The sequence below is a fragment of the Pseudomonas sp. Root569 genome (assembly GCF_001427465.1).
Classification (GTDB): Bacteria; Pseudomonadota; Gammaproteobacteria; order Pseudomonadales; family Pseudomonadaceae; genus Aquipseudomonas; species Aquipseudomonas synxantha.
In genome coordinates this window covers 1-56,595 of sequence record NZ_LMGQ01000005.1, presented here as the reverse complement: position 1 = coordinate 56,595, position 56,595 = coordinate 1, and the positions used below count along the sequence as shown (strand labels likewise).

General features: G+C 60.6%; 52 protein-coding genes and 2 pseudogenes (1 of these 54 only partly in view). 21 read left to right on the top strand and 33 right to left on the bottom strand.

Translation table 11 applies throughout. The features are described 5' to 3' along the window. Both ASD70_RS06375 and ASD70_RS06370 read left to right on the top strand, forming a co-directional pair. A protein-coding gene (locus tag ASD70_RS06375) for a DUF1244 domain-containing protein (RefSeq protein WP_014719882.1) crosses the window boundary here: on the top strand, nucleotides 1-110 show its end. Its footprint begins 187 nt before the window's first position; only the last 110 of its 297 coding nucleotides appear in the window; its start codon lies off the left edge, out of view; it ends in the stop codon at nucleotides 108-110. After that, nucleotides 103-444 carry a HopJ type III effector protein gene (locus tag ASD70_RS06370; RefSeq protein WP_046069489.1) on the top strand — a complete coding sequence of 114 codons (342 nt, stop codon included), beginning with the start codon at nucleotides 103-105 and terminating at the stop codon, nucleotides 442-444. The genes ASD70_RS06375 and ASD70_RS06370 overlap by 8 nt, the downstream gene beginning before the upstream one ends. A gap of 124 nt (nucleotides 445-568) precedes the next feature. Here the strand turns inward: ASD70_RS06370 and trxB are convergent, their stop codons facing one another. Then, nucleotides 569-1,531: a thioredoxin-disulfide reductase gene (gene trxB / locus ASD70_RS06365; RefSeq protein WP_003194076.1), complete on the bottom strand. Its 963-nt coding sequence runs from the start codon at nucleotides 1,529-1,531 to the stop codon at nucleotides 569-571. Nucleotides 1,532-1,825: 294 nt separating this feature from the next. On the opposite strand from trxB, the gene cysZ reads away from it, so the two are divergent. The 3 genes from cysZ to ASD70_RS28195 all read left to right on the top strand — a co-directional run bounded on the left by cysZ (nucleotide 1,826) and on the right by ASD70_RS28195 (nucleotide 4,157). Then, a complete protein-coding gene (gene cysZ / locus ASD70_RS06360; RefSeq protein WP_046069490.1) occupies nucleotides 1,826-2,590 on the top strand; it encodes a sulfate transporter CysZ in 765 nt (254 codons plus the stop codon). Nucleotides 2,591-2,644: 54 nt separating this feature from the next. Next, a complete protein-coding gene (locus tag ASD70_RS06355) occupies nucleotides 2,645-3,823 on the top strand; it encodes a glycosyltransferase family 4 protein (protein WP_046069491.1) in 1,179 nt (392 codons plus the stop codon). Nucleotides 3,824-3,977: 154 nt separating this feature from the next. Next, entirely contained in the window at nucleotides 3,978-4,157 is a 180-nt protein-coding gene (locus ASD70_RS28195) for a hypothetical protein (protein WP_080944663.1), read from the top strand. A 48-nt stretch (nucleotides 4,158-4,205) separates the two neighbouring features. Here the strand turns inward: ASD70_RS28195 and ASD70_RS06350 are convergent, their stop codons facing one another. From ASD70_RS06350 to rplU, 7 genes are all read right to left on the bottom strand, one after another. Next, entirely contained in the window at nucleotides 4,206-5,309 is a 1,104-nt protein-coding gene (locus ASD70_RS06350; protein WP_046069492.1) for an NADH:flavin oxidoreductase, read from the bottom strand. A 220-nt stretch (nucleotides 5,310-5,529) separates the two neighbouring features. After that, nucleotides 5,530-6,012 (bottom strand): glutathione peroxidase, encoded by a 483-nt coding sequence (locus ASD70_RS06345; protein WP_046069493.1) that lies wholly within the window; start codon nucleotides 6,010-6,012, stop codon nucleotides 5,530-5,532. 101 nt (nucleotides 6,013-6,113) lie between these two features. Then, on the bottom strand, nucleotides 6,114-6,578 hold the full coding sequence (locus tag ASD70_RS06340) for a CreA family protein (protein ID WP_043046770.1): 465 nt from the start codon (nucleotides 6,576-6,578) through the stop codon (nucleotides 6,114-6,116). A gap of 15 nt (nucleotides 6,579-6,593) precedes the next feature. After that, entirely contained in the window at nucleotides 6,594-7,712 is a 1,119-nt protein-coding gene (proB, locus tag ASD70_RS06335) for a glutamate 5-kinase (protein WP_043046769.1), read from the bottom strand. A gap of 109 nt (nucleotides 7,713-7,821) precedes the next feature. Further along, nucleotides 7,822-9,045: an Obg family GTPase CgtA gene (gene cgtA / locus ASD70_RS06330; RefSeq protein ID WP_005791308.1), complete on the bottom strand. Its 1,224-nt coding sequence runs from the start codon at nucleotides 9,043-9,045 to the stop codon at nucleotides 7,822-7,824. Nucleotides 9,046-9,239: 194 nt separating this feature from the next. After that, entirely contained in the window at nucleotides 9,240-9,497 is a 258-nt protein-coding gene (gene rpmA / locus ASD70_RS06325; protein ID WP_003176049.1) for a 50S ribosomal protein L27, read from the bottom strand. 34 nt (nucleotides 9,498-9,531) lie between these two features. Then, a complete protein-coding gene (gene rplU, locus ASD70_RS06320; RefSeq protein WP_003176051.1) occupies nucleotides 9,532-9,846 on the bottom strand; it encodes a 50S ribosomal protein L21 in 315 nt (104 codons plus the stop codon). Between the two features lie 239 nt (nucleotides 9,847-10,085). Between rplU and ASD70_RS06315 the strand changes: the two genes are divergently transcribed. From ASD70_RS06315 to ASD70_RS06305, 3 genes are all read left to right on the top strand, one after another. Continuing rightward, nucleotides 10,086-11,054, top strand: coding sequence for a polyprenyl synthetase family protein (locus tag ASD70_RS06315; protein WP_043046768.1), 969 nt, complete (start codon nucleotides 10,086-10,088; stop codon nucleotides 11,052-11,054). A 207-nt stretch (nucleotides 11,055-11,261) separates the two neighbouring features. Continuing rightward, complete coding sequence (locus ASD70_RS06310; protein WP_046069494.1) at nucleotides 11,262-11,603, top strand: zinc ribbon domain-containing protein YjdM; 342 nt, start codon at nucleotides 11,262-11,264, stop codon at nucleotides 11,601-11,603. 159 nt (nucleotides 11,604-11,762) lie between these two features. After that, nucleotides 11,763-12,020 (top strand): PA4570 family protein, encoded by a 258-nt coding sequence (locus ASD70_RS06305; RefSeq protein ID WP_046069495.1) that lies wholly within the window; start codon nucleotides 11,763-11,765, stop codon nucleotides 12,018-12,020. 63 nt (nucleotides 12,021-12,083) lie between these two features. Here the strand turns inward: ASD70_RS06305 and ASD70_RS06300 are convergent, their stop codons facing one another. Then, nucleotides 12,084-12,701, bottom strand: a complete 618-nt coding sequence (locus ASD70_RS06300) for an FKBP-type peptidyl-prolyl cis-trans isomerase (RefSeq protein ID WP_003194089.1) — start codon at nucleotides 12,699-12,701, stop codon at nucleotides 12,084-12,086. A gap of 84 nt (nucleotides 12,702-12,785) precedes the next feature. Here ASD70_RS06300 and ASD70_RS29920 point away from each other — a divergent pair. Further along, a pseudogene (locus tag ASD70_RS29920) lies at nucleotides 12,786-13,997 on the top strand (methyl-accepting chemotaxis protein); the annotation flags it as partial. 39 nt (nucleotides 13,998-14,036) lie between these two features. Next, nucleotides 14,037-14,900 (top strand): methyl-accepting chemotaxis protein, encoded by an 864-nt coding sequence (locus ASD70_RS29915; protein ID WP_371851119.1) that lies wholly within the window; start codon nucleotides 14,037-14,039, stop codon nucleotides 14,898-14,900. A gap of 638 nt (nucleotides 14,901-15,538) precedes the next feature. On the opposite strand, the gene ASD70_RS06290 is transcribed toward ASD70_RS29915, so the two are convergent. Genes ASD70_RS06290 through ASD70_RS06275 form a run of 4 tightly spaced genes read right to left on the bottom strand, consistent with a single transcriptional unit; the run spans nucleotide 15,539 to nucleotide 19,638 of the window. Beyond that, on the bottom strand, nucleotides 15,539-15,907 hold the full coding sequence (locus ASD70_RS06290) for a glyoxalase superfamily protein (RefSeq protein WP_032879523.1): 369 nt from the start codon (nucleotides 15,905-15,907) through the stop codon (nucleotides 15,539-15,541). 29 nt (nucleotides 15,908-15,936) lie between these two features. Then, nucleotides 15,937-17,400: an N-acyl-D-amino-acid deacylase family protein gene (locus ASD70_RS06285; protein ID WP_056845959.1), complete on the bottom strand. Its 1,464-nt coding sequence runs from the start codon at nucleotides 17,398-17,400 to the stop codon at nucleotides 15,937-15,939. A 1-nt stretch (nucleotide 17,401) separates the two neighbouring features. After that, the gene (locus ASD70_RS06280) at nucleotides 17,402-18,262 is read right to left on the bottom strand and encodes a MurR/RpiR family transcriptional regulator (protein WP_046069498.1); all 861 of its coding nucleotides are present in this window, start codon (nucleotides 18,260-18,262) and stop codon (nucleotides 17,402-17,404) included. A gap of 26 nt (nucleotides 18,263-18,288) precedes the next feature. After that, nucleotides 18,289-19,638, bottom strand: coding sequence for a GntT/GntP/DsdX family permease (locus ASD70_RS06275; RefSeq protein WP_068967798.1), 1,350 nt, complete (start codon nucleotides 19,636-19,638; stop codon nucleotides 18,289-18,291). A gap of 246 nt (nucleotides 19,639-19,884) precedes the next feature. On the opposite strand from ASD70_RS06275, the gene ASD70_RS06270 reads away from it, so the two are divergent. Then, complete coding sequence (locus ASD70_RS06270; protein WP_046069500.1) at nucleotides 19,885-20,265, top strand: lysozyme inhibitor LprI family protein; 381 nt, start codon at nucleotides 19,885-19,887, stop codon at nucleotides 20,263-20,265. A 2-nt stretch (nucleotides 20,266-20,267) separates the two neighbouring features. On the opposite strand, the gene ASD70_RS06265 is transcribed toward ASD70_RS06270, so the two are convergent. From ASD70_RS06265 to ASD70_RS06250, 4 genes are all read right to left on the bottom strand, one after another. Continuing rightward, complete coding sequence (locus ASD70_RS06265) at nucleotides 20,268-21,713, bottom strand: SulP family inorganic anion transporter (RefSeq protein ID WP_046069501.1); 1,446 nt, start codon at nucleotides 21,711-21,713, stop codon at nucleotides 20,268-20,270. 194 nt (nucleotides 21,714-21,907) lie between these two features. Then, nucleotides 21,908-22,801: an NAD-dependent epimerase/dehydratase family protein gene (locus tag ASD70_RS06260; protein WP_056845957.1), complete on the bottom strand. Its 894-nt coding sequence runs from the start codon at nucleotides 22,799-22,801 to the stop codon at nucleotides 21,908-21,910. Between the two features lie 103 nt (nucleotides 22,802-22,904). Next, nucleotides 22,905-23,801, bottom strand: coding sequence for a LysR family transcriptional regulator (locus ASD70_RS06255; RefSeq protein WP_046069503.1), 897 nt, complete (start codon nucleotides 23,799-23,801; stop codon nucleotides 22,905-22,907). A 51-nt stretch (nucleotides 23,802-23,852) separates the two neighbouring features. Continuing rightward, nucleotides 23,853-24,617, bottom strand: coding sequence for a sulfite exporter TauE/SafE family protein (locus ASD70_RS06250; RefSeq protein ID WP_056845994.1), 765 nt, complete (start codon nucleotides 24,615-24,617; stop codon nucleotides 23,853-23,855). A gap of 83 nt (nucleotides 24,618-24,700) precedes the next feature. Between ASD70_RS06250 and ASD70_RS06245 the strand changes: the two genes are divergently transcribed. After that, nucleotides 24,701-25,591: a LysR substrate-binding domain-containing protein gene (locus ASD70_RS06245; RefSeq protein ID WP_056845993.1), complete on the top strand. Its 891-nt coding sequence runs from the start codon at nucleotides 24,701-24,703 to the stop codon at nucleotides 25,589-25,591. Here ASD70_RS06245 and ASD70_RS06240 read toward each other — a convergent pair. Together ASD70_RS06240 and kynU are read right to left on the bottom strand one after the other, a co-directional pair. Beyond that, complete coding sequence (locus ASD70_RS06240) at nucleotides 25,537-26,943, bottom strand: amino acid permease (protein ID WP_046069504.1); 1,407 nt, start codon at nucleotides 26,941-26,943, stop codon at nucleotides 25,537-25,539. The two genes, ASD70_RS06245 and ASD70_RS06240, sit on opposite strands and share 55 nt — an antisense overlap. A gap of 163 nt (nucleotides 26,944-27,106) precedes the next feature. Further along, nucleotides 27,107-28,357, bottom strand: coding sequence for a kynureninase (gene kynU / locus ASD70_RS06235; protein WP_046069505.1), 1,251 nt, complete (start codon nucleotides 28,355-28,357; stop codon nucleotides 27,107-27,109). Nucleotides 28,358-28,501: 144 nt separating this feature from the next. Here kynU and ASD70_RS06230 point away from each other — a divergent pair, with 144 nt between their 5' ends. Then, nucleotides 28,502-28,975: an Lrp/AsnC family transcriptional regulator gene (locus tag ASD70_RS06230; RefSeq protein ID WP_003176072.1), complete on the top strand. Its 474-nt coding sequence runs from the start codon at nucleotides 28,502-28,504 to the stop codon at nucleotides 28,973-28,975. A 140-nt stretch (nucleotides 28,976-29,115) separates the two neighbouring features. Here ASD70_RS06230 and catA read toward each other — a convergent pair whose 3' ends face one another. From catA to ASD70_RS06215, 3 genes are read right to left on the bottom strand one after another with little or no spacing between them, the layout of a single operon-like run. Then, the gene (catA, locus tag ASD70_RS06225; RefSeq protein ID WP_046069506.1) at nucleotides 29,116-30,045 is read right to left on the bottom strand and encodes a catechol 1,2-dioxygenase; all 930 of its coding nucleotides are present in this window, start codon (nucleotides 30,043-30,045) and stop codon (nucleotides 29,116-29,118) included. A gap of 43 nt (nucleotides 30,046-30,088) precedes the next feature. Then, nucleotides 30,089-30,379 carry a muconolactone Delta-isomerase gene (gene catC / locus ASD70_RS06220; RefSeq protein ID WP_056845956.1) on the bottom strand — a complete coding sequence of 97 codons (291 nt, stop codon included), beginning with the start codon at nucleotides 30,377-30,379 and terminating at the stop codon, nucleotides 30,089-30,091. Between the two features lie 11 nt (nucleotides 30,380-30,390). Continuing rightward, nucleotides 30,391-31,518, bottom strand: a complete 1,128-nt coding sequence (locus tag ASD70_RS06215) for a muconate cycloisomerase family protein (RefSeq protein WP_056845992.1) — start codon at nucleotides 31,516-31,518, stop codon at nucleotides 30,391-30,393. Between the two features lie 114 nt (nucleotides 31,519-31,632). On the opposite strand from ASD70_RS06215, the gene ASD70_RS06210 reads away from it, so the two are divergent. Continuing rightward, on the top strand, nucleotides 31,633-32,508 hold the full coding sequence (locus ASD70_RS06210; protein ID WP_046069507.1) for a LysR family transcriptional regulator: 876 nt from the start codon (nucleotides 31,633-31,635) through the stop codon (nucleotides 32,506-32,508). A 68-nt stretch (nucleotides 32,509-32,576) separates the two neighbouring features. Here ASD70_RS06210 and ASD70_RS06205 read toward each other — a convergent pair whose 3' ends face one another. Beyond that, nucleotides 32,577-33,569, bottom strand: a complete 993-nt coding sequence (locus tag ASD70_RS06205; RefSeq protein WP_056845955.1) for an AraC family transcriptional regulator — start codon at nucleotides 33,567-33,569, stop codon at nucleotides 32,577-32,579. A gap of 311 nt (nucleotides 33,570-33,880) precedes the next feature. Between ASD70_RS06205 and antA the strand changes: the two genes are divergently transcribed. The 4 genes from antA to ASD70_RS06185 all read left to right on the top strand — a co-directional run bounded on the left by antA (nucleotide 33,881) and on the right by ASD70_RS06185 (nucleotide 38,391). Continuing rightward, nucleotides 33,881-35,272, top strand: a complete 1,392-nt coding sequence (antA, locus tag ASD70_RS06200; RefSeq protein WP_056845954.1) for an anthranilate 1,2-dioxygenase large subunit — start codon at nucleotides 33,881-33,883, stop codon at nucleotides 35,270-35,272. Further along, nucleotides 35,272-35,763, top strand: a complete 492-nt coding sequence (antB, locus tag ASD70_RS06195; RefSeq protein WP_056845953.1) for an anthranilate 1,2-dioxygenase small subunit — start codon at nucleotides 35,272-35,274, stop codon at nucleotides 35,761-35,763. The genes antA and antB overlap by 1 nt, the downstream gene beginning before the upstream one ends. A 148-nt stretch (nucleotides 35,764-35,911) precedes the next feature. Then, on the top strand, nucleotides 35,912-36,919 hold the full coding sequence (gene antC, locus ASD70_RS06190; RefSeq protein ID WP_056845952.1) for an anthranilate 1,2-dioxygenase electron transfer component AntC: 1,008 nt from the start codon (nucleotides 35,912-35,914) through the stop codon (nucleotides 36,917-36,919). A 71-nt stretch (nucleotides 36,920-36,990) separates the two neighbouring features. Further along, nucleotides 36,991-38,391, top strand: a complete 1,401-nt coding sequence (locus tag ASD70_RS06185; RefSeq protein ID WP_056845951.1) for an amino acid permease — start codon at nucleotides 36,991-36,993, stop codon at nucleotides 38,389-38,391. A 144-nt stretch (nucleotides 38,392-38,535) separates the two neighbouring features. Here the strand turns inward: ASD70_RS06185 and kynA are convergent, their stop codons facing one another. Then, a complete protein-coding gene (gene kynA, locus ASD70_RS06180) occupies nucleotides 38,536-39,393 on the bottom strand; it encodes a tryptophan 2,3-dioxygenase (RefSeq protein WP_046069513.1) in 858 nt (285 codons plus the stop codon). After that, nucleotides 39,390-40,040, bottom strand: coding sequence for an arylformamidase (gene kynB / locus ASD70_RS06175; protein WP_046069514.1), 651 nt, complete (start codon nucleotides 40,038-40,040; stop codon nucleotides 39,390-39,392). The genes kynA and kynB overlap by 4 nt, the downstream gene beginning before the upstream one ends. Nucleotides 40,041-40,369: 329 nt before the next feature. Between kynB and ASD70_RS06170 the strand changes: the two genes are divergently transcribed. Then, complete coding sequence (locus ASD70_RS06170; protein WP_003230905.1) at nucleotides 40,370-40,714, top strand: cupin domain-containing protein; 345 nt, start codon at nucleotides 40,370-40,372, stop codon at nucleotides 40,712-40,714. Between the two features lie 47 nt (nucleotides 40,715-40,761). Here ASD70_RS06170 and mmsB read toward each other — a convergent pair whose 3' ends face one another. Beyond that, complete coding sequence (gene mmsB / locus ASD70_RS06165) at nucleotides 40,762-41,649, bottom strand: 3-hydroxyisobutyrate dehydrogenase (protein WP_056845950.1); 888 nt, start codon at nucleotides 41,647-41,649, stop codon at nucleotides 40,762-40,764. A 15-nt stretch (nucleotides 41,650-41,664) separates the two neighbouring features. Next, entirely contained in the window at nucleotides 41,665-43,182 is a 1,518-nt protein-coding gene (locus tag ASD70_RS06160; protein WP_056845949.1) for a CoA-acylating methylmalonate-semialdehyde dehydrogenase, read from the bottom strand. 133 nt (nucleotides 43,183-43,315) lie between these two features. Between ASD70_RS06160 and ASD70_RS06155 the strand changes: the two genes are divergently transcribed. Both ASD70_RS06155 and ASD70_RS28190 read left to right on the top strand, forming a co-directional pair. Then, a complete protein-coding gene (locus ASD70_RS06155; RefSeq protein ID WP_046069517.1) occupies nucleotides 43,316-44,263 on the top strand; it encodes a LysR family transcriptional regulator in 948 nt (315 codons plus the stop codon). A 176-nt stretch (nucleotides 44,264-44,439) separates the two neighbouring features. Further along, nucleotides 44,440-44,592 (top strand): annotated as a pseudogene (locus ASD70_RS28190) (DUF3077 domain-containing protein); the annotation flags it as partial. 160 nt (nucleotides 44,593-44,752) lie between these two features. Here ASD70_RS28190 and ASD70_RS06145 read toward each other — a convergent pair. The 6 genes from ASD70_RS06145 to recC all read right to left on the bottom strand — a co-directional run bounded on the left by ASD70_RS06145 (nucleotide 44,753) and on the right by recC (nucleotide 56,404). Further along, nucleotides 44,753-45,244, bottom strand: coding sequence for an OmpA family protein (locus ASD70_RS06145; protein ID WP_043046736.1), 492 nt, complete (start codon nucleotides 45,242-45,244; stop codon nucleotides 44,753-44,755). Nucleotides 45,245-45,249: 5 nt separating this feature from the next. Then, nucleotides 45,250-46,512 (bottom strand): diguanylate cyclase domain-containing protein, encoded by a 1,263-nt coding sequence (locus ASD70_RS06140; RefSeq protein ID WP_046069521.1) that lies wholly within the window; start codon nucleotides 46,510-46,512, stop codon nucleotides 45,250-45,252. After that, nucleotides 46,509-47,075, bottom strand: a complete 567-nt coding sequence (locus ASD70_RS06135; protein WP_046069522.1) for a YfiR family protein — start codon at nucleotides 47,073-47,075, stop codon at nucleotides 46,509-46,511. Before ASD70_RS06135 ends, ASD70_RS06140 begins: the two co-directional genes overlap by 4 nt. 142 nt (nucleotides 47,076-47,217) lie before the next feature. Continuing rightward, nucleotides 47,218-49,287: an exodeoxyribonuclease V subunit alpha gene (recD, locus tag ASD70_RS06130; protein WP_056845947.1), complete on the bottom strand. Its 2,070-nt coding sequence runs from the start codon at nucleotides 49,285-49,287 to the stop codon at nucleotides 47,218-47,220. Beyond that, on the bottom strand, nucleotides 49,284-52,955 hold the full coding sequence (gene recB / locus ASD70_RS06125; RefSeq protein WP_056845946.1) for an exodeoxyribonuclease V subunit beta: 3,672 nt from the start codon (nucleotides 52,953-52,955) through the stop codon (nucleotides 49,284-49,286). The genes recD and recB overlap by 4 nt, the downstream gene beginning before the upstream one ends. Next, nucleotides 52,952-56,404 carry an exodeoxyribonuclease V subunit gamma gene (gene recC / locus ASD70_RS06120; protein ID WP_056845945.1) on the bottom strand — a complete coding sequence of 1,151 codons (3,453 nt, stop codon included), beginning with the start codon at nucleotides 56,402-56,404 and terminating at the stop codon, nucleotides 52,952-52,954. Before recC ends, recB begins: the two co-directional genes overlap by 4 nt. Between the last annotated feature and the right edge of the window lie 191 nt (nucleotides 56,405-56,595).

Here is a 56,595-nt window from a genome sequence, read left to right as displayed (position 1 = left end):
CCCGTGAAGTGGTGTACGGCATGCCGTATGCCGAGTGGAAAGCCCAATACCAGCAAGAAGCCAACGCCGACCAGCAAGCAGCGTTTGCCAAAGGAAAACCCCATGACTGATTTGAATACCCTGCGTGCCAGCCTCGACAGCGGCGAACACGTCTTTGCCGATACCCTGGCCTTTGTCGCGCAAGGCTACGACTACCAGCCACAGGCGTTCACCAATGGCGATGTGGAAAACGCTGCTGGGCAGAACGAAGGCTCGTGCAAGACCTTGGGCCTGGCACTGCTGGAAGGCTTGAGCGACCAGGAAGCCTTGCTGGCGTTTGGCGAGCATTACCGCTCGGTGATGGCCACGCCGGACGGCAGTGACCATGGCAATATTCGGGCTTTGATTGCCCATGGTTTGGCTGGGGTAAAATTTGCCGCGCAGCCACTGGCCCGCAAATCCTGAGTCAAATACATATTCAAATGTGGGAGGGGGCTTGCTCCCGATAGCGGTGTATCAGCTAACTAATACTTGGCTGAAAACCCGCTATCGGGAGCAAGCCCCCTCCCACATTTTTTTGCAGCGTTGTTTAGAACGAAGCGTCCTTCAAACCGTCGAGGTAACGCTCGGCATCCAGGGCCGCCATGCAACCGGCGCCAGCCGAGGTAATGGCCTGGCGATAGACGTGGTCAGCCACGTCGCCGGCAGCGAAGATCCCTTCGATGTTGGTCGCGGTAGCATTGCCTTCACGACCGCCCTGCACCACCAGATAGCCGTCTTTGGCTTCCAGCACGCCTTCGAACAGCGAGGTGTTCGGGGTGTGGCCGATAGCGATGAACACGCCGTCGACTTTCAGCTCGTCGAAGCTGCCATCGTTGTTTTTCAGGCGAGCACCGGTCACGCCCATGTTGTCGCCCAGGACTTCATCCAGGGTGGCGTTGAGCTTGAGGATGATCTTGCCTTCAGCGACACGGGCGTGCAGCTTGTCGATCAGGATTTTTTCGGCGCGGAAGGTCTCGCGGCGGTGGACCAGGGTCACGGTGCTGGCGATGTTAGCCAAGTACAGTGCCTCTTCCACGGCGGTATTACCACCGCCAACCACGGCAACCGGCTTGTTGCGGTAGAAGAAACCGTCGCAGGTGGCGCAGGCAGAAACGCCCTTGCCCATGAAGGCTTCTTCCGAGGGCAGGCCCAGGTAACGTGCGCTGGCACCGGTGGCGATGATCAGTGCGTCACAGGTGTACACGCCGCTGTCGCCGGTCAGGCTGTAAGGCTTTTTCGAGAAATCGACTTTGTTGATATGGTCGAAGACGATCTCGGTCTCAAAACGCTCGGCGTGCTCTTTCATACGCTCCATGAGCACCGGCCCCGTCAGGCCGTGGACGTCGCCCGGCCAGTTGTCGACTTCCGTGGTGGTGGTCAACTGGCCGCCCGCCTGCATGCCGGTGATCAGCAGCGGCTTGAGATTGGCCCGGGCAGCGTAGACGGCAGCGCTGTAACCGGCAGGGCCGGATCCGAGAATAATCACTCGGGAATGACGGGTATCAGACATGACTCACTCCTATCGACCGCTCGAACCACAGAGCGGCTGGAATAAAAAAGGACCGCGAAGCACTTGGGGAAGGCTTTGACTCGCCAGGTCCTGAAAAATAATGGGTGCAGGGTATCGAGGGGGGCAAGATTAAGGAAATACGCATTAACAATCCAGCTCATAGCGACTCTCTATGTGCTTGATTGAGTTAATCGACACCTTTGTTACCGTGGATGTCGCCTCCGTGCCTGCGCTTTCACATCCTGTGCAAAGCCGGTAAGGTCGGCGCGTTCGTCATCCTGCTCGGAGTTGTCCATGCCTGCCCCTGTTCTTTCTGGCCCGCAATACCTGCGTGAAGGCCTCAAACTGGTGTTGAGCCCCGGCCTGCGCCTGTTTGTATTATTGCCGCTGGGGATCAACCTGGTGCTGTTCGTCGGGTTGATCTATTTTGCCGGCCATCAGTTCAGCCTGTGGGTCGATAGCTTGATACCGACGCTGCCCGGTTGGCTAGGTTTTTTAAATTACCTGTTGTGGCCGTTGTTTGTGGTGCTGGTGGTGCTGATGGTGTTTTTTACCTTCACCATGCTTGCCAATATCATCGCGGCGCCATTCAACGGCTTCCTCGCCGAGAAAGTCGAGGTGGTGGTACGAGGCACCGATGACTTCCCGCCTTTCAGCTGGGGTGAGCTGATCGCCATGGTTCCACGTACCCTGGCCCGGGAAATGCGCAAGCTGGGGTACTTCCTGCCACGGGCTATCGGCCTCTTTATCCTGTCGTTCATTCCGGTGGTCAACCTGATCGCGGCGCCGCTATGGTTGCTGTTTGGCGTGTGGATGATGGCGATCCAATACATCGACTACCCGGCCGACAACCACAAGCTGGGCTGGAACGAAATGCTCGCCTGGCTGCGCCAGAAGCGCTGGCAGAGCATGAGCTTCGGCGGCATCGTCTACCTGGTGCTGCTGGTGCCGGTGGTCAATCTGCTGATGATGCCGGCTGCGGTCGCCGGGGCGACGTTGTTCTGGGTGCGCGAGCAAGGCGCCGAGGCGATGACGCAGCAAACAGTGGCCAAGTCATAAATCCATCATCGCGCTGACACAATGACGACATGGCCCACGGCGACACTGTGGGTCATGACGACAGCCTCGCTTCACATAACCCTGATCACCGAAACCTTCCCGCCGGAAATCAACGGGGTGGCTAATACCCTTGGCCGTCTGTGCGAGGGTTTGCGCTTGCGTGGCCATCAGGTCGAACTGGTACGCCCTCGCCAGGGTGCCGACCAGAGCCGGTCGAGTGACGACCAATTGCTGCTGTGTCGCGGCTGGCCATTGCCGGGCTACCCAGGACTGCAATGGGGCCAATCGTCGATGCACAAATTGCTCAGGCGCTGGAGCCGCCAACGTCCGGACGTGCTGTATATCGCCACGGAAGGGCCGCTGGGCTTATCGGCCCTGCGAGCAGCGCGTCGGCTGGGTATCAGCGTCGTCAGCGGTTTTCACACCAACTTCCAGCAGTACTCGAACCAGTATGGCTTGAGCCTGCTCAGTCGCATGGTCACCCATTACCTGCGCTGGTTTCATAACCGTTCGAGCCTGACTCTGGTACCGAGCGCCAGCCAACGGCTGGAACTGGAACGTCGACATTTCGAGCGCCTGGAGATGTTGTCACGGGGCGTCGACAGCCAATTGTTCCATCCGGCCAAACGCGACAATGCGCTGCGCGAAACCTGGGCGTTGAACAATGAGCAAATCGCGGTGCTGCATGTAGGAAGGCTTGCGCAGGAAAAGAACCTGGGCCTGCTGAAACGCTGCTTCGAGACGCTGCAGGACCGTTACCCAATGCGCCAGATGAAACTGATCATCGTCGGTGATGGGCCGCAACGGGCGATGCTGGAAAAGGAACTGCCCGAAGCGATTTTCTGCGGCGCCTTGCGCGGCGAAGAACTGGCGCGGCATTACGCGTCCGGCGATGTGTTCTTGTTCCCCAGCCTGACCGAAACCTTCGGCAACGTGGTACTGGAAGCCATGGCCTCGGGACTGGGCGTGGTGGCCTACGACCAGGCAGCCGCTACCCAGCACATTCGTCACGGCTACAACGGCGTGCTGGCGATGCCAGGGGATGAAGATGCGTTCTGCGATGCCGCCAACTGGCTGCTGGAGGATACGGAGAGTTTACGACGCATGCGCCTGAATGCTCGCCAACATGCCAGCCGCCAAGGCTGGGCAGCGATTATCGAGCAATTCGAGCATCACTTGCGTGGTGTGTGCGGGGAGCGTTTCGCCCTTCCAACACAACCTTACGTACGCTGAGCAACCTGCCATTTACGTGCAAACCGCGATGAGCCTGCTGCAGGCAACTCAAGTTTTGCCTGGTATTTAAAAGGGGAACCCTTGCGCCGCGAAACGCCAACCATTGATACCTGCCGGTCAAGCAGGCCCTTTTAAATAATGGAGATATTTAACAATGCCAATTTATGGAATGGGTGTACGCAATGGCGTCAATATGCCAACCGCGGAATGGACACGCCAGCAACAATGGCTGGATCAATCTCGTGCAGAGCCGCCAACCTATGGTCAGCCCGGGCATAAAGATGCGCTCAAGGCTGATCACCACAAAGAGCTGAATAAGCGTCCAGAGTATTAATCACTAGAGCCGCAAAACTCCCTGTGGTCGACACAGGGAGTCCAGCCCTTATACCAACGTCGTCAACGCCTCACGACTGAAGGGCAAGATGTCGCCCTCGCGCCCTTCGCGCACCTTCACGGCCCAATCCGGGTCGACCAGCAGCGCACGGCCCACCGCCACCAAGTCAAACTCATCATTGTTCAGGCGCTGCAGCAGGTTTTCCAGGCTGGCCGGCTGCGCGACCTTGTCGGTGTTGACCATAAACTGCAGGAACTCGCCATCCAGGCCAACGCTGCCTACGGTGATCGTCGGCTTACCGGTGAGCTGGCGCGTCCAACCGGCCAGGTTGAGTTCGGAGCCTTCGAATTCGGGCTCCCAGAAACGGCGGGTGGAGCAGTGGAAAATATCCACGCCGGCGTCAGACAACGGCTTGAGAAACTCACCCAATGCTTGCGGGGTCTGTACCAGGCGCGCCGTGTAGTCTTGCTGCTTCCATTGGGAGAAACGCAGGATGATCGGAAAATCCGGGCCCACTGCGGCGCGGGTCGCCTGGATCAGCTCGATGGCAAAGCGCGAACGGTTGATCAGGCTGCCACCGTATTCGTCGGTGCGCTGGTTGCTGCCCTCCCAGAAGAACTGGTCCACCAGGTAACCGTGGGCGCCGTGGATTTCCACACCGTCCATGCCGATGGCCTGGGCGTCCTTGGCGGCTTGGGCGAAGGCATTGACCACGTCCTTGATGTCCTGGGCCGTCATGCCATGCACGACCACCTTGCCGTCCTTGAGTTTTTCCATCGGGCCGTAGGCCGGCACACTGGCGTCAGGTTCGGTGCCGATGCGACGCACGCTGCCTACATGCCACAGCTGTGGGACGATCTTGCCGCCTTCGGCATGCACGGCATCCACCACTTTCTTCCAGCCAGCCAGCGCCGCCTCACCATAGAAGTGCGGGACGTTGGGATAGCCGTTGGATGCCGGGTGGCCGACCACCGTGCCTTCGGTGATGATCAGCCCCACACCGGCAGCGGCGCGACGGCGGTAGTACTCGATGACTTTGGAATTGGGTACGCCCCCCGGGGAGAACGAACGGGTCATCGGGGCCATGACCACGCGGGTAGACAGCTGCAATGCACCGAGCTGGAACGGTTTGAACAAGGCTTGGACAGGCATGGCAGCACTCCACCGCAAAAAAATTTATGATGCGGATAATATGGGCAGTGCAGCGTGCCGAATAGCACTATTGATCTGGGTGATTAAGGGGATAAAAGTAGCCGAATACTTGTAGAAGCGAGCTTGCTCGCGAAGAACCCAAGCACACGCGTTAAGTCAGGATAAACGCGTTGCCGTTGGCGATCTTCGCGAGCAAGCTCGCTCCTACAGTGGGTGTGTTTCAGCTCAGGGCTTTTTCGATGGCCTGCACGATTGTCGGGTCGTCCGCAGCGGTACGCGGCGAGAAGCGCGCCAATACCCGGCCGTCTTTACCCAACAGGAACTTCTCGAAGTTCCAAGTGATATCCCCCGGAAACTCTGCACCCTCGCCCGCCAATAGACGGTACAACTGGTGACGGTCAGGACCGTTCACCTCGAGCTTGCTGCCCAGAGGAAAGGTCACGCCGTAGTTCAGGCTGCAGAACTCGCGGATCTCTTCCTCAGAGCCCGGCTCCTGGCCTGCAAACTGGTTGCACGGCAAGCCAAGCACCGAAAACCCCTGGTCTTTGTATTGCTGGTAGAGGTTTTCCAACGCCGCGTATTGCGGGGTCAAACCACATTTAGACGCCACATTGACCACCAGCACAACCTGGCCCTTAAAGGGCGCCAGCGGTAGCTCTTGTCCGTCCAAGGCTTTGAGTTTCAGATCGTGGAAAGCACTCATGACGAACTCCAGATATCCCATGTTCTTTGCATTGCAGCCCTTGGAGCTTACAACCCGCAAGACTGCAATCATAGACGTCGGTGACGAAACACGCTTGCCGGTTACTGAGCGGTCGGCCACGGCAAGATTGGAATCGCCGTCACCGCATTCTGCGGGCTGCCTTCGATCAGACGGTCGCTGTAGACCAGATACACCAGGGTATTGCGCTTCTTGTCGAGAAAACGCACCACCTGCATGGTCTTGAATACAAGGGAGGTGCGCTCCTTGAACACTTCGTCACCGTCCTTGAGCTCGCCCTTGAAGCGGATCGGGCCGACCTGGCGGCAAGCAATCGAGGCTTCGGCGCGGTCTTCGGCCAGGCCCAGGCCGCCTTTGACGCCGCCGGTCTTGGCGCGGGAGAGGTAGCAGGTCACGCCATCGACCTTGGGGTCGTCAAACGCCTCGACCACGATCCGGTCGTTGGGGCCGACAAACTTGAACACTGTCGAGACCTGGGCAATCTCTTCGGCCGAGGCCAGCAGTGGCATGGCGAGCAACAGGCCAAGCAATCCCTTCATTACGCGCATCAGGTATTCCTTCGTTTAAACCAGGATGAGGTTATCGCGGTGCACCAGTTCCGGTTCCGCCATATAGCCCAAGAGTCCGACAATGGCGTCAGACGATTGTCCAATAATCTTCTGCGCTTCAAGGGCGCTGTAGTTGGCCAGGCCACGGGCGATCTCGCGCCCGTCCGGCGCCACGCACACCACCATCTCGCCACGGCGGAAGCTGCCCTGCACCAGTTTGACGCCCACCGGCAGCAGGCTCTTGTTGCCCTGAGACAACGCCGACACCGCACCCGCGTCCAGCACCAGGGTGCCACGGGTTTGCAGGTGCCCGGCCAGCCACTGCTTGCGCGCCGCGAGCATGCCGCGCTCCGGCGACAGCAGCGTACCGATGCGCTCACCGGCCTTGAGACGGTCCAGCACGCGCTCCAGGCGCCCGCCAACGATGATGGTGTGGGCACCGGAACGCGCGGCCAGGCGCGCGGCGCGCAGCTTGGTCTGCATGCCGCCGCGGCCCAGGGCACCACCGACACTGCCGGCGACTGCATCCAGTGCCGGGTCATCGGCGCGGGCTTCGTAGATCAATTGGGCATCGGGGTTGTTGCGCGGGTCGGCGTCGAACATGCCATCGCGATCGGTGAGGATCACCAGCAGGTCGGCTTCCACCAGGTTGGCCACCAGGGCGGCCAGGGTGTCATTGTCGCCGAAGCGGATTTCGTCGGTGACCACCGTATCGTTCTCGTTGATCACCGGGATGACCTTGAGCTCCACCAGAGCGCGCAAAGTGCTGCGGGCGTTGAGGTAGCGCTTGCGGTCGGACAGGTCGTCGTGGGTCAGCAGGATTTGCGCGGTATGGCGGCCGTGCTCGGCAAAGCTGGATTCCCAGGCTTGCACCAGGCCCATCTGGCCGATAGCGGCGGCAGCTTGCAGTTCGTGCATCGCGCTGGGTCGCGCGGTCCAGCCGAGGCGGCTCATTCCGGCAGCAACGGCCCCGGACGAAACCAGCACCAACTCGACGCCTGCTTCATGCAAGGCCACCATCTGCTCGACCCAGACGCCCATGGCTGCGCGATCCAGACCTTTGCCATCCGCCGTCAGCAGCGCACTTCCGATCTTCACGACCCAGCGCTGCGCACCTGTCACTTTGCTCCGCATCATCTTCAACCTTAGAGTGAGGGCCGCGCGACCCAGCGCCGCCCATAACGTTATACCCGGATACCAAAACGCCGCTCCTGGGAGCGGCGTTCAAGTTTATCGCAACGGATCAGTCGCGCACGTAAATGATTTCCGGGCCATCTTCATCATCCACGTCTTCTTCGTCCCAGTCATCGTCGCCGATGTCGTGGACCGACTTCACGCCGCTGCGGCGCAGGGCACGCTGGTCGTCCAGGGCCTGCAACTGGGCACGGGCTTCGTCTTCGATCTGCTGGTCGAGCTCGGCAAGCTCGGCCTTGAATACCGGGTCGGCCGCGAGGCGGTCGGCGCGGTCTTCCAGGTAACGCATGATGTCGCGGGTCAGGCGCTCGGTGCCTTCTTTGGCAATCGCCGAGATCACATAGACCGGACCTTCCCACTCCAGGCGATCAACAATTTCCTTGACGCGTTCTTCGTGCTCTTCCTCGAGGATCTGGTCGCACTTGTTCAGTACCAGCCAGCGATCACGCTCGGCCAGAGCCGGGCTGAACTTGGTCAGCTCGCTGACGATCACTTCGGCGGCGTCCGCAGCACTGGTGTCATCCAACGGCGCCATGTCGACCAGATGCAGCAGCAAACGGGTGCGGGACAAGTGCTTGAGGAAGCGAATCCCCAGGCCTGCGCCATCGGAAGCGCCTTCGATCAGGCCGGGAATATCGGCAACTACGAAGCTCTTCCAACGGTCGACGCTGACCACGCCCAGGTTTGGCACCAGGGTAGTGAACGGGTAGTCGGCGACCTTCGGCTTGGCGGCCGATACCGAGCGGATAAAGGTACTTTTGCCGGCGTTCGGCAGGCCCAGCAGGCCCACGTCGGCGAGTACTTTCATTTCCAGCTTCAGGTCACGCTGCTCGCCCGGCTTGCCCGGCGTGGTCTGGCGCGGCGCACGGTTGGTACTGGACTTGAATCGGGTGTTGCCCAGGCCGTGCCAGCCGCCCTGCACAACCATCAGCTTCTGGCCGGCCTTGGTCAGGTCGCCAATCACTTCCTGGGTCGCGGAGTCGATGATCGTGGTGCCCACCGGTACGCGCAGTACCAGGTCTTCACCTTTTTTACCGGTGCAGTCGGTGCTGCCGCCGTTGGAGCCACGCTCGGCATCGAAATGCCGGGTGTAACGATAGTCGACCAGGGTATTGAGGTTTTCGTCGGCCATCATATAGATGGAACCGCCGTCACCACCGTCGCCGCCGTTAGGGCCACCATTTTCGATGAATTTTTCGCGACGGAAACTCATGCAACCGTTACCGCCGTCGCCTGCTTTTACTCGGATGGAAACTTCATCAACGAACTTCATAACAAAACGCCTCTCGCCGCATGGGCGAGCTTAAGAAACCAAGACATAAGACTCTTGCAAAAATGAGCGCAGCGACCTCAAGCAACGACCGCAAATCCTGCTGCCCTCGCCCATTACAAACAGCTTTGCAAGAGACTCACTCCACAAACGAAAAAGCCCCGTCGCAAGACAGGGCTTTTCCAGCGATCTCGCAATTAAGCTGCGACAACGCTCACGTAACGGCGGTTGAACGCGCCCTTTACTTCGAACTTGATCACGCCTTCGATTTTCGCGAAGAGGGTGTGATCTTTACCCATGCCTACACCGTAACCGGCGTGGAATTGGGTGCCGCGCTGACGCACGATGATGTTGCCCGGAATGATTTTCTGGCCGCCATACATCTTCACGCCAAGGCGTTTGGCTTCTGAGTCGCGACCGTTACGGGTACTACCACCAGCTTTTTTGTGTGCCATGAGTCAATTCTCCTAGTGAGGAATTAGGCTGAAATTAAGCCTGAATACCGGTGATTTTGATCTCGGTGTACCACTGGCGGTGGCCCATACGCTTCATGTGGTGCTTACGACGACGGAACTTGATGATGCGGACTTTATCGTGACGACCTTGGGAGATCACTTCAGCCACAACGGTAGCGCCAGCAACGACTGGAGCGCCGATGTTCACGTCATCGCCATTGGCGACCAACAGAACGCGATCAAAAGTAACGGATTCGCCGGTAGCGATTTCCAGTTTTTCGATCTTCAGGTATTCACCTGGGGCGACCTTGTATTGCTTGCCACCAGTAACAATTACTGCGTACGACATGGTATTTCTCCGATAATCCTGCTCACCCAGCGCTTTATAAGAAGAGGTATTGGCTGGCATGGCTGCATGGGATGGACGTCCCGAATGCAATTGCGTAAGGCAGGTGCTGCCCAGGAAGTTCAGGGTGCGCGATTGTACGCAAGGTAAATGGGTGTTGCAAGGGGCCGTCTATCGCGCCTTGACACCCGGGGGTCAGGGTCCTAGCATGCCGCGCAACCCTTCTGGAGCGACTGTCGCTGATGCAACCCCAAGCTTTCTACCGCGCGGTCGCGGACGATTTTAGCGCCGTCGACGGCATCATCAAGCAGCAGCTGACGTCTAACGTGCCGCTGGTCTCCAAAATTGGCGACTACATTACGTCGGCGGGCGGCAAACGCCTGCGTCCTTTATTAGTGTTGCTGTGTGGCAAGGCCCTGGGCCGCGAAGGCGATGACCTGCGCCTGTTGGCCGCCACCATTGAGTTCCTGCACACCGCCACCCTGCTGCATGATGACGTGGTCGACATGTCCGGCATGCGCCGTGGTCGCGAGACCGCCAATGCCATGTGGGGCAACGCGCCGAGCGTGCTGGTGGGCGACTTCCTGTATTCGCGCTCGTTCGAAATGATGGTCGAGCTGGGCTCGATGCCGGTGATGAAGATCCTTTCACAGGCCACGCGCATCATCGCCGAAGGCGAAGTGTTGCAACTGTCCAAAGTCCGCGACGCCAGCACCACCGAAGAAACCTATATGGAAGTGATTCGCGGCAAAACCGCGATGCTCTTCGAAGCGTCCACCCACAGTGCCGCCGCGCTGTGTGGCGCCACCGCAGAACAGGCAGAAGCCCTGCGCACTTTTGGTGATCACCTGGGCGTGGCGTTCCAACTGGTAGACGACCTGCTCGACTACAAGGGCGACGCCGAGACCCTGGGCAAGAACGTCGGTGACGACCTGGCCGAGGGCAAGCCAACCTTGCCGCTGATCTACACCATGCGCGAAGGCACGCCGGAACAGGCCGCCCTGGTGCGCAAGGCGATCCAGAAAGGTGGGATCGAAGACCTCGAGGCCATCCGCGCTGCCGTGGAAGCGTCCGGTTCCCTGGAGTACACCGCGCAACTGGCGCGTGACTACGTGGCCCGTGCGATCCAGTGCCTGGAAGCCTTGCCGGCCAGTGAATACCGGGATGCATTGGTTGAGCTGAGTGAGTTTGCGGTCGCCCGCACTCACTAAAATCACCAGCAGACGCAGGACAATGTGGGAGGGGACTTGCTCCCGATGGCAATATGTCGGCCAATATATAAGGTGGCTGATACACCGTCATCGGGAGCAAGCCCCCTCCCACGTTTGGAATCCATTGCCAATTCAAGATCCCGCCCGAGCTACAAAACCCTATATAATGTGCGACTTTTAGTCATCCCTGAACCTCAAGGAGCTTTAGTGAGCACGTTGCCACCCTGCCCGAAATGCAATTCCGAATACACCTACGAAGACGGCACCCAACTGGTCTGCCCGGAATGCGCCCATGAGTGGTCCGCCACTGGCGAGGCCGAAGTGGCCGGCGATGAAACCGTGAAGAAAGACTCTGTGGGCAACGTCCTGCAGGACGGCGACACCATCACCGTGATCAAGGACCTCAAGGTCAAGGGCACCTCTCTGGTGGTCAAGGTCGGCACCAAGGTCAAGAACATCCGCCTGTGCGACGGTGACCACGATATCGACTGCAAGATCGACGGTATCGGCCCGATGAAACTCAAGTCCGAATTCGTGCGCAAGGTCTGATCCTGCTGCATCCATCCCGCGCCCGCCGCGGGATGGCGTTTCGCCCTCTCGATTGATCGACAACAATATCCACACAAAAAAAACCGGAAACCGCCAATAGATACTTGCTATTCTACGAATAAGAATTATTCTCATTGAAACCCATCAAGGAGAACGACCATGACTTATTTGATAGACGCCTGGCTGGATCGCCCACACCCTTACCTGCGGATCCTGCATCGGGAAACCGGCGAAGTCTGTGCGGTGCTTGAGGAAGAAGCGCTGAACGAACTGCAGGATCAGGGCGACCTGGACGTCAATGGCCTGAGTTCCAGTGAGCCTGGAGTACTGAAGGAAGTGGTAAGGAATCTGTTTCTGTTCTGCTATGCCCGAGCGTTGCGCCCGGCGGCGGATCTGAATGGCAAGTTCCATCCATGAACAAACTGGCAAATCCCTGTTGGGGCGAACGCGTTCGCCCCAACAGGTAATCAGCAACAGGTCTTACAGAACGTCGAGCAGTTCGACGTCGAATACCAGAACGCTGTGCGGCGGGATGCTGCCAACGCCTTGAGCGCCGTAAGCCAGTTCGCTCGGCACGTACAGACGCCATTTGCTGCCGGCATTCATCAGTTGCAGGGCCTCGGTCCAGCCGGCAATCACGCCGCCAACCGGGAATTCTGCAGGCTGGCCACGCTCGTAGGAGCTGTCGAACACAGTGCCGTCGATCAGGGTGCCGTGGTAGTGGGTACGCACTTGATCTTCACGGGTCGGCTTGGCGCCGGTGCCGGCTGTCAGCACTTCAAATTGCAGACCGGAAGCCAGGGTGGTGATGCCATCGCGCTTGGCGTTTTCAGCCAGGAATGCCAGGCCGGCGCCAGCGGCTGCTTCAGCCTTGGCAGCCGCTTCGGCTTGCATGATTTCGCGGATCACTTTGAAACTGGCAGCCATTTGCTCCTGATCAACACGGCTTGGCTTGCCCGCGAACGCGTCGGTCAGGCCGGCCAGGATCGCGTCCAGGCTCACGCCCGGTGGCGGGTTGTCGCGCAGTTGGTCGCCCAACTGACGGCCGATACCGTAGCTGACGCGGGTTTCGTCGGTGGACAGATTAACTTCGGACATGAAGAGGCTCCGCTATAGGACAACACGGTTTCCCGCGCCGCCCAGAACTAAAAGGGCCCGCAGACTAGCACACAAGGGCGGCCCATGATCAGCCCCCTCCCCCGGCCATCAGAGCGCCAGGTGGTAGGTCAGGTACAGCCGAATGACACCTCTTCGTCGCCCGGCAAGAAAAGTATTTCAGAATTGTCCATTGCCGCCGATACAGCCCTACACATCTTGGCTGGCTCAAACAACAACACACCGTCCAGCAGACAGACATCACTCTTCAAGGAGCTTTCGATGAACAGCTGGTTCGGTAACATCAGCGTCAATCTCAAACTCGGCCTGGGCTTTGGCCTGGTGCTGGTCCTCACCTCGATCCTGGCACTCACCGGCTGGACCAGCCTGGGCGGCCTGATCGACCGTAGTAACTGGATGAGCGACATCACCCAGCTCAACGCCTCGTTGACCAAGCTGCGGATCGTGCGCTTGCAATACATGCTGGCCAACGGCGACGAAGCCGTGGCGCAGAACGTGCAGACCAGCCTCGAGGCCTTCGCCGCCCAGCAACAGAAGCTGCTGGACAGCTTCAAGAGCCCGGAAAACCTCAAGCTGCTCAATGAGCAGAAAGCCGTCATTACCGCTTACCGCCAGTCCCTGAACAAAATGCGCGAGGCCTACCGTAATGGCAACGCTGCGCGCGACGTCATGGGCGCCAAGGCTGACATCGCCAATGCGCAAATCAATGCGCTGGAAACCAGCGTGCAGCAAGCGCCCGATAGCCCGGAGCGCTTCACTCAGTTTTCGGCCGTGACCCAAGCCAAGAATGAGTTCCAGCAAGCTCGCTATGAAGTGCGTGGCTATACCAATAGCCCCAGCGCAGAAACCGAAGCCCGCGCCGCTGCACAAATCGAAAAAGCCGTCGCTGGTTTGAAAACCCTCAGCGCCGCATTCGGTACTGGCCAGCAAACCGCATTGACCGCACTGGAAACCGCGCTCGGCGACTATCGCAGTGCCGTGCAGAGCTACAAGGCCGCCAACGCCAATATCGTCACCGCCCGCGCCGAAATGACCACCCAAGGCGCCGATATCGTGACGATCAGCGATAAGCTGTACGACATCCAACTGGAACGTCGCGACGCTGAAAGCACCCAGGCCCGTAGCCTGCAATTGATCAGCACCTTGCTGGCCCTGCTGGTCGGCGTCATCGCTGCGTGGGTCATCACCCGCCAGATCACGCGCCCGATCCAGGACACCCTGGCCGTGGTGGAGCGCATCGCTTCCGGCGACCTGAGCCACAACATCCAGGTGACCCGTCGTGATGAACTGGGCGTGTTGCAACAAGGCATCCAGCGCATGGGCACGACCCTGCGTGAACTGATCAGCGGCATTCGCGATGGCGTGACTCAGATCGCCAGCGCCGCCGAAGAACTGTCGGCCGTGACCGAACAGACCAGCGCCGGTGTGAACAGCCAGAAGATCGAGACCGATCAGGTCGCCACCGCCATGCATGAAATGACCGCCACCGTGCAGGAGGTCGCGCGCAACGCCGAGCAGGCTTCCCAGGCGGCTTCCGACGCCGACGGCCAGGCCCGTGAAGGCGACAAGGTGGTGGCCGAAGCCATCGCCCAGATCGAACGCCTGGCCGCCGAAGTGGCACGCTCCACCGACGCCATGACGCACCTGCAGCAAGAGAGCAACAAGATCGGCAGCGTGATGGACGTGATCAAGGCAGTGGCCGAACAAACCAACCTGCTGGCCCTCAACGCCGCCATTGAAGCGGCGCGTGCCGGTGAAGCCGGCCGTGGCTTTGCCGTTGTCGCCGACGAAGTGCGTGGCCTGGCCCAGCGCACGCAGAAATCCACCGAAGAAATCGAAGGCCTGGTGGCCGGCTTGCAGAACGGCACCCAGCAAGTAGCCAACGTGATGAACAACAGCCGCAGCCTCACCGACAGCAGTGTCGAACTGACGCGCAAGGCCGGCGTGTCACTGGAAAACATCACCCGTACGGTGTCGAATATCCAGTCGATGAACCAGCAGATTGCCGCGGCCGCCGAGCAGCAGAGCGCCGTAGCGGAAGAGATCAGCCGCAGTATCGTGAATGTGCGGGATGTGTCTGAGCAGACGGCGACGGCCAGTGACGAGACGGCGAAGTCGAGTGTGGAACTGGCACGGCTGGGTAGCCAGTTGCAGCAGATGGTCAGTCATTTCCGGGTGTAGACACCAAAAAGCCGCCTCGATCTAGACCGAGGCGGCTCCACCTCTCAGACCTTAACGGTCATCGAAGCTGTCCCGCAGGAACTTCCATACGTGATACGCACGCAGGCAGTTCACTACGAGGTTCCATGTACGTCGTGCAAACTTAGACATACTCGGCCCTCCGTGAGTTGGGCCTTACCTCCAGCGCACTTACCGGAACATGTGGGCCTTTGGACGCGGGTCAACGCTTCCTGTGAGGCGGCCGGGCTCTGGTTCCTCCCGCATGAAATCCGGCACGGATTACTAGCCCGTGGCGTTCGGTCCATAATTCCGCGCGCATACCCAGCCACCACAAAACGACATACTTGGAACGGGGGTGATACTAACCAATATTCCGATCAAAGGTGTGACGGACGAAGATAAACGAGCTGTCGAAACTAGATCATTTATTGCAATTTTTTACCGCCAAAATTGGCTCTAAATAAGATAGACGAATAAAACCACCGACCCTCGTCAAGCCTTGCGCGATCCAGTAACTCACATTAGTATCAACGCAGTGGGTCAACGCTTCCTGAGAAGCCGCAACCCCAGCCACTAACTGGGTTTGCAAAAAAAAACCGCCCTATCAAGGCGGTTTTTTATTGCCTGCCATTTGCCACTTAGCCCTCGCTGTCCTCGACAAACACCAAGCGATTCCCGAATGGATCCCGGATGCTCATTTCCCGCGATCCCCAAGGCGTTTCCTCGACCCCAGGCTTGGCATAGCGGTAATCCTTGCCGAGCAATTGCTGCTGGTACGCATCCACCCTTTGCGCCTGGATCCGCACCGCCGCGCCCGGCGAAGCATCGCCATGGTGCTCGGACAAATGCAACACGCACTCACCCAGCGACACTTGCAGGTACAACGGGAAATTCGCCTCGAACCGATGCTGCCAATCGACCTTGAACCCCAGGAAGTCGACGTAGAATTCCAACGCTTTGGTCTCGTCGAAAATCCGCAGGATGGGGGTGACTTTTCCTAAGTGCATGGCGACCGCTCCGTGTATGAGAACGCCCACTATAAAGACGAAAAGCCGCCACGCAAATCCCCACTGCGCGCCAGGAATCGCCCTGGCCGCTGGCCGTTGGCCTGCCCCTTGCTGTAGCTCAGTACGCCGTTAACCCACACACCGTCGATCCCTTCCGCTGCACGTTGCGGTGTGTTGAAATCTGCCACATCACGCACCCGCAACGGGTCGAACAACACCAGGTCGGCCCAGTACCCTTCGCGGATTTCGCCACGCTCGGATAAGCCAAAGCGCGCTGCCGACAGACCAGTCATCTTGTGCACCGCCGTGTGCAACGGGAACAAGCCGACATCGCGGCTGAAGTGCCCCAGCACCCGTGGAAATGCGCCCCACAAGCGCGGGTGGGGGAACGGGTCTTCGGGCAAACCATCGGAGCCCACCATCGACAACGGATGGGCGAGGATGCGCCGCACATCTTCTTCGTCCATCCCGTAGTACACCGCTCCCGCCGGTTGCAGGCGACGGGCAGCGTCCATTAGCGAAACGCCCCACTCGGCAGCGATAGCCTGCAGATCCCGCCCACCCATTTCGGGGTGCGGCGTCGACCAGGTGATGGTGATGCGAAACGCGTCGGTCACCTGCTTGAGGTCCAGGGTCGAGGAGCTGGCAGCATAGGGATAGCAATCACAGCCTACCGGATGGTCTTTCGCCGCGGCTTCCAGGGACGCCAACAACTGCGGGCTACGCCCCCAGTTACCGGCACCGGCGCATTTAAGATGGGAAATAATCACCGGCACCTTGGCATGGCGGCCGATCAGAAACGCCTCGTTCATCGCCTCCAGTACCGGCTCGAATTCGCTGCGCAAGTGGGTGGTGTACACCGCGCCGTAGGCCGTCAACTCTTCGGTGAGCTGCAACACTTCATCGGTCTCGGCATTGAACGCGCTGGCGTAGGCCAGGCCTGTGGATAAGCCCAGGGCGCCAGCTTCCAGGCTCTCTTGCAGTTGTATACGCATCGCCGTGATTTCACCGGGCGTGGCAGTGCGGTGCAGGTCATCCATATGATTGCTGCGCAACGCCGTGTGGCCGATCAACGCGGCGACGTTTACCGCCGGATGGGCGCCCTCCACGGCGTTGCGATAGTCGCTGAACCGCGGATAGCAGAACGCCTCACGGCCGCCCAGCAAGTTCATCGGGTCTGGCGGGGCACCGCGTAAACTCACCGGCGAGGCACTGATGCCACAGTTGCCGACAATCACCGTGGTCACGCCCTGGCTGAGCTTGGGCAGCATCTGCGGCTGTCGGATCACCACGGTGTCATCGTGGGTGTGCACGTCGACAAAACCCGGTGCCAATACGCGACCATGGGCCTCGATAACATGCTCGGCCTCGGCTGTGGACAAGTCGCCAATAGCCTTGATACGCCCTTGATGCAATCCCACATCGGCGAGATAGCCCGGGGTGTTGCTGCCATCGATGATCAGCGCCTGGCGTATCAGCGTGTCGTACTTCATATCAGTCTCCAAGCGGCAGGCTGTCAGGGCCGCCGCGGTAATCGTCCAGGGCCAGTTTGATCCGGCGCAGGCGCTCCTGGTTTTCATCCGGCAGGGCCAGCGCCAGCTCGGTGGCGAGCAGGTCGATGGCCAGCAGCATGCCGTAGCGGGCTGCGGTGGGTTTGTAGATAAAACTGGTTTCCGCCGGTTGCAGCGGCAGCAACACATCCGCCAACTGCGCCAGAGGCGAATCGGCGAGCGTGATGGCGACGATGCGGGCGTCGTAGCTGCGTGCCAGCTTTACCACCTCCAATAACTCGGGGGTCAGTCCAGTGAGGGAGCAGACGATCAATGCGTGCTCCGGTCCCAGGGTGGCCGCCGTGACCCGCATCATCACCGGGTCATGGCTGGCGGCAATCGAGTAGCCCAGCCGCACCAGGCGTACCTGCAATTCATCACTGCACAGGCTCGACGGGCCGCCCATGCCGAATGCATGGATCATCCGCGCCTTGCCCAATAGATTGACCGCATCAACGAAACTGGGTTGATTGAACCCCGACAGGTGCTGACGCAGCGTCGCCTCGATATCGCCGAGGATCTGCCGATGAAACGCCGATTGTTCCGGCAACCCCGCAGGGTCCAAAAAGCGGCTGCCCACACCACTGGCCTGGGCCAGTTGCAGGCGCAAATCGCGCAAGTCGCGGCAGCCGACGCTACGGGCAAAGCGTGACAAGGTGGCGGTACTGACCTCGGCCCGCTGGGACAATGCTTCCAGGCTGGCCGAGGCGGCAAAGCCCACATCCTCAAGCATCAGCTTGGCGATACGCCCTTCGCCGGCGCTGAAAGAGTCCTGGCGGGCGCGGATCTGGTAAAGGATGTCCATGGGGGCTCCGGGTTACAGGATGAGGCTTATAAAACCAGTGACAGGCCGTAGGTGAGACCGAAGGCGACCAGCGAAATCAGGGTCTCCAGCACGGTCCAGGTCTTGAAGGTCTGGATCACCGTCATATTGAAGTATTCCTTGATCAGCCAGAAGCCGCCGTCATTAACGTGTGAAAAGATCACCGAACCCGCGCCGGTCGCCAATACCAGCAATTCAGGGTGTGGATAACCCAAGCCCAGGGCGACGGGGGCGACTACGCCAGACGCCGTGGTCATGGCCACCGTAGCCGAGCCGGTGGCGATACGCATCAGGGCGGCGAACAGCCAGCCCATCACCAGCGGCGACAGGTGGAACGCATGGGCCAGGCCGAGAATTTCGTTGGTCACCCCGGCGTCCACCAGGATGCGGTTCAACCCGCCGCCCGCGCCCACCAGCAAGGTGATACTGGCCGTCGGCGCGAGGCATTCGTTGGTGAACTTGAGAATCGACTCACGGTTGAAGCCCTGGGCCAGGCCCAGGGTCCAGAAGCTCACCAGGGTTGCCACCAGCAGGGCGATCACCGAGTTGCCGATAAACAGCAGGAACTGGTTGAAGCCAGTGCCTGGGGTGGAAATCACGTTAGCCCAACCACCGATCATCATCAGCACCACCGGCAACAGGATGGTGCCCATGGTCAACGCGAAGCTGGGCAGGCGTGTACGCGGTTCGCGCTCGATGAACTGGCGCTCCAACGGGTTTTCCGCCGGCAGGTGAATATGCGGTACGATGAACTTGGCATAGACCGGACCGGCGATGATCGCCGTGGGGATACCGATCAAAATCGCATACAGCACTGTCTGCCCGACCGAAGCGTTGTAGGCCAGCACCGCCATCATCGCCGCCGGGTGCGGCGGCACCAGCGCGTGCACCACCGACAGGCCGGCGACCATCGGCAGGCCGACCATCAGGATCGACACCCCCACGCGCCGCGCCACGGTAAAGGCAATCGGCACCAGCAGCACAAACCCAACCTCGAAAAACAGCGGCAGCCCCACCAAGAATGCAATGCACACCATCGCCCAGTGGGCATTGCGCTCACCGAAGCGGTTGATCAGCGTGCGGGCCACCTGCTCGGCGCCACCGGACTCGGCCATCATCTTGCCGAGCATGGTGCCCAGCGCCACCACCAGGGCGATATGCCCCAGGGTTTTACCCACGCCCGCCTCGTACGAACCCATGATGGTATCGGCCGGCATGCCGGCCATCAGCGCCAGGCCGATGGATACCAGGGTGATGACAATAAACGGGTTGAGTCGGTAACGTGCAATCAGCACGATCAATGCAATGATGGCAATGGCAGCGTATGCCAGTAGCCCGAAGCCCGGTGATGCGGCCATGCGGTACTCCTCGGAAAGGGTCACGTCGAATTGGTTGTGAAACTCATAAATCATTACCGAGGGATATTTTCAATTTTTATGAAAGTAATTTTCGCCCACAGATAAGCGCTGTCGCTTGGGGATATGTCCAGCGCCAGCCCATGAAAATTCGGGGTGGGTTCTTACATGAAGATCAGAGGATGTCGGAAACTCAAGCGCCGCCCTCGAGTCATAGAATGCGCCTCCACTCTGTTCAGGAAACCGCTCATGATTCGCACCACAATCGCCGCCAGCACCCTGCTTCTGTCCCTGTGCGGCAGCGCTTTTGCCGCAGACAATGCCGCATTGAAGAAATGCATGGACAGCGCCAACACCACGGCGGACATGGTCAACTGCAACGCCAAGCAAACCAAGGTGCAGGACGAACGCCTGAACCGTGCCTACAAGACCGCTATCGCCGCCCAGGACGGCGCGCGCAAGCAGCAACTGCAAGATGTGCAGCGCCTGTGGATCAAGTACCGCGATGCCAATTGCGCCTTCGCTGGCAGTGCCACCGGCGGCACTATCGATCAGGTCAACGGTTCCGGCTGCGTGCTGGACATGACCCAGACCCGCGCCCAGGAACTCGAAGACCTGGTCGGGCCTTAATATCAGTCGTGGTGAACCTTCGCACGCTTGAGCAGTTTCTTGCAGCGCTCGGATAAATGCAGCACCCGCAGGTGCTTGCCGGCCTTGGAGTAGCGTTCACGCAGGGTCATCAGCGCGGCAATCGCCGAATAGTCGACAAAGCTCAGGTGACGGCAATCCAGCGTCACCTGGGCCGGGTCGTTGGCCGGGTCGAATTGATTCAGGAACGGCGTGGTCGAGGCAAAGAACAAGGTGCCATGCAGGCGGTAAAGCTTGCTGCCGTCAGCTTCCAGATGTTCATCCGCGTACAGCTCCCGCGCCTGCTGCCAGGCGAAGTTCAGCGCCGCGATGACGATACCGCACAACACCGCGGTGGCCAGGTCGGTGAACACCGTGATGATCGTCACCGCCATGATCACCAGTACGTCATTGAGCGGCACCTTGTTGATCACCCGCAGCGACGCCCAGGCGAAGGTCTGCTGCGACACCACAAACATCACGCCCACCAGCGCCGCCAGCGGAATTCGTTCGATCAGCGGTGATAGAAACAGAATGAACAACAGGATCATCACCCCGGCAAACACCCCGGAGAAACGCCCGCGCCCGCCGGAGCTGAGGTTGATAACGGTTTGCCCGATCATCGCGCAACCACCCATGCCACCGAACAGGCCCGAGACCATGTTCGCTGCGCCCAGGGCCACGCTTTCGCGGTCGGGGTAGCCACGGGTCTCGGTAATTTCATCGGTGAGGTTGAGGGTCAGCAGGGTTTCCAACAGGCCAACCATCGCCATCAGGAACGCGTAGGGCGCGATGATGCCGAGGGTTTCCAGGGTCCATGGGATCTGCGGCAGGGCGAAGGTTGGCAAGCCGCCGGCGATATGCGCCATATCGCCCAAGGTGCGGGTCGGCAGGCCAAGCAGGTAGACCGCCAGGCCAACCCCCAGGATCGCCACCAGCGCGGGGGGCACGGCACGGGTCAGGCGTGGCAACAGGTAGACAATCGCCATGGTCACCACCACCAGGGCGGTCATCACATACAACGGCGTGCCACTGAGCCAGTGTTCGCCGCTCTTGAAATGCTCCAGTTGCGCCAGCGCAATGATGATCGCCAGGCCGTTGACGAAACCGAGCATCACCGAGTGCGGCACCATGCGCACCAGCTTGCCCAGGCGCAGCAGGCCGAATGCGACCATGATCAGCCCGCCCAGCAGCACCGTCGCCAGCAGATACTCCACCCCGTGTTGCACCACCAGCGCGACGATCACCACCGCCATCGAACCGGCCGCGCCCGAAACCATGCCCGGGCGACCGCCGAACAACGCAGTCAGGGTGCAGATGATAAAGGCGCCGTAGAGCCCCATCAGCGGGTTGAGATGGGCTACCAGGGCAAAGGCGATGCATTCTGGCAGCAGCGCGAAAGACGTAGTGAGGCCGGCCAGGGCATCGGCGCGCAGACGGGTGAGGTTCATGGAGTACCAGGGAGATGCGGGGATAAGGCGGGGAATGGTACGGAATTGCGGCGGGTGGGGCTAGCCTCGAAGACCGAGTCGCCTCAATCGGGAGCAAGCCCCCTCCCACACTTGAATGCATTCCAAAGTTGGAATTCGGTCAAATGTGGGAGGGGGCTTGCTCCCGATAGCAGCACCTGGGTCTCAAGCGAACATCACACCATTTCGTCGCGAATCCACTCCACCACCGACGTACGCTTCGGCAACCAGCCCAACAACTCACGGGCATGCTTGCCACGCACCCGGCTGTTGGAACCCAGCCCGTAGTTCGCCATTTCATAGCCCCATTCGGCCTCAGCCTCGGCCAATGGCCAATCCTGCGGCTCGCCCAGGTTCAGCGCTTGGGCAATGGCCGTGGTCATGTCGATAAACGCTGCTTCGCCGCTTTCCACAAAGTAGAACGTACCCGGCACGTTTTTGGTCAGCGCCAGCAGGTACAGGGCCACCACGTCTTCGATATGTACGTTGGACCAGATGTTCTGCCCCGGGCCTACATGACGCACCACACCACTTTTGCGCGCCTGCTTGAGCAAGCGCGGCAATTGCACGCTGTCACGCTTCACGCCCAGGCTGTGGCCGTAGATCAGGGTGTTGCAAATCACCGCCGAATTGACGCCGTCGCTGGCGGCCGCGAGGATCAGGTTGTCGATCGCCACGCGTGCGGCCTTGTCGACGGTCGGCTCCGGCAGGTTGTCTTCGAAGTAGATGACATCGCTGGCCTTACCGCCCGACGCATCGCCGACAATGCTCGAGCCGCTGGTGTGCAGCAACGGCTTGTTCGAGCCTTTCAAGGCGGCCAGCAGGGTTTCCACGGCGGCGCGATGGTCGCTGCTGGCGGCATTGATCACTGCATCGGCCTTGTGCGCCTGCTCGGTCAACACGGCGGCGTCGTCAAGGGTTCCGATCACCGGGGTGATGCCCAGGGCAGTCATCTCGGCGGCTTGCTCGGCGCTACGCACCAGGCCGGTGACGTGGTGGCCGGCCTTGGCCAGGCCGGTGGCGATGGAACCGCCGATAAACCCTGCGGCGCCGGTAACGAATACGTTCATGGAGGTTGCTCCTGACTGGGTAAATGATGGAGCCAGTATCAAGCACCCCTCCCAGCCGAATAAGCCCGTATCGCCCAATTCACTCTTGCGTGCAGATCACGAATCAGCGGGCATACCGCGCCAGTTTGGTCTGAATAAAATCCAGGAAACACTGGATGCGCAGCGCCAATTGCGAGTTGCGGTAGAACACCGCATGGATCGGCTGGCGATAACCGCTGTTGAACGCCTCCAACATCGGCACCAGGCGCCCGGTGTCGATGTCGTCGATAGTCATGAAGTTCGACAGACAACAAATGCCCTGCCCCTCCAGCGCTAATTGCCGCACAGTTTCGCCACTGGAGGCGCTGACACCGGGCTGGATCAGCCAGCGATCACCGTCCACATGGCGCAGCGGCCAGTGATTGAGGGTTTCAGTGTGGGTGAAGCCAAGCAGCGTGTGATCGGCCAGTTCGGCTACCGTCGCCGGCGTCCCGTACTGCTTGAGGTAGTCGGGGCTGGCAAGGATATGCAGCGGGGTCGAACCCAGGAAACGCGCATGCAGGGTCGAATCGGCCAGGGCGCCGATACGAATGGCGATGTCGGTGCTTTGCTCCAGCAGGTCGATGATCAGGTCGTCGCTGTTGAGCTCCAGCTGGATTTCCGGGTAGAGGCTACGAAATTCGGCGATGTACGGCACGATCCCATGCAGCATAAACGGCACGGCAGCGTTGATACGCAGGCGGCCGGCCGGTTTTTTCTGGCGCGACGACAGGCGCTCTTCCAGCTCATCCATCTGTGCCAGGATCACCTTGGCCTGCTCGAAGAAGTACTTGCCCTCTTCGGTCAGGTCCATGCGCCGGGTGGTGCGGTTGATCAAGGTGGTGTCGAGCTTGGCCTCCAGGCGCGACAAGGTGCGGCTGACCGCCGAAGGGGTCTGTCCGACCTGCTCCGCCGCGGCGGAAATCGAACCGCACTCAATCACGCTGACGAAAATCTGTAGCTCATCGGACCGGGCTTTCACAGGCGCTCCTCGTAATCGGTTCAGCGCAGCTTACACCGAGCGGTTGGCGACTCAGCCACTGATCAACAGGTGGCCCCCCAACAGCGCCATGCCGATAAAGAAAACGCGCTTGAATAACACTGCGCTGATGCGCTGGCGCAGCGCCTGGCCCAGCCACATGCCTAGCAGCGCCGGCAGCAGTGCCAACATTGAAGCACTGATCTCACCGCCGCCCAAGGTGCCCCGCCACGCCAGACCTGCGGCGAGCGCCAGGGTCGATACGCTGAACGACAGGCCCAGTGCCTGCACCAACTGATCGCGATTCAAACCCAAGGCTTGCAGGTAGGGCACAGCGGGAATCACGAACACGCCGGTCGCCGAGGTGATAAGGCCAGTGACGGCGCCGCACAGCGGCCCCAGCCAACGTTCGGTGGCCGGGTCTACCCGCAATGCCGGCAGGAACAGTCCGCTCAACGCATACACCAGCAACGCCGCACCCAACCCACGCACCACCCAAGGCCCGCCACCCATGCCCAGCCACACACTGCCAAGCCCGGTGCCGAGGAAAATCAACAACAGCATCGGCCACAAGCGTTTGACCAAGGCGCTCAAATGGCCGCCAAACGCCAGTTGCCAGAGGTTGGTCACTGTCGAAGGAATGATCAGCAACGCCGCAGCCTGCGCCGGCAACATAGCCAGGCCGAGCATGCCCATGGCCACGGTGGGCAGGCCCAGGCCAATGATGCCCTTGACCGTGCCGGCCAGCAGGAAGGTGCCGATCACCAGCAGCGTCAAGACAGTACCAAGGTTTTGATAGAACGAGAGGAAGGTATTCATGAGCATCATTGTGGGAGCTTTCGCCGGGTTCGAAAATTCGCCATATACTGACCCTGACTCTTGATTTGCCTGAGGCTGATGCCATGCACTTTGATCTGATCGACCTGCGCCTCTACCTGCACATCCTCGATACCGGCAATATCACCGCCGGCGCGGCTCGCAGTCATTTGTCCCTGGCTGCCGCCAGCGCACGCATCCGGGCGATGGAGTCTTCACTGGGCATCGCGTTTCTCGACCGTGGCCGCCGTGGCGTCACCCCAACCCCTGCGGGCAAAGCCTTGGCCCGGCACGCTCGCCTACTGCTGCAACAGGCCGAACACCTGCGACAGGACCTGGCCGAATACGCCAATGGCGTCAAAGGCCAGGTCCGCCTGCTGTGCAACACCACCGCCCTCAGCGAATACCTGCCTGAACTGCTCGCCGGCTTTCTGCGTGAACACCCCAACCTCGATATCGACCTGCAAGAACTGCCCAGCCTGCGCATCACCCAAGCCTTGCGCCAGGGCACGGCCGACCTGGGGATTATTTCTGATGCGGTGGACACCCACGGCTTGCAAACCTTGCCGTTTCGCGATGATCCGTTGGTGCTCATCGTGCCCCTTGACCATCCGCTGACCACAGCCAGCTTCATCGACAGCTTGCAGTACGACTACGTAGGCTTGGCGGCCAACAGTGCGCTGGCGGTGTATCTGGAGGAGCAGGCATTGCACGCAGGCTTTCGCCTGCAAACCCGCATCCGTGCCGACGGTTTTGATGGCTTGATTCGCATGGTCGCCGGCGGCGCCGGCCTGGGCATCGTGCCTCAGGCCGCCTTGGATCGCTGGCCGTCGGAGCGCCGTTTCAAGGTCCAGCCTCTGCGCGAAACCTGGGCCTGTCGTAAGCTGCTGTTATGCGCACGCGACTTCGAACAACTGCCGGGTTACGCCAGGGCTTTGTTCGATGCCTTGGCCCTGCCCTTGCGGAAAAACCCGTAATACACCGCCGACAGTATCAGCAGGAACGGCACGCCAAACACCAGGGTCATCTTGAACGCCTCGGTGAAATAAGTGGTGATCATCACCGCTCCCATCAGCACCAGCCCCAGCAACGTAGTGTAGGGAAACAGGCGCAGCTGGAAGGACAACTTCGCCCCGCCATGGCGCTTACGGTAGCGGCGGAAGAACAGGTGTGTGAGGAAGATCATGAACCAGGTGAAGATCGCGCCGAACATCGAGATCGCCATCATCAGGGTGAACGAGCTTTCCGGGTACACCACGTTAAGCAAGGTCGCCAGGGCGATGCCCGAGCTGGACAGCAACAGGGCATTGAGCGGGATGCCGTTCTTGCTCAAGGCGCCCATGGCCTTGGGCGCAAAGCCTGCACGAGACAGGCTGAACATCATGCGCGTGGTGATGTAGAGCTGGCTGTTCATCGCCGACAGCGCCGCGATCAGGATCACGAAGTTCATCACCCCGGTGGCACCAGGAATGCCGATGGTCTGCATCACCGTAACGAATGGGCTCTGGGTCTGGCCCGCCTGGTTCCACGGCACGATGGCGAGCATCAGCGCCAGGGTCAGCAGGTAGAACACCACCAGGCGCACAATGGTGGCGCGAAAGGCTTTCTTCACCGCCTGTTCCGGATCGGCGGCTTCACCGGCGGCCACGGCGATCATCTCGACGCTGAGGTAGCTGAAGATCGACACGATCACCGCGATCCACATGCCGCTCAAGCCATGGGGGAAAAACCCGTCGTGGGCCGTGTAGTTCTGCACGCCGTAGTCCGGGTTGCCGGAGCCGAACACCACATACACCGCAAGGATGATGAAACCGACGATGGCACTGATCTTGATCGTCGAGAACCAGTATTCGAAGTTACCGAAGGTCTTTACGCTGATGGCATTGAGCAGGATCAGCACGCTGGAAAACGACACGATCCACACCCACTCCGGCACGTTGGCAAACCAGTACTTCATGTACATCGCCACCGCCGTGACCTCGGCACCTACGGCCAGCACAATCGCCGCCCAGTAGGCATAACGCACCAGGAAGCCGGCCAGTGGGCTGATGTAGAACTCGGCATAGGCGCCAAAGGAGCCGGAGGTGGAATGGGCCACCGTCATCTCCGCCAGGCAGCCCATCAGCAACAAGGTGATCAGCGCGCCGATGGCGTAGCTCACCAGCACGCTCGGCCCGGCATAGCCGATGGCATAGGCGCTGCCCATGAACAGCCCGGTGCCAATGGCGCCACCGATGGCGATCATGCTCATCTGGCCGGAAGTGAGCTGGCGCCGCAGGCCCAGTTCGCGGTGGGTGATCTCGGCAAAGCCGTTGTCTGGCGTGGTCACTGGTGTGCCCCTTTATTATTGTGATTACACAGCAAGCGCTGGTTTTCTGTAGGAGCGAGCTTGCTCGCGAAAAACCTGAGAACGCCGCGTGCATTCAGAATTCGCGCGTTATCGTTGACGATCTTCGCGAGCAAGCTCGCTCCTACAATGGGTTACGCTGTTGTCAGGTAACGCTGTTTCGGACTTTGAATTGCGGCTGATCCCAGGTGCGGTTGTCGAGGATTTCACCGAGGATTTCCACGGCGTCCCACACCTCGGTAAAGCGGGTGTACAGCGGCGTGAAACCAAAGCGCATGATCCGTGGTTCGCGGTAGTCGCCGATCACACCGCGGGCGATCAGGGCCTGGATCACTGCATAACCTTCGGGGTGTTCGAAGCTGACGTGGCTACCACGCCGGGCGTGTTCACGCGGGGTGATCAGCGTCACGCCATGGGCGGCGCAGCGACTTTCGACCAACGTGATAAACAGGTCGGTCAATGCGAGGGATTTAGTGCGCAGGCTGGCCATATCGGTCTGGGCAAAAATCTCCAGGCCGCACTCCACCATGGCTAACGAGGTGATCGGCTGGGTGCCGCACAGATAGCGCGCAATGCCGGTGCTGGGTGCGTAGGTGGATTCCATGGCGAACTGGCGGGTGTGCCCGAACCAGCCCGACAACGGCTGGCGCACCACGTCCACCAACACCGGGTTGACCCACACGAACGCCTGGGAGCCCGGGCCGCCGTTGAGGTATTTGTAGGTGCAGCCGATCGCATAATCAGCGCCGGCCCGATGCAGGTCGACCGGCACCGCGCCCGCCGAATGCGCCAGGTCCCAGATGCTCAGCGCGCCGCACTCGTGGCTCAAGGCTGTAAGCGCCTGCATGTCGTACATGTAGCCGGTTTTGTAGTTGACGTGGGTAAGCATCACCACCGCCACGTCCTGATCGATTGCCTGCGGCAGCTCGTCGGGGCTGTTGACCAACCGCAGGGAATACCCCTGTTGCAGCAATTGCGCCAAGCCCTGCGCGATATACAGATCGGTGGGAAAGTTGCTCGCCTCACTGACGATCACCTTGCGCCCAGGCGCACGTTGGCGCTGCACACTCAACGCCGCACTGAGCACCTTGAACAGGTTGATCGAGGTGGTATCGGTGATCACCACTTCACCGTCCCGCGCACCGATCAATGGCGCCAGGCGATTACCCAGGCGCAGGGACAAATCCGCCCAACCGGCGCTGTTCCAGCTGCGGATCAAACCATTGCCCCACTCCTCGGCAATCACCTGTTGCGCCCGCGCCAATGCCGCCACCGGGCGTGCGCCGAGGGAGTTACCGTCGAGGTAGATCACCCCCTCGGGCAAGGCGAACTGGGCGCGCAGTGGCGCCAATGGGTCCTGGGCGTCGAGGGCTTGGCAATGGCTTCGAGTGGTCATGGGCTGTCCTGGTTTTTATAAGTGAGGATGCAGCAAATAATGAACGAAGCTTTAGAGAATTTTCGTGCAAAGTGGTGGGTAACAGGCTAATTAAGCTGTAGGAAATTCGAATTTAACCTCTAAATACGCGGATTTATTCAAAGCATGATTCTCGACGCCACCGACCTGCGCCTCCTGCATTTCCTGCAACAGGATGGCCGTATCAGCAACCAGGAACTGGCGGAAAAAGTCGCACTTTCGCCCTCTGCCTGCCTGCGCCGTCTGCGCCTGTTGGAAAGCGAGGGCATCATCAGCGGTTACCGTGCGGTATTGAATGCCGAGCAGTTGGGGATCGAGCTGGAAGCCATCGTGCACCTGTCGTTGCGCCAGGATGTAGAGGACTGGCATGAGACCTTTATCAAGAAGGTGCAAGGCTGGCCGGAGGTGGCAAGCGCCTATGTGATCACCGGCGCCAGCAACTATGTGCTGCGGGTGCAGGCGCGCAATCTCAAGCATTTTTCGGACTTTATCGTGAACCACCTGAACCGCACGGCGGGGGTGATGGATATCAGGTCGGAGATTGTGCTGCAGAAGATCAAGGACCGGGATGAGGTGTTGGATCTGGTCGTGCGCAAATAGCACCAACACCACAAATCAAATGTGGGAGGGGGCTTGCTCCCGATGGCGGTGGGTCAGTGAGTAAATAGGTGACTGACACTCTGCTATTGGGAGCAAGTCGAATCGTCGCACCGCCCCTCCCACATTTTTGACCGCGTTGATCAGTCTTCCAGGGCGCGTACGCGTTGCATGCGTTTTTGCTCAACCGGTGCATCAGCCACCTGCAACTCAAAATCAAAATCAATCTGCGCAAACCGCCCTTGCACACCAAACTCCCGTGCCAGCTGCGGATCGTCACTGAAGCGAATCTCGGCAATCAGTTCATCGCGCGTGGCATAGGCAAAGTCATCATGCAGGTAAGGATCATCCGACAGGTTGATCTGGGTGGTCAGGTGCCGGTGCCCGGGCGCCGAGATGAAGAAGTGGATATGCGCAGGGCGTTGTCCATGGCGCCCCAGTTGGTCGAGCAATTGCTGCGTCGGCCCGGTGGGCGGGCAGCCATAGCCGGAGGGCACGATGCTGCGAAAACGGTAGTTGCCCTGGGCGTCGGTTTCGATGCGTCGGCGCAGGTTGAATGCCGACTGAGTCGGATCGAACCATGAATAGGTACCGCCCGTATTGGCCTGCCATACATCGACAATCGCCCCCGCCAGTGGCTTGCCATGGGTATCGCGCACTTGCCCACGCATGAACAACGGCACCGCGTCATCCTGGCCATCATCCAACCGCGCTTCGTACTTCGACAACGGCGCGCCGGCTACGTACAACGGGCCTTCGATGGTGCGCGGTGTGCCGCCGGACTTGCCGGCCTGTTCATCGGCGGCGTCCATCAGCAGGTCGAGGTAATGCTCCAGGCCCAGGCCTGCGGCGAGCAGGCCAGCTTCCTGGTTTTTGCCCAGTTCATTGAGGTAGTTGACCGCCTTCCAGAATTCTTCCGGGGTCACTTCCAGGTCTTCGATGATGTTCACGGTGTCGCGCAGGATCCGGTACATCAGCGCCTTGACACGCGGGTTGCCGGCGTCATTGAGGTTACCGCTGGCTTCTTCGAGAAACCGTTGGGCGTGAGCAGTCTGGGACAGGCGGATGGTCATGGTGCATTCCTCATCTTGTCATTATTAGCTTTTTAAAAGGCGCTTAGCGGTCGTCTGCATGGATCGACGACGGGTGCCGGCACAGCGCATTCACTTCGATGGCCATGTAGGGAAACAGCGGCAGTTGCATCAGCAGGTCGTGCAGGTCCTGCACGCTGTCGACATCGAACACGCTGTAGTTGGCGTAGTGCCCGGCGATGCGCCACAGGTGGCGCCATTTGCCCTCTTGCTGCAGGCGCTGGGCCAGGGCTTTCTCTTCGGCCTTGAGGCTGTCGGCGCGCTCGGGGGGCATGTCGAGGGGCAGGTTTACGGTCATTTTTACGTGAAACAACATGGCAGCGCCTCTTAGTGTTTGTCACGACGGAAGAACGCCAGGCGCTCTTCATCGAGCGCCAGGCCCAGGCCCGGCGCAGTGGAAATATGCAGCTGGAAATCGCGGTACAGCGGCTGCTCGGTGAGAATGTCTTCGGTCAGCAACAGCGGGCCGAACAGCTCGGTGTCCCACGCCAGTTTGCTCAGGGTGAGGAATGCATGGGCCGAGGCCAGGGTGCCGATGCCACCTTCGAGCATGGTGCCGCCGTACAGGCCAATGCCGGCCGCTTCGGCAATCGCCGCCGTGCGCAACACGGCACGAGGCCCGCCGTTCTTGGCGATCTTGAGGGCGAACACCGAGGCCGCACCTTCGCGGGCCAGGTTGAAGGCATCCTCGACACACTCAATGGACTCATCGGCCATGATCGGCACCGGGCTCGACAGGTTGAGCCGGGCCATACCGCCGCGGTTATTGCGCGAGATCGGTTGCTCGATCAAGTCTATGCCGTTGTCGCCAAGCACTTGGCACGCCCGCAGGGCCACGGCTTCATCCCATGCCTGATTGACGTCGACACGCACACTGGCACGCTCGCCCAAGGCCTTCTTGATCGCGATCACGTGGGTCAGGTCACGGCTGATTTCACCGGCGCCGATCTTCAACTTGAAAATGCGGTGACGGCGCAGGTCGAGCATCTTCTCGGCCTCGCCGATGTCTTGTTCGGTGTTGCCGCTGGCCAGGGTCCAGGCCACCGGCAGCGCATCGCGTACACGCCCGCCGAGCAGTTCGCTGACCGGCAGGCCCCGGCGTTTGCCGAGGGCGTCGAGCAAGGCGCTTTCGATGCCGGACTTGGCGAAGGTGTTGCCGCGAATACTGCGTTCCAGGCGCAACATGGCGGCGTTGATATTGTTCGCATCCTGGCCGATCAACAGCGGTGTGAAGTGGCGGTCGATGTTGACTTTGATGCTGTCGGGGCTCTCGTTGCCGTAGCTCAGGCCGCCGATGGTGGTGGCTTCGCCGATGCCTTCGATACCGTCGGCGCAACGCAGGCGGATGACCACCAAGGTTTGGTTTTGCATGGTGTGCATCGCCAGCTTGTGCGGGCGAATGGTGGGGAGGTCGACGATGATGGTTTCGATCGACTCGATGGCGCAGGTCAGCATGGCAATACCCATTGGGTTCTTTATAGGTTTTGGCCGATTCTGTGCCGTATTTTTGCGGGGTTCCAATATAGAATGGGTCTCAAGCAATACCTTCAAGGTATGAAAGGAGCCGATATGGAACTGCGTCACCTGCGCTATTTCCAGGTGCTGGGCGAGACCCTCAACTTCACCCGCGCCGCAGAACGCCTGCACATCGCCCAGCCGCCCTTGAGCCGGCAGATCCAACAGTTGGAGGATGAACTGGGGGTCATTCTGCTGGAGCGTAGCCGCCCCTTGCGCCTGACCGAGGCCGGGCGGTTTTTTTATGAGCATGCCAATGTGTTGCTCGAACAATTGGGCAAGGTCTGCGACAACACCCGGCGCATCGGCCTGGGCGAAAAGACCTGGCTGGGCATCGGCTTTGCGCCCTCGACCTTGTACGGCGTGCTGCCGGAATTGATTCGGCGCCTGCGCAACCATGAGGCCCTGGAGCTGGAGCTGGGCTTGTCGGAAATGACCACCCTGCAGCAGGTCGACGCGCTCAAGGCCGGGCGCATCGATGTGGGCTTCGGACGGATTCGCATCGACGACCCGGCCATTGTCCAGCGGGTATTGGTGGAGGATCGCCTGGTAGCCGTGCTGCCCAGTGGTCACCCCTTGCTGGACGCCCCCGCCACCCTCGCCCAGTTGGCCGCCGAACCCTTTGTGCTCTACCCCGGCAACCCGCGCCCCAGTTATGCCGACCATGTGATCGCGCTGTTTGACGCCCATGGCTTGAGCCTGAAGGTTGCACAGTGGACCAACGAGTTGCAGACCGCTATCGGCCTGGTGGGTGCCGGGATGGGTGTGACATTGGTGCCAGCGTCGGTGCAGGTGCTGCATCGGGCGGATATTGGCTATACACCGGTGGTGGAGACTACTGCGACCTCGCCGATCATTCTCAGTCGACGGGTGAATGATCAGTCGCCGGGGCTGAGTCATTGCCTGCAACTGGTGGAAGAGTTGATCTGATATTCCATATGCACCACAAACCCAGTGTGGGAGGGGGCAAGCCCCGGTACAAACCGGGGACATCGTTTTCAAAGGCTGCGCAAGCGCTTGCGTTGCAGGGTTTGGCTGGGAGACTCATCAAACAGCTTGCGGTACTCCGCCGAAAACCGCCCCAAATGAGTAAACCCCCAACCCAACGCAATTTCCGAGATGGTACGCACCGAACCTTGCTCAAGAATCTCCTGACGTACAGCCCCCAGCCGATGCTTCTTCAGGTAAGCCATCGGCGACAATGCGAAGTACTTGCGAAACGCGTCGAACAGCTTGAACCGCGAAACGCCCGCTGCCACTTCGAGGTCTTCCAGGTGCACCGCTTCGCGGGCGTTGTCGTGGATGTACTGGCGCGCACGGATCAGGTAATGCGGCAATTTTACGCCCAGCACATCACGCAGTTCTTCGGAGTAGTTATTCGGCTGGGCCAGGATCAGGCCCTTGATCAGTGAGCTTTCCAGGTCGCGGGTAAACGCCGCCTGTTCGTAAAGCTCGCTGCTGCATTCCAGCTCCGCGATGAAGTAACGCGCCATGCGCCACCACGCAGCCGGGGCACCTTCCACCGCGTCCATCACTGATTCAAAGCGCAGCGGCGCGTCGATGGGCCGTTGCAACAAACCTTCCAGCGATTCACTCATGGCTGCGCGGGTAATCACCACCTGCAACTTGCGGCAGTCACCGGAAATCGCCAGCACCTGGTGTTCATTGGGTGAAATGATCACGCCCTGGTCGCGGTTGGAACTGAGGCGTTCACCGTTCTTGCTCAGTTCCTGCTCGCCCACCAATGGCAGGCTCAGGCTGTAGCTGCTGAAGTGCTCGGCGTCTTCGATGTCGATGGTCACGTCGGTGCCGTATTCGATCACGCCCAGGGTGGTGGCGCGGGACTTGAACACGTTGGCACTGTGGTGAAAACGCAGGCGTTCGGGCGTCGCCGTTGCGAGGCGATGGGGGCCGCAAATACCGGACATCCAGCTGCGGGCGCCCTCCAGGTCGAAGCGTTGGATATGAATATCGCGTGTCTGGCTACTCATCGGGCTGCACCCACGGCGGTTAGGCGTTTGCGCGCTCTGGCGGCGCGTCGTTGAACATCGACAGCAAGTTCCAAGCCACGCCAGCACCATCACCACCGGGTGGATAGCAAAGGTCGACTATGTGGATAAAGCCCAGGCTTTCGTGACCTTCACCTGCAATCACAGTAGCGCATGCTGTCACTTGCGCGCACCGTCGTGGGTACTTGCTGCCCAACTTTGCGGCCCAGCTTCCCCCATTAAGCGGATAGCCCGCCACCACCTCACAGGCTCTTAATGGCTAACCGTTTAGCCATGATCAAAAGGTGCCTCCCATGAGTGGTGCAAGAAGCGTCGAGCAGTGGAAGAGCTTTATCGAAAGCTGCCTGGATTTTCGCCCGGCCGATGCGGTGTTTCGCATCGCCCGCGACATGTTCACCGAGCCCGAGTTGTTCGAGCTGGAGATGGAACTGATCTTCGAAAAGAACTGGATCTACGCCTGCCACGAAAGCGAGCTGGCGAACAATCACGACTTCGTGACGATGCGCGCCGGGCGCCAGCCAATGATCATCACCCGCGACGGCGAAGGTCGGCTCAACGCGTTGATCAATGCCTGTCAACATCGCGGCACCACCCTCACCCGGGTGGGCAAGGGCAACCAGTCCACCTTTACCTGCCCGTTCCACGCCTGGTGCTACAAGAGCGACGGCCGGTTGGTGAAGGTCAAGGCACCGGGGGAATATCCGGAGGGGTTTGATAAAGCCACCCGAGGCCTGAAAAAAGCCCGCATCGACAGCTACAAGGGCTTTGTGTTTATCAGCCTCGACGTGCAGGGCACGGATAGCCTGGAAGACTTCCTCGGCGACGCCAAAGTGTTTTTCGACATGATGGTGGCGCAATCCGCCACGGGGGAGCTGGAGGTGCTGCCGGGCAAGTCCGCCTACACCTATGACGGCAACTGGAAACTGCAAAACGAAAACGGCCTGGACGGTTATCACGTCAGCACCGTGCACTACAACTACGTGGCCACGGTGCAGCATCGCCAGCAGGTCAATACCGAGAACGGCACAGGCTCCAGCACGACCTTGGACTACAGCAAGCTCGGCGCCGGCGACGCCAATACCGACGACGGCTGGTTCGCCTTCAACAATGGCCACAGCGTGTTGTTCAGCGACATGCCCAACCCCAGCGTGCGCTCCGGCTACGCCACCATCATGCCGCGCCTGGTGCAAGAGCACGGCCAGCAAAAGGCCGAGTGGATGATGCACCGCCTGCGCAACCTGAACATCTACCCCAGCCTGTTCTTCCTCGACCAGATCAGCTCACAGCTGCGCATCATCCGCCCGGTGGCCTGGAACAAGACCGAGATCATCAGCCAGTGCCTGGGTGTGAAGGATGAGTCCGATGCGGATCGCGAAAACCGCATTCGCCAATTCGAAGATTTCTTCAACGTCTCGGGCATGGGCACGCCGGACGACCTGGTGGAATTTCGCGAAGCCCAGCGCGGTTTCCAGGGCCGCCTGGAGCGCTGGAGCGATATCTCACGGGGCAGCCACCGCTGGGAAACCGGACCTACGCCCAACAGCGAAGCCATTGGCATCCAACCAGCCATGACCGGCACCGAGTTCACCCACGAAGGTTTGTACGTCAACCAGCACCGTAACTGGCAACAGTTCCTGCTCAAGGGCCTGGACCGGCAAGCGCTGACACTGCGGGAGGTGAAGTGATGAATGCGCAATTGCAGTACCAGATCGAGCAGTTTTTCTACCGCAAATCCGAACTGTGCGACGCCCAGGACTGGGATGCCTATGTGCAGTTGTTCGACCCACAGAGTGAATTCCACCTGCCGCAGTGGGACTCGGAACACGTCTATACCCGGGACCCCAAGCGCGAGATGTCGTTGATCTATTACGCCAACCGTTCGGGCCTGGAAGACCGCGTGTTCCGCCTGCGCACCGGCAAGGCCGCCTCGGCCACACCGATGCCGCGCACCTTGCACCTGATCAACAACGTGCGCATTGCCGAACAAAGTGACGGCACCTTGGAGGTGCGCTTGAACTGGCACACGCTGTTTTATCGGCTGGCTACGTCCGAGCAGTTCTACGGGCACGCAACCTATCGCCTCAAGCCCGAGGGCGACAGCTGGCTGATCACGCGCAAGCACGCCCTGCTGCTCAACGACACCATCAACTCGGTGCTGGATTTCTATCACCTGTAACGTTGGCGCATTCCCCTGTAGGAGCGAGCTTGCTCGCGAAAAACTCAAATACACCGCGTGCATCCAAGTTGCCCGGCGTCATCGTTAAAGTTCTTCGCGAGCAAGCTCGCTCCTACAAGGGTTTATACCTTTCCACGGAGTCATGTGAATGAATCACAAAGTGGCCTTCAGTTTTGCCGATGGCAAAACCCTGTTTTTTCCGGTGGGCGCCAATGAAATTCTCTTGGATGCGGCCCTGCGTAACGGTATCAAGATCCCATTGGATTGCCGCGAAGGCGTGTGCGGCACCTGCCAGGGCCGCTGCGAATCCGGAAACTACACACAAGACTATGTAGACGACGAAGCCCTCTCCAGCCTCGAGCTGCAACAACGCAAGATGCTCAGTTGCCAGACTCGGGTGCAGTCCGACGCCACCTTCTACTTCGACTTCGATTCAAGCCTGTGCAATGCGTCCGGGCCAGTGCAGGTACGCGGTACGGTGAGCGACGTGCAGCAGGTCTCCACCAGTACGGCGATCCTGCAGGTGCAACTGCAGCAGCCATTGGATTTCCTGCCAGGCCAATACGCTCGCCTCGCGGTGCCCGGCACCGACAGTTGGCGCTCCTACTCCTTCGCCAATCGGCCGGGCAACCAACTGCAATTCCTGGTGCGCCTGCTGCCGGATGGGGTGATGAGCAACTATTTGCGCGAGCGCTGCCAGGTGGGCGACCAGATGCTGCTGGAGGCGCCATTGGGGGCGTTCTACCTGCGCCATGTCACCCAGCCGCTGGTGCTGGTGGCGGGCGGCACAGGCTTGTCGGCGTTGCTGGGCATGCTCGATGAGCTGGCGGCCAACGGCTGCGCGCAACCGGTGCACCTGTACTACGGCGTGCGCGGGGCCGAGGATTTATGCGAAGCGGCGCGTATCCAGGACTACGCGGGAAAAATCCCGGGCTTTCGCTACACCGAAGTACTCAGCGAACCCTCCAATGACTGGCCCGGCAAGCGCGGTTACCTTACCGAGCATTTCGACCTGGCCGAATTGCGGGATAGATCGGCGGATATGTACCTGTGCGGCCCCCCGCCAATGGTCGAATCCATCCAACAATGGCTGGCGGATCAGGCACTTGATGGCGTTCAGCTGTATTACGAAAAGTTCACCCAGAGTAATATCTGACCCTCAGCACTTCTGAGGGGCCGATGCGGCGTGCACTCACCCTTGAGAAAAACAAGTAGAAGGGAATGTTAATGGCGGATGACATGGTTAACCCGGTGGGCCTCAAGCGTGGCCTGAAGAACCGGCACATTCAGCTGATCGCCTTGGGAGGGGCGATTGGTACAGGCTTGTTCCTCGGCTCGGCCGGGGTACTCAAGTCGGCGGGGCCGTCGATGATCCTGGGCTATGCGATTGCAGGCTTTATCGCGTTCCTGATCATGCGCCAGCTCGGCGAGATGATCGTCGAAGAGCCGGTAGCCGGTTCCTTCAGCCACTTCGCGCACAAGTACTGGGGCGGCTACGCGGGCTTTTTGGCGGGCTGGAACTACTGGGTGCTGTATGTGCTGGTGGGCATGGCCGAACTGACGGCCGTGGGCAAGTACATCCAGTTCTGGTGGCCGGAGATTCCGACCTGGGTCAGCGCCCTGGTGTTCTTTGTCGCGGTGAACCTGATCAACACCCTGAACGTGAAGTTCTTCGGCGAAGCCGAGTTCTGGTTCGCGATCATCAAGGTGGTGGCGATTGTCGGCATGATCGTGCTCGGCTGCTACCTGTTGCTCAGCGGCACTGGCGGCCCGCAAGCCTCGGTCAGCAACCTGTGGAGCCACGGCGGTTTCTTCCCCAATGGCGGCATGGGGCTGCTGATGTCCATGGCCTTCATCATGTTCTCGTTCGGTGGTCTGGAGCTGGTCGGCATCACCGCCGCCGAGGCCAGCGAGCCACGCAAGGTGATTCCCAAGGCGATCAACCAGGTGGTGTACCGCATCCTGATTTTCTACGTCGGCGCGCTGACCGTGCTGTTGTCGCTGTACCCGTGGGATCAGTTGCTGCAAACCCTCGGCGCGTCAGGCGATGCCTACAGCGGCAGCCCGTTTGTGCAGATCTTCTCGCTGATCGGCAACGACACCGCCGCCCACATCCTCAACTTCGTGGTGCTGACCGCGGCGTTGTCGGTGTACAACAGCGGCGTGTACTGCAACAGCCGCATGCTGTTTGGCCTGGCCGAGCAAGGTGACGCGCCCAAGGCGCTGATGAAGCTCAACAAGCAAGGCGTGCCGCTGCGGGCGTTGGCGATTTCGGCCTTGGTGACGATGCTGTGTGTGGTGGTCAACTATGTCGCGCCGCAGAGTGCCCTGGAGTTGCTGTTTGCGCTGGTGGTTGCTTCGCTGATGATCAACTGGGCGCTGATCAGCATCACCCATATCAAGTTCCGCAAGGCCATGGGCGAGCAAGGCGTGACGCCGTCGTTCAAGACCTTCTGGTTCCCGTTCAGCAATTACCTGTGCCTGGCGTTCATGCTGATGATCATCAGCGTGATGCTGGCAATCCCGGGGATTCGCGAGTCGGTGTATGCGATGCCGGTGTGGGTGGGGATTATCTATGTGGCCTATCGGCTGCGGATGAAAAACGCGACGGTTGCAGTATCGCAATAAACCATGTGGGAGGGGGCTTGCTCCCGATGGCAGTGTGTCAGCCAGCACATCCAGTGGCTGACACACTGCCATCGGGAGCAATCCCCCTCCCACATTTTTAACTGCATTCCAAATGAAAAGCCCCGGTGATCCGGGGCTTTTTGTTTAGAGGGTCGAGCGTACTCGCCAGAGTTCGGGAAACAATACCGTGTCGAGCATCTTGCGCAGGTAACCCACGCCCTCGGTGCCACCGGTGCCCGGCTGGAAGCCGATGATCCGCTCCACCGTGGTCACATGCCGGAAGCGCCATTGGCGGAACGAATCCTCCAGGTCGATGAACTTCTCGGCCAACTGATACAAATCCCAATACCGGCTCGGGTCGCGATACACCTCACGCCACGCCGCCTCCACCGACTCATCATGCACTGTGGCCGCCGTCGGGTCCCGCTCGGCGCGCTGGGGGTCAATCGCCAGCCCCGCCTTGATCATCAGGTTGATCGCCTCGTCATATAGCGACGGCGTGGCAATCGCCACCTGAAGTTCCTGCAACAATTGCGGCCGATGGGCATGGGGCCGCAGCAATGCCGGGCTCTTGTTGCCGAGGATGAATTCGATCTCGCGGTACTGGAACGACTGGAACCCCGACGACTGCCCCAGGAACGGGCGAATTGCCTTGTACTCCGACGGCGTCATGGTCGCCAGCACCGCCCAGGCGTGCACCAGTTGGTCGAAGATCCGCGAGACTCGCGCCAGCATCTTGAACGCCGGCGGCAACTCACCCAGGCGCACGTGTTCGCGGGCGGCCTTGAGTTCGTGGAGCATCAGTTTCATCCACAGCTCCGAAGTCTGGTGCTGGATGATGAAGAGCATCTCGTTGTGGTCAGGCGACAGCGGGTGCTGGGCGCTGAGTACTTTGCCCAGGTCCAGGTAGTCGCCATAGCTCATGGACTCGGAAAAATTCAGTTCGGCGTTATGCCATTCTTCCGGTGGCTGGTAATCGGCAGAGAAGGGACATTGGCTCATCGCGTGGGCTCCTTGAGCGGGCGCAGGATTGCGCGGACCGGGCTGGCATCGAGGTTGGCAAAACGCAGCGGCAGTGCGATCAGTTCATAGTCGCCCTCCGGTACCTCATCGAGCACGATGCCTTCGAGGATCGCCATGCCGTGGCGGGCCACAGCGTTGTGGGAGTCCATGGTCTTGGACTGTTGCGGGTCCAGGGACGGCGTGTCTATACCGATCAGGCGCACACCCAGGCTGGCGAGCAGTTCAATGGTTTGTGGGGCGATGGCGGTGAAATTCGCATCCCATTCGGTGAGCGGCGCTTGTGGATAAGTGCGCAGCAACACGCGCTCCGGCACGTTATCCACACGGCCTTGCAACTGGTGTGGCTGCACTAGCGCGCCGCTGCCCAGGCAATGCAGCACCCGGCACGGGCCCATGTACACGTCCAACGACACTTCGCCAATCGGCGCACCGTCGGCACTGTAATGCAGCGGAGCATCCACATGGGCGCCAGTATGCGGCGACAAGGTCACGCGCCCCACATTCACCGGGCACTCCGGGCCGAACTGCCACACACGCTCTTCCTGGAACGGCGTATCGCCCGGCCAGGTTGGGGTCGCCGTGCTCAAGGGCGGGCTGATATCCCACCACGTTTTTATTGGGTTCATTGCAAGGCTCTCACGGGGTACTGGGGTGAATGATACGAGGGCCAGCTCTGAATTTTCTTGCGAATTCTGGCGTCATAGGCGAATTCTTTCGCAGTTACTGCGATAAAAAGACAAATTACCGAACAATTCACACAGATCCAATGTGGGAGGGGGCTTGCCACCGATTGCAGTGTGTCAGTAGCCATAGCAGTGACTGACACACTGCTATCGGGAGCAAGCCCCCTCCCACATTAACTGCGCTTCTGGGCATACCGATGTCGAGTCCAGACCACCAGCCCCAGCCGCGACGCTATAGGGTTCGACTCTTCTACCCTTGCCTCGGAGGCATCATGTCCAAGCCCATCACCGTACTGCGCGACACCCACCCACTGCCGGTCCTGGATGCCTGCAAATGGGAAAAGCTCGAAGGCGACCCGCACACCGTCAACCTCAACGCCTACACCAGCGAAGACGGCAGCAAGATAATGGGCACCTGGATCTGCACGCCGGGCAAGTGGTATGTCGAATACGTGAAGTGGGAATACTGCCATTTCCAGGAAGGCTACTGCGTGATCACACCTGAAGGCATGGAGCCGATTCATTTGCGCGCTGGGGATATCTTTGTGGTGGAGCCGGGGATGAAGGGCACGTGGGAAGTGGTCGAGACAGTGCGTAAGTATTTTGTGTTTGCCTGACCCGCAAAACCCGGGAGCCAGCTGTTTGCTGGCCCCCGGAAACCGCCCTATTTAGGCTTGCGATAGCTGTTGATGATCGCCGAGAAGTCCTTGCCCCCTTCCCCACGCTGGCTCATCGATTGATAGAGCTGCTGGGCCACTGCCCCCAGGATCACCGGCTGATGCGCCTGGCGCGCAGCCTCAGTGGCCAGGCCCAGATCCTTGAGCATCAAATCGGCACCAAAACCACCGGTGTAACCACGCGATGAAGGCGCGGTCTCGATCACGCCGGGCCAGGGGTTATAGGTATCGGAACTCCAGCAGCGCCCGGTGGAGCTATTGATGATGCCGGCCAGCACTTGAGTGTCAATACCGAGTGCATCTCCCAGGGCCATGGCTTCGCTGACGCCGACCATGCTGATACCCAGCAGCAGGTTGTTGCAGATCTTGGCGATTTGCCCGGTGCCGACATCACCGCAGTGCACGATATTGCGGCCCATCTGCGCCAATACCGGCTGAAGGGTGGCGAACAGTTCCGGGTTGGCGCCGACCATGAAGGTCAGCGTCCCGGCTTGCGCGCCGCCGGTGCCACCGGAGACCGGCGCATCGGCCACGGCCACGCCCTGTTTTGCCGCCGCTGCCGCTACATCACGGATGGTCTGCGGGTCGATGGTGCTGCAATCCACCGCTGGCACGCCTTTGCCGATGCCTGCCAGCACTCCGTCTTCATTGAGCCAGACGCTGCGTACGTGGGCGGCGGCCGGCAACATGGTAATCACCAGTTCCGCGCCTTGGGCCGCGTCACGGGGCGAGCTGCTGATGGTGCCGCCCAATTCGGCGAGTTCCTTGAGTACCGCCTGGTTCAGGTCGAAAAGGTTAAGCGCGTGCCCAGCCTTGATCAAGTTACGGGCCATGGGCGCACCCATGTTGCCCAGGCCGATAAATGCAATCTTCATGGTCGTCTCCCAGGTTCAGCGCAGGTTGATGGTGGTGTTAACACCATCGTTGACGGTGTCGTCATCGAACCAGCGGCTGGTGACGGTTTTGGTCTGGGTGTAGAACTGCACCACTTGCTTGCCATACGGGCCGAGGTCGCCAAGCTTGGAGCCCCGGGAGCCGGTGAAGCTGAAAAACGGTACTGGCACCGGGATCGGGATATTGATACCGACCTGGCCCACATCAATTTCGCTCTGGAACTTGCGCGCCGCCGCACCGCTCTGGGTGAACAGGCCAGTGCCGTTGCCGAACGGGTTGGCGTTGACCAGGGCGATGGCTTGGTCGAGGGTGTCGACTTCCAGCACCACCAGCACCGGGCCGAAGATTTCCTCGGTGTAGATGCGCATGTCGGGGGTGACGCCCGAGAACAGGGTTGGGCCGACAAAGTTACCTTGTTCGAAGCCCGGCACCTTGATATCGCGGCCATCCAGTTCCAGCTTGGCGCCTTCCTTCACGCCGCTTTCGATCAACTCCAGGATGCGTGCCTTGGCGCGCTTGGAGATCACCGGGCCGACGTCGGTGCCGGCTTCGCTGCCGGCGTTGACCTTGAGCTTCTGCGCCAGGGCCTTGAGATCCGGCAGCCACTGCTTGGCCGCGCCCACCAGCACCACCACCGAAGTGGCCATGCAACGCTGGCCCGCCGCGCCGAACCCGGCGCCGACGAGGGCATTGAGGGTGTGTTCGCGGTTGGCATCCGGCAGCACCACGGCGTGGTTCTTGGCGCCCATCATCGACTGCACGCGCTTGCCATGTTTACCGGCCAGGTCATACACGTGGGTGCCCACGGCCGTCGAGCCGACGAAGGACACGGCCTTGATGTCTTTGTGGGTGCAGAGTGCATCCACCACGTCCTTGCCGCCATGCACCACGTTGAGTACGCCGGCCGGTACACCGGCTTCCAGCGCCAGTTCCACCAGCAGCATGGTTGACAGCGGGTCCTGCTCGGATGGCTTGAGGACGAAGGTGTTCCCGCAGGCGATGGCCATCGGGAACATCCACAGTGGAATCATCGCCGGGAAGTTGAATGGGGTGATGCCGGCGCACACGCCGATAGGCTGGCGCAGGGTGTAGGTATCCACACCACCGGCTACGTTCTCGGCGAACTCGCCCATTTGCAGGGTGCCGATGGAGCAGGCGTGCTCGACCACTTCCAGGCCACGGAAAATATCGCCTTCGGCATCGGCAATGGTTTTGCCCTGCTCAGCGCTGAGGACCACGGCGGTACGCTTGGAATGTTCACGGATCAAGGCTTGTAGCTTGAGCATGATGCGCATGCGCGCGCCGATAGGCGTCAGCTTCCAGGTCTGGAAGGCGCGATGGGCGGCGTCGATGGCAGCGTTGACTTCATCGGCAGTAGCGAACGGGACTTTGGCCAGCACTTGCTGGGTGGCCGGGTTGACGATGTCTTGCCACTGCGTGGTCTTGGACTCGACCCACTCGCCGTTGATCAGCAACTTGACCTGTTGCACGGAAATATCGGCAGATGCGTTCATGTGGTCTCCAGAATCTTGTATTTATGCAGAGAACCAAGGCGTTGAATAGCCTTGAAGAATGAGGCGTTCGGACTGTTTTTGGAGTATAGATGTGCAAACTTCTAATAAGAACGCACATAAAAGCCGGTCCAATATGCAAAAAAACATCACCTCCCTGGGCTCCCTGAACTGGGATGACCTGAAGTTTTTCCTCGAAGTGGCCCGCACCCGCAAAGCCAGCGTGGCCGCCAAGCGCCTGGCGGTGGACTACACCACCGTGTCGCGGCGCATCAGCTCATTGGAAGTGTCCCTCGGTACCTTGCTGTTTGAAAAATCCCGGACCAACGGCTTCGTCCTCACCACCGAGGGCCAACGGCTGCTGGGCTACGCGGAGACCATCGAAAGCACCTTGCACATGGCCTGCGAACAAGTCTCCGGCTCCGGCGTGGCGCTGTCCGGCCACGTGCGCATGGGCTGCACCGAAGGCTTCGGTAGCTTCTTCGTCACCCCGCAATTGAGCCATTTCGTCGACACCTATCCTGCGATCTCAGTAGATATCCTGCCGCTGCCGCACTTCATCAGCCTGTCCAAGCGCGAAGCCGACATCGTCATCGCCCTGGAACGCCCGGAGCACGGGCCCTATGTGTGCTGCAAACTGTGCGACTACAAATTGCAGTTGTACGCGACCCAGGACTACCTCGACCAACACCCGCCAATCCGCAAACCCGCGGATTTGGCCGAGCATCCGTTTATCAGTTATGTGGATGACTTGGCGTTCAGTTCGGAGTTGCTGTACTTGGCCAACGTCGTGCCAGGCGCCAGCGCCAGTTTGCGCAGTACCAGCGTGATCGCGCAGTACGTGGCGGCACAGCAAGGGCGGTCGATGGCGATATTGCCGTGTTTTTTGGCGGCGCAGGATCCGCGCCTGTTACCCGTGCTGGGCGAGCAGATTGCGATTACGCGGCAGTTCTGGATGTATTGCCGGGAGGATTTGCGCAAGTTGAAGCGGATTACGTTGTTGTGGGATTACATCAGGGAGGTGACGGAGCAGAATCAGGGGTTGTTGATGGGGGAGACGCGGGAGATCAGGTTTGCGGATTAAAGCGCCATCAACGACGATCCGCTTTAAATTGCAGGACGTTTCCTAGAGAATCCTTGGCCTATTGCGCTGTAGCGTTTGGATCACTAGCCTCCCTGGGTCGCTGCACATCAGCGATCGGGTTTAGCGATCCGGGTTTCGAGCGTGACACTGCCCCAAACAGTATTAGCTGGCGTCCGTCAGCTTCCCTGCTTTTTTACTCCAAGAAACTCGCGATGGAAGCCGCCATGGATGTGCGCGGCGAGCAATATGCATGGGCTGCGCATTATCTGTGTGAGATGGGCAAGGCCGTGGTGGATGACTTGACGCAGGCGATGACGCCGCGCTGTTAAGCGGAAACTCCCGCGAGCAGACCGCAAAACAAATGTGGGAGGGGGCTTGCTCCCGATGGCGGAGTGTCAGTCACCAGTTGTATTGGCTGACACACTGCTATCGGGGGCAAGCCCCCTCCCACATTTTGAATGTATTTCAGGTTAAGGCAGGTGAATTGCCTTAGTCCGCGATCACTACAATCGACACCCGGCGATTCTCGGTTCGGCCTGCCGTTGTCGTATTCGATGCCACCGGCTCGCTGCTGCCCAGGCCGCGCAGTTGGATATTTTCTTCTTTCATTCCCACGCGGGTCAGCACCTTGCCGACGCTCTTGGCGCGGCGCAGGGACAGCGCCACGTTGTAGGGTTCTTTACCGGAAGCATCGGTGTGGCCGTCAACGCGCACGCGCTCAATGCCTGCACCAACCAGGGCGCTACCGATGCGCTCAACGATGTCGGTGCTGGGTTTGTTGAGGGTTTCGACGTCGCTGCCAAACAGCACTTTGCCAGACAGGCCGAAGGCCCAGCCTTCATCGGTCAGCTCGAAGCCTTGTTGTTTGAGCACGGCAACTTGCGCCGGGGTCAGGCCCTTGGGCGGTGGCGTCTGGCAGCCGCTGAGGGCCAGGAAGGCAACGAGTAAAGAAATAAACAAAACGCGCGTGTTAGCAAACAAGGGAATCAACTCCTGTGTTGAACGTTGACGACGGGGCGCTCCGACTCCGCCGTTTGCTGGCCGCCCGAGGACAGTCGTTTGGCCTGGTACATCGCTGCATCGGCGGCGTTGAGCAAGGTGCCGGGAGTGGCGCCATGATCGGGATAAATGGCAATGCCAATACTGAGGGAGGTCAATACCTGGGTGTCCCCAGGCAGTGGGATCGGCACGTCCATACTGGCAATGATCTTGTCGGCGATGCGCTGGGCGTCTTCGGCCTTGTGCAGGGGCGCCAGCAACACCGCAAATTCATCGCCACCCAAGCGCGCCACCAGGTCATCCTCGCGCAGTTGCGCACGCACGCGGTCGGCAACGGCTACCAGTACGGCATCGCCGGCGGCGTGGCCGAAGCTGTCGTTGATGTCTTTGAAGCGGTCACTGTCGAGAAACAGCACCGCCACTTGCTCGTTGACCTTGGCTGCGCTGCGCAAGGCACGGATCAACCGGCCTTCGAAGAACGCGCGGTTGGGCAGGCCGGTGAGGCTGTCGTGGCTGGCCTGGTGAGCCAGGGTTTCGTTCTCGCTTTGCAGGTGGCTCTGCCAGGCTTCCATCTCGCCGAGCAGGGCATTGAAGTCGCTGCCCAGGCTGTCGAGTTCGGCGATCTGCGCGGAGGGAACGCGGCGGTCGAAGTCGCGCTCGCTGCGGGCCGCGTGGGCCACGGCGGCCAGGCGCTGCAGCGGCACGGTGATACCATTCAACAGACGCCGCGACAAGTGCAAGGCCACCCAGGCGCTGAGGGCGGTGCAGATCAGAATCCCGACCAGGCCGCTGAGCAAAAAGCGCAATAGACTGCCACCGTGGCCGACCAGGTGAATGCTGCCCACGGTTTGCCCCTGGCGCAGGATCGGTTGGCTGATGGGCTGTTCAAGCAGGGCGTGCGCTATTTGCAGCTCGACACGTGACAACATGCCGGTTTCCGGGCGTACCCATCGCGCCAGCAATTTGCCATTGATATCGAAAACTTCCGCCTGGGCCACTTCCTCGGTGGAGGCAATCAGGCTCAGGGCTTCGGTAGCCGCCGCGCTGTCATTGAACACCACCGCCGCTTCCACGGTGTAATTGATGGAACGGGCGATCAGGTGCAGGTTGTGCTCGGCGTAGACCCGCAGGGCAAGTACGCCGAGCAGGGTCAGGGACACACTGGCCAGGGTGACCGCCACCAGGGCCAGGATCATATGCCCACGGGCAATCACCGAGCGCAGGGTCGGCCGCACCTTAGTGCCGCTCATGACCCTGGCGCTCGACGGCGAGATAACTGCAACACGCTGGGGTGGATGCGCACGCCGCTGCGGGCGACGGAATCCAGGTTGACCTCGAACGATACTTGCTCATCGCTTACTCGCAGGCAGAACAGACTGCCCACGGTGCATTGGTCGCCGCCTTCGCTGATGCTGAGTACCGGGTGGCCAATCAATGAGGTGAACAAGCGGCTGCGTTCGTCCGCGGTGAGCTTGCCGATGTAGACAGCGTCACAGGCGTTGACGATGTCGGGATGATCGACCAGCAGGCGCCGCACCAGCACCGGACGGCCGGTAGCCTGGGTGGTGCCTTTGACCAGGTCGTCTGTGTATTGGGTCGGCCCGACAACGCACAGCCGCAACTGCGCAGGCTCTACCGGCCATCGGGCGTAGCTGAGGATGCCGAGCACCACTTGGGTAACCGCTTGGGCACGCTGCTCGGCGAGGCTTTGGGTCTGTGCCGACAGAGGCGTCACGAGCAGGCACAGAACCGCCACCAGTAACATGCTTCTCCAGCTCAAACTACGCTCTGTGGGCGAGCCAGCCACGTTCATGCAGCAATTCTCTCAGGTGTTTTCCAAGGTGATGCCGCAACGATAGCACAGCGGCGGAAAACCCCACGAAACACGGTTTGCGCGGGGCGCACTATTTTTTCAGAAAAATCAGACAGCTGAATCAGAAATATTGCATGACCTATCAGTCAGTTTCTTCAGGCACGGCGTCCAATTCCAGCATCAGCCCGCTCAAGCGCTTGACCTTGCGGCGCACGGCCTCCTCAAACACGCCAGCCCGGGGCTCAATCAGGCTGAACCAGCGCTTGGCGCGGGTGATACCGGTATAAATCAACTCTTTGGTCAGTACCGGGTTCAGGGCATCCGGCAAGATCAGTGCGGTATGGGTGAACTCAGAGCCTTGGGATTTGTGCACGGTCATTGCGTACACGGTTTCCACGTCATTGAGCCGGCTGGGCAACACAAAGCGCACGCCGCCCTGGCCATCGTTACGCGGGAAGGCCACGCGCAGCACCTGGGGGCCACCGTCGCTTTCGGGCAATTTCAGCGCGATGCCGATGTCGCCGTTCATCAGGCCCAGGCCGTAATCGTTACGGGTCATCAGCACCGGGCGGCCTTCGTACCACTGCTCATCGCCTTCGATCAGGCGCACTTTGCGCAGCGCCGCGGTGATGCGCAGGTTCAGCCCTTCGACGCCCCAAGGGCCCTTGCGTACGGCGCAAAGCAGCTGGAACGCGTCGAAGGCTTGCAACAACTGTTGCGCCCAATGGGTCCAGGCAGGGTCGTCCCGCCGCGTATCCAGCGATGGGCGTGCAGATTGCAGCAGGTTCAGGTAGTAGCGATAACCTTGGGCGCCGTCGCCCTGCCCGTCCAGCACCAGGCGCTCAAGTGCGTGGTCATGTTCACCCTTGAGGCTGACGCAGAAGAGGTCGTCGTGGCGGCGTGCGGCCAACAGCTGGCGGGCCTCTTCGGCGTTTTGCTGGTTGACCCAACGCGCCAGTTGGCCGATGCCGCTGCCCTCACCGAAGCGGCGCGAATAGCGCAGCATCACTACTTGCTGGGCCAGGGGATGACTGCCATCGAGGTCTTCTTGCAGGCCACTGGTACTGAGGTCTTCGCCGCTGACCGCTTGCAACCATTGGCGCGTGTGCGGGCTGTACCAGCCGGCTTCGGCATCGCGGCACAAGTCGCCGAGTACGGCTCCCGCTTCCACCGATGCCAGTTGGTCCTTGTCTCCCAGCAGTATCAGGCGTGCATGGGCCGGCAAGGCGTCGAGCAGGTTGGCCATCATTTCCAGGTCGATCATCGAGGCCTCATCCACCACCAGCACATCCAGAGGTAACGGGTTACCCAGGTGATGACGGAAATGTCGGGTTCCCGGGCGGCTGCCCAGCAGACGGTGGACAGTGGTGACCTGAGTGGGGATTTTTTCCCGCACGTTGTCGGCCACTGTCAGCGATAGCACTTGCTGGCTGATGGATTCGGTCAGGCGCGCGGCGGCTTTACCGGTGGGCGCGGCCAGACGGATACGCAACGGGTTGCCGGACTCCACGGCGGGCGCTTGCAACAGCGCGAGCAGGCGCACCACCGTGGTGGTCTTGCCGGTGCCGGGGCCGCCGGTGACGATACTGAATGCGCCGCGGGTCGCCAGGGCACAGGCGAGTTTTTGCCAGTCGATCACGCCATCCGGCGCCGGTTGATCGAACAGGCGATTGAGGCGCTGCGGCAAATCGGCGGCAACGATCTCCATACTCGCAAGACGCTGGCGCAAGGCACTGTCGATACGCCGTTCGTAGGTCCAGTAGCGCCGTAGGTACAGGCGCTTGCCGGACAACACCAACGGTCGGCTCTGGGCGGCTGCGCTGCCATCGACCGCCAGCGCGACCAGTTGGCTGGACGCCAGGGCATGACACCAATGGGCACCGTCCAGGCCATGCAGCAGCTGTGACGGCAGCAGCATGGCGCCGGTGTGCGGGTCGCCCTCGGGCGGCAGTGACAGGGCGAAGTCCGGTGCCTTGAGGGTTTCGAACAGGTCCAGGCAGACGTGACCATGGCCCAACTGATGGCTGGTCAAGGCGGTCGCCAACAGCACCAGGGGATCGGCCTGGGGATCAAGCTCATGCAGGAAGCCGACGAAGGCTTTGTCCAAGGCGCGCAACCAGCCACGGTCGACCCACCGCTCTAACAGTTGCAGCAGGTCGGCGGCGCGGCTCAGGGGTGTCAGCTCGTCCAGCGGTAACGGCGACAGGTTCATAGCAGCACTCCTTGTTCCCAGGCGGGCTCAACCTTGGGCGGGATAGGCTTGCCCTGGAACAACAGGTCCAGCCCCTCGATCAGCTCACGGGGTGGCCGGGTGAAATACGCGCCCTGGCTCACCGCCTGGGTACCGCGCAGGAACAGGTACAGGGCGCCGCCGACGTGCTGGTCGTAATCGTAATCCGGCAAACGCGCCTTGAGCTGGCGATGCAGGGCCAGCAGGTACAATACGTATTGCAAGTCGTACCGATGCTCTAGGATCGAATGCTCCATGGCATCAAGGGTGTAGGCTGAATCGTCGGGACCAAGCCAGTTGGATTTGTAGTCCGCCACGTAGTAGCGGCCATTGTGCTCGAACGTCAGGTCGATAAACCCCTTGAACATACCGTTGAGCAACACCGGCTCAGCGGCCACGCGGGAGGCACCGCCGTGGGTGTGCTGGCACACCAGCTTGTCGAGGGCGAGCACATCGACCTTGTGGCTGGCGAACCAGAACTCCATTTCGATCTGGTACTGCTTCAGGCCGCTGAGGGTGACGTGGTCGTTGCACAGGGGCAGCGGCGTTTGCAGCAGATGACCCAGCCAGCCGCTGAGGGTGACGATCCAGCCCTCCCAGTTGCGGCGATTACAGCGTGCGCCCACGGCTTTTTCGATCGCCTCAGGCGTCACGTTGAAACCCTCTTCACCGGCCCACTCCAACAACCCGTGAAGGAAGGTGCCTGGATTAGGGCCGCGTGGAAAACGGTGTATGTCACCGCCGGACGCCACCACTTCCCGTGGTGCATCCGGGTCGAGGCGTTCGTCGTCGAACAGCTTCTGGGCCTGTGGGCTTTCCGGTGCTTCGAGGCTGGCGGCGCTCATGCTGTCGCCAATGCGCAAGGCGCTGTAGGAAGCGATCCACCAGTTTTCCGCAGCCTTGCGTTTAGGCAGCAACGGCGCCAGCAGGGTCGCTTCATTGCGTGGCGGGTGGAACAGGATGTCTTGCGCATCTGGCACAGGTGCATAACTGATGGCCGGGCAGCCTTGCTGCAAGTCCAACAGCCAGCGCGCCAGGTCGGCGGATTCGCCTAGCGACGCACCGGCTCCCAGCAGATAGCCCAAGGCCGAGAGGTGCAAAACCGAACTGCTGTTATTGCCGCGCTTGAGGTCGGCGATGCCCAGCCAGCACGCGTGTTTGGCGCGGGTCAACGCCACGTAGAACAAGCGCAGGTCTTCGGCCAGGCGCTCGTCATCGGCCTGGGCAATCAGCTCGGCCGTCGGCCGCAGGCTCACTTGGGACTTACCCTGTTCATCATGGTAATGCAGCGGCAAGCGACTGCCATCCACCGGTTTGGCCGAGCAGATGAACGGCAGGAACACCAAGTCATATTCCAGGCCTTTGGATTTGTGGATGGTCACCACCTTGACCAGTTGCTCATCGCTTTCCAGCCGCAGGATCTGCTCTTCGCCAGCCTGGCCCGACAGCGCCAAGTGTTCGGCCAGATGACGTATCAACGCCTGTTCACCATCGAGTTCCGACGCGGCTTGTTGCAACAACTCACTGAGGTGCAACAGGTTGGTCAGCACACGCTCGCCATCACTGCGGGCGATGAGGGTTTGCGGCAACTTAAAGTCGTGGAGCAGGCGGCGCAGCATCGGCAGCACGCCTTGGGTACGCCAGATCGAGCGGTAACCCCGGAACTGCATTACGCGGGATTCCCACGCCAGTTCGTCTTGGTTCAGACGCTCCAGTTCCGCCAACGACAGATTCAAGGTGACGCAGGCAAGGGCAGCGCGTAGCGGGCGCTCGACATCCGGCTCGGCGCACGCCTTGAGCCAGGCCAACAGGTCGTGGGCTTCCTGGGCGGCGAACACCGAGTCTTTATCCGACAGGTACACGCTACGCACGCCACGGCTGGCCAGTTCAGCACGTACGGCCTGGGCTTCCTTGCCGTCGCGCACGAGGATGGCGATGTTTGAGGGCAGCACACCGGTGAAACTGTCTTTCGTGACAAACCCCGCCGTGCCTTGCTGCCCGCCGTTGAGCAACGCGACGATCTGCGTGGCACAGGCAGCAGCCAGTTGTTGGCGATAAAGCGCGTTGGAAATCGGCTGGTCGGTGGGCAGGTGCCAAAGGTTCATGGCCGGCAGCGTCTGGCCGTCAGCCTGCAGATGCTCTCTGCGGCCTTGGGACAGTACCGGGTGGAACGGCACCGGATTCTCGCCATTGGGCTCACGAAACAGAAACGCGCCACGGCCGGTTTCAGCTCGCTGGAACACGTGGTTCACCGCCTCGACCATCGCATGGCTGGAACGGAAGTTGGTGCCCAGGGTGTGATGGCGGCCGGTGGTGGACTGCCGGGCGCGCAGGTAGGTGTAGATGTCGGCGCCGCGAAAGGCGTAGATCGCCTGCTTGGGATCACCTATCAGGAACAGGCCACTGTCGAGATGGTTCTCCTCGATGCGGTAGATGCTGTCGAAGATGCTGTATTGCACAGGGTCGGTGTCTTGGAATTCATCAATGAGCGCCACCGGAAATTGCTCACGGATCACACTGGCCAGGCGCTCGCCACCGTCGGCTTGAAGGGCGGCGTTGAGGCGAATCAGCATGTCGTCGAAGCCCATCTCTGCGCGGCGACGCTTTTCTTCTTCGAAGCGTTTGCCGACCCAGCCGGCAGCATGTTGCAACACCGCTGCGTCTGGTGTTGGCAAGGCGTCAAGGCTGGCTTTGAGGCCGGCCATGGCCTCGATCCCTGGGTGCTGCGGCGGCTCACCTTTCCAGGCTTCGGCCATGCCGTCGGGCGTCAGGCGCGTGAAGCCGGTGCCGATGTCCAGTTGTTCCAGGGCTTCATCAGCGGCCCAGGCGCTGATCTTCTCGAACCAGGGTTCGAAGTAGCGCGCTTGCATCTTGCGACCATCGACAGCTTTGGCCGCAACAGCTTGCAGGCAGATATCCCGCAGCTCGACGGCCCATTGTTGCCAAGGCGCCTTGAGGCTTACCAGCGCTGCGCGACGTTCTCGCAGGCAGGCGTTGATCAGCTCCGCCGGCTCACGACTTTCATCGGTGGGCCGTTCGCTGCCGAACAGCGCACGCACTCGCGGCATCAGTGCAGCGGGGCCGCCCCAATGGCTGCGCACCCAGCTGAGCGCGTCGTCGTGCATCGGGTAGCAGAACAGCCGCCAGTAGTCGCGTAGCACTTCGCCCAGCAGGTCGCTATGGTCGGTTTCCAGGGTCTGGGTGAACAGGCTGCCGCTGTCGAACGCATGTTCGCGCAGCATGCGCTGGCACCAGCTGTGGATAGTCGAGACGGCGGCTTCATCCATCCATTGCGCGGCGATGTCCAGGCGGTTGGCGCAGGCGGGCCACTGCTCCGGGGGGTACTGATCGCGCAGGTCGGCGATCAACGCATCGGGCTGTTCGATTTCGTCGCGAAAGAAACGCGCAGCTTCGGCCAGGCGGATGCGGATGCGCTCCCGCAGCTCTTTGGTAGCGGCGTCGGTGAACGTCACCACTAGGATTTGTGGCGGCAACAGTTCGCGCCCGAAACCGGACTCATCACCGCCGTGGCCGAGCACCAGGCGCAGGTACAAGGCGGAGATGGTAAACGTCTTGCCAGTGCCGGCACTGGCCTCGATCAACTGGCTGCCTTTGAGCGGGAACGCCAGGGCCAAGGGTTTGCCAATCATGCGCCGGCCTCCGTACTGGAGAGTGATCGCCACGGGGCGTTGAGCAGTGGGCGATACAGGGTTTCGCACCAGCCTTCGAACTCTTCACTGGCAACCAAGGCGGCGTAGTCGGGAAATTGCCGCGTGAGCGCGGGCGTTTCGCGGCGTTCGCCGTCGGTGGTGATGCCATCGCCTTCGTAGGCTTTGCTGGCCGCGGCCTGGGCCTTGACGGGATCGGTCTGGCCGAGCCAGGCAAAGGCGGTTTTCACCGCGACGGGTAGCGGCGTGCTCATGCCGGTGTGCCAGGCCAGCAGCAGGTTGCCAAGGATTTCCTGCGCAATGGGCTTGTCCAGCGGAGCCAGCAGCAAGGTGTCGTCACTTGCCACCAGGCCGGTACTCAGTGGCAGGCCGCAGGCGCAGGCCACCACATGATTGACCCAGGGTCGAATCAGGCGGTGCCACTTGCGGGTCTTGATCGAGCCAATGCTGTTGGGGATGGTGGTAACGCTTAACAAACCGCCATCACTGCGTCGATGCAGGCCGCTGATCCAACCTTCCAGCTGGATGCCCTGATACTCAAAACTGATCGGCTCAGCAGCGGTATGCGGGGTTGGCCAAAGGGCCAGAAGGTGTTGATAGCGTTGCACAAGGTCAGGCAATGGCTCGATCAGTTCGTTACGCAGACACTCACCGAAACCGACCATCGGCAGCAGTCCGCTGCCTTGCAGGCGCAGCGCCTGGGCATTGAGGGCCTGATCGAGGTGATCGGGCTGGGTCAGTGCGGCGCTCAGCAGGCTGTCACTGAGGCTGTAGCGTTGCAGTGCGTCCAGCACGAAGGGCTCTTCGTCGGCCAGGGGAACTTCGGCAGCTTCAAAGAACACTTTCAGGCGCTGGCTGAAGAAGTGTTTAACCGGGTTGCGTAGGAAGTCCTGCAACTGGCCGAGGCTCAGCGCCTCTTCCTGTTGGTGTTGCGCCAGCGTATTTTCTGGGCCGACGGCGACCGGGGTTTCATGCAGCAATTGCCATTCGCGGGCATAACTGAACAGCGGGTCGCCTTCGTGAAAGTAGCGGGCACTGAAGGGCTGCAGAGGATGTTCCTGGGTCATTGCGTCAATCAGCGGTGTATCGGTTTTGGCGTGCTGCCAGCCGCTGGCGAGGTGATCGCGCAGTTGACCAATCAACACCGAGGCTGGGCGATCGCTGTTATCGCGGATGCTGCGCCCTACCCAGCTGATATATAGCTGGTCGCGGGCCGACAGCAGCGCTTCAAGCAGTAAGTAGCGGTCGTCTTCGCGGCGTGAACGGTCACCGGGGCGGTAGTCGCTGCCCATCAGGTCGAAGTCCAGGGGCGGCTGGGCCCGCGGGTAATCACCATCATTCATGCCGAGCAGACAGACCAGCTTGAACGGGATTGCACGCATGGGCATGAGGGTACAAAAATTGACAGCTCCCGCTAGGAAGCGTTGGGACAGGCGCCCCTGATCCAGTCCGGCCAACCACGCCTCACGGACCACGGTAAGCGGCAATTCGTCCTGCAAGCCAACGGACTCGCAGGTTTCCAGCCAAGTCTCTCTTAGTTGTTCGAGCTGGCCTAGCAGGTAGTCATCGTGCTCACTGCTGGGCAGGAAAAACAGCTGCATCAAGCGTTGCAGTCGCTCGCCCCAGGCCTGGGGGGAGGCGGGTTGGGACAACGCCTGGTGGGCATCGCTCAAGGCATCGAGCAGGGCGACCAGCGGGCCGATCAGTGCCGCATCGAGGCCGCCGATTTCATCGTAGGGCTCAATCCCATTGCAGGCCGTGCCGGTGCCGACAGCGTAGCCCAGCAGCATGCGGCGCAGGCCGAATCGCCAGCTGTTTTGTTCCAGTTCTGTAGGTAGGCCTAAACCAGCGCGTTGCTCGGCATTCAGGCCCCAGCGGATGCCGGCACCTTCGATCCAGCGATGCAAGGTGGGCAAGTCGCGCTCTTTGATAGCGAAACGTTCGCGCAGGGCGGGCACGTCGAGCAGGTCGAGGATCTCGCTGACGGGGAAACGGCTGTCGGGAAGTTTCAGCAGGTGCTCGACGGCGATCAGCAGAGGGTCGCGGCCGCGCTGGCCTTGGTCGGTAAGGGTGAAAGGAATGAAGCGTGGATCATTTCGTTCGAGCTGGCCGAAGACTGCGCGGATGTGCGGCGCGTAGCTGTCGACGTCGGGGACCATGACGATGATGTCCCGGGGGCGCAAAGTTGGGTCGGCGCTGAAGCGTTGGAGCAATTGGTCGTGGAGGATCTCCACTTCGCGCTGGGCGCTGTGGGCAATGTGGAAGCGGATCGAAGCATCGTGCTCCAAGTCGACAGGGGGCCACAGCTCACGGGTTTCATTCAGCGGGCGCAGTTCGAGGATATCGTCCTGGAGCTGGTTGAGCAGCGTGGTGGGTTCACTGTCGCTGAACAAGTCGATGCGGCCGTCACGGAATGCGGCCCGATAGCTGTTGGGGTCATCGTAGCTGTCTAGCAGGCTGATGTAATCACGGCCTTGCTTGCCCCACGCGGCGAGCAACGGATGGGCGTGCTGATGTAGGGTTTGGGGGTCGATGGTGACCGGCATGCCGGCTTTGCGCGCCTGGCGTTTGTATTCGTTTCGCAGCAGGTCCTTGTCGGCGACGATATCGGACCAGTGGTGGCGGCAAGGGTTATGCACGCAAAGCAGGACCTGGCTGAAACGGGCCAGACCCGCCAGCGCTTCCAATGCCTGGGCCGGTAGCGATGAAATGCCAAAGACAATCACCCGGGAAGGCAAGCCGGACGGCGCTTTTTCAAGGCTATTGATACGTTCGATAAAACGTTGGTGAACGCCGGCTCGACTTTGGGCCATGCCCTCTGCTCCCACGTCCAGCAACAACGCACGCCATAACTCGGCTTGCCAGCAATTGGCAGGGTCGAGCGGTTTGGATTCGCCTCGACTATTGCGTAGTTGGTGGCGGCCTGCGGCCCAATCTTCCAGCCAATCAGCGCGGTAGACCTGGTATTGGTCGAACAAGTCAGCCAGGCGCTCGGCAAGTTGGTAGCGTTTGCGCAGGTCGGTGTCTTGGGTCAGGAAGCGTTGCAAAGGCTCGAAGTACGGCTGGTCAATCAGCTCGGGTAACAGGCGCATCAGGCGCCAGGTCAACGGGGCTTTATCGAGCAGGGACTTCGGCGGGATTTCGTCACGGCCCAGGACCATGCGGTAGAGCTGCCACATGAAGCTGCCAGGCAGCTGCACATCGATTGCAGCAGCAATGCCGCAACCGCCCATATCGTCTTCCTCAGGGTCTTCGGCCAGGGCCAGCTTGAGCCACTGGGCGATACCGTTGCTTTGTACCAGGGCGATTTCATTTTCCAAAGGCGCCAGTGGGTAGCGGCGCATCCAACTGACCACCAGGCTACGCAGTTCGTCCAGGCGATTGCCGTGGACCACCATGAATCCAGCGCTGAGGGACGTTGCGTCCGGCATAACGGCTTCCTTGGGAAAAGCAAAATCGAGGGGTGGACTTTAGCACTGTGGTGCACGGACCGGACACATGGCTGACAGGTGCGCGGGGACAGGGTGGACACTTTCCGAGCGCCCAAAACAAAACCCCAACTGCTTTCGCAATTGGGGTTTCGGAATTTAATCTTGACGATGACCTACTCTCACATGGGGAA

Bases quoted from the DNA above. Each gene is read 5' to 3' on its own strand.
- proB (WP_043046769.1), bottom strand. From the start codon at position 7,712: ATGCGGAGCAAAGTGACAGGTGCGCAGCGCTGGGTCGTGAAGATCGGA.
- mmsB (WP_056845950.1), bottom strand. From the start codon at position 41,649: ATGAAGATTGCATTTATCGGCCTGGGCAACATGGGTGCGCCCATGGCC.
- catC (WP_056845956.1), bottom strand. From the start codon at position 30,379: ATGTTGTTTCACGTAAAAATGACCGTAAACCTGCCCCTCGACATGCCC.
- recD (WP_056845947.1), bottom strand. From the start codon at position 49,287: ATGAACCTGTCGCCGTTACCGCTGGACGAGCTGACACCCCTGAGCCGC.
- ASD70_RS06280 (WP_046069498.1), bottom strand. From the start codon at position 18,262: ATGGACATCCTTTACCAGATCCGCGCCCGCCAGGACTCTTTCAGCGCC.
- ASD70_RS06215 (WP_056845992.1), bottom strand. From the start codon at position 31,518: ATGCTGACCTGCGCCATCGAGTCGATCGAAACCATCATCGTCGACCTC.
- ASD70_RS28195 (WP_080944663.1), top strand. From the start codon at position 3,978: ATGCCAATTTATGGAATGGGTGTACGCAATGGCGTCAATATGCCAACC.
- antB (WP_056845953.1), top strand. From the start codon at position 35,272: ATGAATGCGCAATTGCAGTACCAGATCGAGCAGTTTTTCTACCGCAAA.
- ASD70_RS06355 (WP_046069491.1), top strand. From the start codon at position 2,645: ATGACGACAGCCTCGCTTCACATAACCCTGATCACCGAAACCTTCCCG.
- ASD70_RS06135 (WP_046069522.1), bottom strand. From the start codon at position 47,075: ATGAACGTGGCTGGCTCGCCCACAGAGCGTAGTTTGAGCTGGAGAAGC.
- cgtA (WP_005791308.1), bottom strand. From the start codon at position 9,045: ATGAAGTTCGTTGATGAAGTTTCCATCCGAGTAAAAGCAGGCGACGGC.
- ASD70_RS06170 (WP_003230905.1), top strand. From the start codon at position 40,370: ATGTCCAAGCCCATCACCGTACTGCGCGACACCCACCCACTGCCGGTC.
- ASD70_RS06260 (WP_056845957.1), bottom strand. From the start codon at position 22,801: ATGAACGTATTCGTTACCGGCGCCGCAGGGTTTATCGGCGGTTCCATC.
- ASD70_RS06250 (WP_056845994.1), bottom strand. From the start codon at position 24,617: ATGAATACCTTCCTCTCGTTCTATCAAAACCTTGGTACTGTCTTGACG.
- ASD70_RS06345 (WP_046069493.1), bottom strand. From the start codon at position 6,012: ATGAGTGCTTTCCACGATCTGAAACTCAAAGCCTTGGACGGACAAGAG.
- ASD70_RS06300 (WP_003194089.1), bottom strand. From the start codon at position 12,701: ATGTCCGAAGTTAATCTGTCCACCGACGAAACCCGCGTCAGCTACGGT.
- kynA (WP_046069513.1), bottom strand. From the start codon at position 39,393: ATGAGCCAATGTCCCTTCTCTGCCGATTACCAGCCACCGGAAGAATGG.
- ASD70_RS06230 (WP_003176072.1), top strand. From the start codon at position 28,502: ATGATTCTCGACGCCACCGACCTGCGCCTCCTGCATTTCCTGCAACAG.
- ASD70_RS29915 (WP_371851119.1), top strand. From the start codon at position 14,037: ATGGGCACGACCCTGCGTGAACTGATCAGCGGCATTCGCGATGGCGTG.
- antA (WP_056845954.1), top strand. From the start codon at position 33,881: ATGAGTGGTGCAAGAAGCGTCGAGCAGTGGAAGAGCTTTATCGAAAGC.
- ASD70_RS06270 (WP_046069500.1), top strand. From the start codon at position 19,885: ATGATTCGCACCACAATCGCCGCCAGCACCCTGCTTCTGTCCCTGTGC.
- antC (WP_056845952.1), top strand. From the start codon at position 35,912: ATGAATCACAAAGTGGCCTTCAGTTTTGCCGATGGCAAAACCCTGTTT.
- ASD70_RS06160 (WP_056845949.1), bottom strand. From the start codon at position 43,182: ATGAACGCATCTGCCGATATTTCCGTGCAACAGGTCAAGTTGCTGATC.
- catA (WP_046069506.1), bottom strand. From the start codon at position 30,045: ATGACCATCCGCCTGTCCCAGACTGCTCACGCCCAACGGTTTCTCGAA.
- ASD70_RS06185 (WP_056845951.1), top strand. From the start codon at position 36,991: ATGGCGGATGACATGGTTAACCCGGTGGGCCTCAAGCGTGGCCTGAAG.
- recC (WP_056845945.1), bottom strand. From the start codon at position 56,404: ATGCCGGACGCAACGTCCCTCAGCGCTGGATTCATGGTGGTCCACGGC.
- ASD70_RS06305 (WP_046069495.1), top strand. From the start codon at position 11,763: ATGACTTATTTGATAGACGCCTGGCTGGATCGCCCACACCCTTACCTG.
- ASD70_RS06245 (WP_056845993.1), top strand. From the start codon at position 24,701: ATGCACTTTGATCTGATCGACCTGCGCCTCTACCTGCACATCCTCGAT.
- cysZ (WP_046069490.1), top strand. From the start codon at position 1,826: ATGCCTGCCCCTGTTCTTTCTGGCCCGCAATACCTGCGTGAAGGCCTC.
- recB (WP_056845946.1), bottom strand. From the start codon at position 52,955: ATGATTGGCAAACCCTTGGCCCTGGCGTTCCCGCTCAAAGGCAGCCAG.
- kynU (WP_046069505.1), bottom strand. From the start codon at position 28,357: ATGACCACTCGAAGCCATTGCCAAGCCCTCGACGCCCAGGACCCATTG.
- ASD70_RS06210 (WP_046069507.1), top strand. From the start codon at position 31,633: ATGGAACTGCGTCACCTGCGCTATTTCCAGGTGCTGGGCGAGACCCTC.
- rpmA (WP_003176049.1), bottom strand. From the start codon at position 9,497: ATGGCACACAAAAAAGCTGGTGGTAGTACCCGTAACGGTCGCGACTCA.
- ASD70_RS06205 (WP_056845955.1), bottom strand. From the start codon at position 33,569: ATGAGTAGCCAGACACGCGATATTCATATCCAACGCTTCGACCTGGAG.
- ASD70_RS06350 (WP_046069492.1), bottom strand. From the start codon at position 5,309: ATGCCTGTCCAAGCCTTGTTCAAACCGTTCCAGCTCGGTGCATTGCAG.
- ASD70_RS06315 (WP_043046768.1), top strand. From the start codon at position 10,086: ATGCAACCCCAAGCTTTCTACCGCGCGGTCGCGGACGATTTTAGCGCC.
- trxB (WP_003194076.1), bottom strand. From the start codon at position 1,531: ATGTCTGATACCCGTCATTCCCGAGTGATTATTCTCGGATCCGGCCCT.
- kynB (WP_046069514.1), bottom strand. From the start codon at position 40,040: ATGAACCCAATAAAAACGTGGTGGGATATCAGCCCGCCCTTGAGCACG.
- ASD70_RS06155 (WP_046069517.1), top strand. From the start codon at position 43,316: ATGCAAAAAAACATCACCTCCCTGGGCTCCCTGAACTGGGATGACCTG.
- ASD70_RS06265 (WP_046069501.1), bottom strand. From the start codon at position 21,713: ATGAACCTCACCCGTCTGCGCGCCGATGCCCTGGCCGGCCTCACTACG.
- ASD70_RS06290 (WP_032879523.1), bottom strand. From the start codon at position 15,907: ATGCACTTAGGAAAAGTCACCCCCATCCTGCGGATTTTCGACGAGACC.
- rplU (WP_003176051.1), bottom strand. From the start codon at position 9,846: ATGTCGTACGCAGTAATTGTTACTGGTGGCAAGCAATACAAGGTCGCC.
- ASD70_RS06275 (WP_068967798.1), bottom strand. From the start codon at position 19,638: ATGGCCGCATCACCGGGCTTCGGGCTACTGGCATACGCTGCCATTGCC.
- ASD70_RS06340 (WP_043046770.1), bottom strand. From the start codon at position 6,578: ATGCGCGTAATGAAGGGATTGCTTGGCCTGTTGCTCGCCATGCCACTG.
- ASD70_RS06140 (WP_046069521.1), bottom strand. From the start codon at position 46,512: ATGAGCGGCACTAAGGTGCGGCCGACCCTGCGCTCGGTGATTGCCCGT.
- ASD70_RS06370 (WP_046069489.1), top strand. From the start codon at position 103: ATGACTGATTTGAATACCCTGCGTGCCAGCCTCGACAGCGGCGAACAC.
- ASD70_RS06285 (WP_056845959.1), bottom strand. From the start codon at position 17,400: ATGAAGTACGACACGCTGATACGCCAGGCGCTGATCATCGATGGCAGC.